The following is a 56,236-nucleotide window of genomic DNA, read 5'->3' on the forward strand; positions in this document are numbered from 1 at the left end:
CTGGGCCGGAGAGCTCGCCGCACACGGGATCACCGTCAACGCTGTCGCCCCGGGCCCCACCGAGACCGAGTTGTTCCGGGAGACCAACCCGCCCGGGTCGGCCTCAGCCGCCCGCTACCTGGCGACTGTTCCCATGGGAAGGTTCGGGCGCCCGGACGAGCTCGCAGCCGCCATCGCCTTCCTGCTCTCCGAGAAGGCGGGTTTCATCACCGGCCAGATCCTGCGCGTCGACGGCGGCGCGAGCATCGGCCGCAACAGCGCCTGAGAACGGCATCCCCCTGAGGCTCCGCCGGTGGGGGGCGGAGCCTCTCGGGGGCCTGTGTGAGGCGGCTACCGGACGAGTTCCCAGTCCTGCGAGCCGTCCGTGAGCGCGTTCTGCAAGGTGAGCGGCGCATGGTCGGACGGGCCGGTCAGGTACAGGTTCGTGTTCCTGACCGACTGGAGTCTGTAGAACCCGTCGGTGGTCTTGACGAGGTTCCAGCTGCCGGCGGCGCTGTTGTCGACCCACTGGCCGATCCGCTGCCCGGCCGTCGCGTTGCCGGTCCAGACGGCCGCCGCGCGGCCGCCGGACTTGTTCAGCAGGCTCACACCGCCGTTCGGCTCGGACACCACGTGCCAGTACTGGGTGTCCGGGTTCGCCGCGGAGCCGGGGTCCTCCAGGACGACGTCGGGGACGTCCGCGTTGCCGATGTTCGCGTCGTTGGTCTTGTTCCCGGTGCCGATCACCTGGCCGGTCCCGCGGTTCACCAACTGGTAGTAGGCGCCGCCCGATCGGCCGAGGTCGACCTCGGCGTAGGCGATCGTGGAGGTGCCCTGGTTGTTGAGGACCGCGATGCGGCCGGTGGCGTCGACGTACTGCAGACTGCGGCTGTAGCCGGCCTTCGAGGTCGTCTGGTACTCCTTCCACGTACCGTCGCTGCGTCCGCTCTCGTTGACCCAGACGTTGCCGCTGCCGGCCGCGTTATAGACCAGGCGTCCTCCGGGCAGCCTGATGACGACCGGACTGCCGCCCGTCGCGAGCGCGTGCGAGCCGGTGTCGACCGGCAGCGAGGTGACGCCCGTGCGGTGGCCGAACCCCGGTAGAACTCCAGCGGGTTGTCGGCGAACACGTACCGTATCGCTCGGTTGCGGCCGGACAGCGCGTCATGTCGGTGCGGACGGCCGTCAGGCGGCCCGTGTACTCGTCTGCGATGTCACCCACGACGAGGTCCATCACCCGGCACGGCTCGATTGCCTTGGGCCATGTCCCGGTGAAGTATGCGAGGACCGGAACTCCGCTCATCCCGAGGATGAAATCGAACTCCGCGTCCTCACGGGGTCGGTGAACCCGCTTCGCCATGGAAACTCCTGACCTCACGTTCCGTCATTCCATCCCCATCATCCCTCGCGCGGTGTGCCAGGCCGGCCCGGTCAATCGTCCGGTTGACCTGTCGGAAGGGAGGCACGGGGCCGTCGCAGAACCACGGTGGTCCCCGGCGCGAGCGGCCCGGCCCCCCGCCCCTGGTGACCCGGCCTCGCCGCCCCGCCGGTCACCCAGCTGCAGCCCGCCGCGCGCCCGTGGGTCAGCTCGTGCCAGGACAGCGGCCTCCACGACGACATGAAAGCCGTTTTCCAGGGCATGGCGGCCCAGATCACCGACCAGATGCTCGATGAGCGCGTCGACGATCGGGCCGGTGCGCATCGTCCACCGGATTCAGTCGAGCCGTATCCGCCACCGCGCTTCTCAGAGACAGCGCCCCCGACGGGCTTCCCGAGGCCTTGTCCGGTCTTCACATCAACCCCCGGTCCCAGCTGGCCAATACCGCTCTTCCCCGGGCCGCATGAGCCGGCTGATGGCACCGAGAACGAGGCACGATTCCTGGACTGCTCGCGGACGCGGGCGTGGACGGTCGACGTACGCGTCAGCTGCCCCGAAGACCGACCGCCAGCGTCAGTTCAAGGACCCGCTGTGGCGATGCGAGATCCGGAAACAGCTCCCGCAGCTGCGACATCCGGTACCGGACTGTCTGGGGATGGACGAACAACGCCGCCGCCACCTCGTCCCGCCTGCCCTGGTGCAGCAGCCACGCCCGCAACGTCTCCTCCAGCCGCCGTGCGGTCGCGACAGGCAAGGTCCGCAACGGTGCGAGGGCTCGGGCACGCAGGTCTGCGAACGCGTCCACGTCGGCGCTCAGCACCAGCTCGGGCAGGTGGTCCTCGGTGTCGCGAATATCAGAGGAGAGGGAGCGCGCGCGTACGGCTCGTGCGTACGAGGCGGACGCACGGGTCCATGGCCGGGCCGGGCCGACCACGGCGGTGCGGTCGGTCAGCTGCCGCAAGAGACGTGATCGGTCGGCATCGGGGACGAGCAGCACACCGGTGGCGTCCGGCAGATCGTCGAGGACGAGGGTGCTCGGGTCGAGCGCGCGGTAGGCAGGCCGGGCCTGGGCGGCGGGCAGCAGGACCGCGGTCAGCGAAACCGGAGGCTGCCACCCGGCCCGTTGAACAGAGGCCAGCAGCGCGTCCGGGCCGGCGCCGGCGAGGAGGTCGCGGGCCAGGTGTTCCAGGTGGCGCTCGTGGGCCCTGCCCTGGGCGGCCAGTTCGTCGGCGTGGCCCGCGGCGCTCGCGGCGGAGAGCTCGTCGATGTAGGCGAAGGTCAGCTCGGCGAACTTGGCGACCTCGGCGGCGGGCAGACCCGCGGGTACGGCACCCGCTGCCAGGCATCGCCAGGCCACGCGGGCGCCGACGCGGTAGGCGCTGAGCAGGGCGTCCATCGAACGGCCGTCGCGCACCTCGCCGCGGCCCAGCTCGTAGGCCGCGTCACCGCCGTCGCCGCCTGTGGCGTTCCCGCTCGCGAGGTCCAGGTAGTGCCCCAGGGCCGTGCGGACGGCCTTGCGGATGGTGCCGCCCATGCGGCCCGAAAGGGCGTTGGCGTAGGGAGGGACCTCGTCAATGATCGCCTGGACGACCTCGTCGGCGGTGCTCTTCAGCGCGGCCCGAAGTGCGGTGACCGTCGTCTCGTCCAGGGCCAGTTCGCTGGCCCTCCGGATTGCATGGTTCACTTTTTTGTTCCCTGCGAACAATTCAGCCGACCAGATTTACGTCCTGCGGTCAGGACTTTACGCCTTGAGGCGCAGCAAGCTGGAGTCATGACGAGTGCAGCCCTCCGCAGCAGGGCGTGGAAACTGCTGGAGATGGTCACGACGCCGCTGCTGCCGTCGGACTACCTCGACCTGGTCAGCCCGCTGCGTGCGGGCGCTGACCTGCGGGGGCGCATCGAGGCCGTGCACCCCGAGACGGGTGACGCCGCGACTGTCGTGATCAGGCCGGGACGGGGCTGGCGCGGCCACACAGCCGGTCAGTACGTGCGGATCGGGGTCGACGTCGACGGGGTGCGCCTGTGGCGTGCCTACTCCATCACCTCGCCGACAAACCGCCTGGACGGCCGCGTCACGATCACCGTGAAGGCGATTCCGGACGGCAAGGTCAGCAACCACCTGGTCCGCAGGGCTACACCGGGCACGCTGATCCAGCTCGACCAGCCGACCGGTGACTTCCTGCTGCCGCAGGCCAAGCCCGCCAAGGTGCTCTACCTGACGGCCGGCAGCGGCATCACGCCCGTGATGGGCATGCTGCGCGACATCGAGTTCGACGACGTCGTCATGGTCCACTGCGCGCCACAGCCGCAAGACGTGATCTTCCGCGACGAACTGCACGACCTGGTCGCGGACAAGAAGCTGCGGCTCACCGAGGTGCACACCGACACGGACGGCATGCTCGACATCGCCCGTCTCGACGAACTCGTGCCCGACTGGGCCGAGCGCGAGACCTGGGCTTGCGGGCCCGCGGGCCTGCTCGACGCCGCCGAAGAGCACTGGACCGAGCACGGCGTACAAGAGCGCCTGCACACCGAACGCTTCCGCCCCAGCATCGTCGCCGGCGACGGCGGCGGCGGCGGCGGCGAGGTCACGTTCAGCGCCACCGGCAAGACCGTCGACGCGGACGGCGCCACGCCGTTGCTGGACATCGGCGAGGAGGCCGGCGTGCTCATGCCCTCCGGGTGCCGCATGGGCATCTGCTTCGGCTGCATCACGCCGCTCAAGGCGGGCGCCGTCCGCGACCTGCGCACCGGCGAGATCACCGAGGCCGAGCCGGGCGTCCTCATCCAGACCTGCGTGTCCGCCGCGGCGGGCCCCTGCGACATCGAACGGTAGGAGCACCTTGACCGCCATCGACCCCACCGCCCACCTGACCGCGGAGCAGATCGAGGAGCTTGGCCGCGAGCTGGACGCGATCCGCGACGAGGTGATCGCCGGCCGCGGCGAGAAGGACGCCGCCTACATCCGCAAGGTCATCTCGGCGCAGCGCAAGCTCGAGCTGGTCAGCAGGGGCGTGCTGCTGTTCTCGTTCTTCCCGCCCGCGTGGCTGCTCGGCACCGCCGGTCTGTCCGTGGCGAAGATCATGGACAACATGGAGATCGGCCACAACATCCTGCACGGCCAGTGGGACTGGATGCGAGACCCGAAGATCCACTCCACCACCTGGGAGTGGGATCACGTCTCGCCGTCCGAGCAGTGGAAGCACTCGCACAACGAGCTGCACCACACGTACACCAACGTGATCGGCAAGGACAACGACCTCGGCTACGGCATCATGCGCGTCGACGAGGACCAGAAGTGGCACCCGTTCCACCTCGGCCAGCCGCTGTGGAACTTCATCAACGCCTGCTTCTTCGAGTACGGCATCGCAGCGTACGACCTGGAGCTCGGCAAGAACCTGCACAAGCGCCGCCGCAAGAACCCGGAGTTCCGCGCGCGGGCCAAGGCCGTGGGCCGCAAGATCCGCAAGCAGGTGCTCAAGGACTACGTGATCCACCCGCTGCTGTCGGGCCCGTCGTTCCTCACCACGCTCGCCGCCACGTTCACCGCGAACCTGGTCCGCAACATCTGGTCCCACTCGGTGATCATGTGCGGGCACTTCCCCGAGGGCGTGCAGGTCTTCGAGCGCCGGTCGATCAAGGGCGAGACGCGCGGCCAGTGGTACCTGCGCCAGATGATGGGCTCGGCGAACATCAGCGGCAGCAGGGCCATGCACTTCATGACCGGCAACCTGTCGCACCAGATCGAGCACCACCTGTTCCCGGACCTGCCGAGCAACCGGTACGCCGAGGTCGCGGTGAAGGTGCGCGCGCTGTTCGAAAAGTACGAGCTGGAGTACGTCACCGGGCCGCTGCCCAAGCAGGTGTTCTCCGCGTGGCACAAGGTCTTCCGGCTCTCGCTGCCGAACAAGAAGCCCAAGGTCAAGACGCCGGACCGCGAGCAGGAGCTCGTCGCGGCCTGATTCCCGGTATTGGTTCAGATCTTTCGGCCGTACCGGCGGCACCGCCGGGTTCGGTGAGATCCGTTGCGGACGGTGGGCGGCACGCCTGCGGTCACGACGGGAATCCTCGCCGGTAGCGGTCCCTGCCCGCTACCGCGCAGCCCGACCTTCAGGGCAAGGCACCAGGCTTCCGCTCAAGATTCGTCCAGGCCTCCGAGCACCAGCACCCACACCCAGACCCATACGGCCGGCCGAGCCGGAACCCACTCGTTCTGTGACCGACTGGCGGTCGAAGCCGTACTCGGAGCGCCGCGGACGATCGCTGGACCTGCGGGACGGCGGACCGCCCGCGATCCGCCCGGTCCCGGTCACCGACAGCATCGAGACGGCCCTGGACCGGGTGGGCGCCCTGGGCGGCGTCGAGGGTGTCGTGATGAAGCCTGTCATCTGGTCGTGTCCGCGCGAGTTCCGGCAGTCCATCGAATCGTCGGACACGGCTGGCGGCGTCTCCGGGCCAAGGGCGCGGGGTCTTCGGGAGATGGATCAGGGAGATTGCGTCGATGAAGCAGCCGGAAATCTCGGGGGGCTTCGAGACGGAGATGGAGGTTGGAGAGCTCGATCACGACGTCGGGGCTCGACGGTCCCTTTCTGAGGATGATCTCCAAGGAGTCGTCCTCGGCGAAGGCGGCGAACGAGATTTGGGTGATGAAGTAGCCGCTGAGCGGTGCGAGCGTTCGCGAACGCCTCCCGAACCCGGCATGCCCGTTACCGAGCACTCGGGAAACCGGTCGTGCGGGACCTTCGTCACGGCCGCCGTGAGTGTCGTCTTCCCGTGGTCGATGTGCCCGATGGTGGCGATGTCGACATGCGGCTCGGTCCGCTCGAAGTTCGCCTGCGCCACTGCGCACCCTCCTGATCACCTGGGTGACGCCGAGCGTTGCTGCGCCGCTTCCTGGCGGGGGCCGAGCGCTGAACGAGGTCAGGAAGGGGCGCCCTTCCTGATTACTCGCTCGGGGGCGCGTCGAACAGGGCACTGACTGACTCACCGTTGTGAATGCGGCGCACGGCCTCGGCGAGCGCCGGGGCGATGGACAGGATCCGCAGCTTCTCGGTGTGTTCCTCGACCGGCACCGGCACGGTGTTGGTGCACACGATCTCCAGGACGTCCTCCTGCTCGCTCAGCCGCTTGAGCGCGCCCGCCGCGAACAGCCCGTGGGTGCAGGCGACCCGGATGGACCGAGGCCCCAACTCCCGCAGCCGCTCCAGGAGTTCGAGGACCGTACTGCCCTTGGCGATCTCGTCGTCGAGGACGATGACATCGCGCCCGGTGATCTCACCGATGACGGAGCTGATGCTCACCCGGTCGTCGGCGAACCGCTGCTTGGCACCGGCGGCCACCTGGGCGCCGATCAGCCGGGCGAAGGCCGCGGCCTCCTTGGCGTTGCCCAGGTCCGGCGACACGACCGTCGTACGCGACAGATCGTGACCGCGGAAGTGCGCGGCGAGCTCCCGCAGGGCGTGCAGATGGTCGACCGGCACCGAGAAGAACCCGTGGACCTGCGGGGAGTGCAGTGTCATCGCGAGGACGCGGCTGGCCCCGGCCGCCACCAGCAGGTCGGCGACCAGCCGCCCGCCCATGGAGATCCGCGGCATGTCCTTCTTGTCCGAACGGGCGTACGAATAGTGGGGCATGACCACGGTGATCCGCCCGGCGGAGGCACCACGCGCCGCGTCGCACATCATCAGCAGTTCGACGAGATGCTCCTGCACGGGGGTGACCAGCGGTTGCACGAGGAACACATCGCGCTCACGACAGTTGGCCTGGAGCTGGACCTCCAGGCAGTCGTTGGCGAACCGGCTGACCCGGGTCGGGCTGAGGGGCACGCCGAGATGGGCACAGACCTCTGCCGCCAGCTCGGGATGGGCACTACCGCTGAACACGGCGATGTCACGCACGACCGCTCCTCGCAAGATCGATCCGGGTGCGCCGCCGGTCGGCATGATCGACCCGGGATGCGTGCCTCATGCTACTGGGCCCCGCCCGGGTACTCCCACCGGGGGAAATTCGGTTGCGCACGGTCACGGGGCATACGCCAGGATGGATCCGCCAGCGCCCCTCACCCACGGGAGAACGACATGCGCCGATTCCTCGGAACTTCTCAGCGCCCCCACCGGACGACTGATCCCGAGGACTCGATCACGCATGGACACTCTGAACATCGGCATTCTGGCCCACGTCGACGCGGGTAAGACCAGCCTCACCGAGCGGCTGCTCTTCGACGCCGGCGCCATCGACCGGCTCGGCAGCGTCGACGCCGGTGACACCCGCACGGACGACGGGGAGATCGAGCGCCGGCGCGGAATCACCATCCGCTCGGCCGTCGCCGCCTTCACCGTCGGTGACGTCCAGATCAACCTCATCGACACCCCCGGGCACGCCGACTTCATCGCCGAGGTCGAGCGCGCCCTGGAGGTCCTCGACGGCGCCGTGCTGCTCCTGTCCGCCGTGGAGGGCGTGCAGGCACAGACGCGCGTCCTGATGAAGACCCTGCGACGGCTCGGGCTGCCCACCCTGATCTTCGTCAACAAGATCGACCGGGCGGGTGCGCGGGAGGCGGGACTCCTCGACGACATCCGGCGCCGCCTCACGCCGTACGTCGTCCCGCTCGTCGGTGTGCGCGGCCTCGGCACCGCGCGCGCCCGGGTCGTCCCGCGTCCGCTGGACGAGACGGCGGCCGGCACACTCGCGGAGGTGGACACGGACGTCCTCACCGCGGTCGTGGACGGCCCTCCGCCGGCCCCGGACGACCTGGCGGCCGCGCTCGTCGCGCGCACCGCCGACGGCTCCCTCCACCCGGTCTTCTTCGGGTCCGCCCTGGGCGGGCAAGGAGTCACCGAGCTGATCGAAGGGCTGAGCCGGCTCGTCCCGCGCCCGACGGCCCCCGACTCCGCCGAGCCACGGGGCACGGTGTTCGCCGTGCGCCCCGGACCCGGCGGCGAGCGCACGGCGTATCTGCGTCTGTACGGCGGTGAAGTGACGCGTCGTCAGCGGCTCGCGTTCACCCGGCGCGAGGCCGACGGACGCGCCACTCAGGTCCCCGGCCGGGCCCGGGAACTGGAGGTCGTGGGGCGGCCGGGGGCCGCCACCTTGACCGCGGGCAACATCGCCGCGCTCCGGGGCGTCGCCGGCATCCGCGTCGGCGATCGGCTCGGCGAGGTCACCGACCGTGCGCCGCAGTTCGCGGCGCCGACCCTGGAGACCCTCGTCCGGGCCCGGCACCCCGACCAGGCGGCCCCGCTGCGCTCGGCCCTCCTCGCACTGGCCGACCAGGACCCGCTGATGCACGCCCGGCCCGCCGCGTCCGGCAGCACCGCGCTCCTCCTCTACGGCGAGGTGCAGAAGGAGGTCCTGGCGGCCACGCTCGCCCAGGACTTCGGCATCGAGGCGGAGTTCGAGCCGAGCCGGGTGCGGTTCCTGGAACGGCCGGACGGCACCGGCGAGGCCTGCGAGGAGATCCAGCGGCACGGGCACGTCGGGTTCTGGGCCACGGTCGGGCTGCGGATCGAGCCCGGACCGCACGGCTCCGGAGGTGTCTTCACGTACGAGACCGAACTCGGTGCGCTGCCCCGGGCCTTCCACCTGGCGATCGAGGACACGGTCCACGCGACCCTGCTCTCCGGTCGGCACGGGCGGCCGGTCACGGACTACCGGGTGACGCTGGTCCGTTCCGGATTCGTCGGGCCGCTCAGCACGGCCGCCGACTTCCGCGGCCTCACCCCGGTGGTACTGCGACGCGCGCTGGAGCGGGCGGGGACGCGGGTGTACGAGCCGTACCACGCCTTCGAGGTGGAGCTCCCGCTCGATGCGCTGGCCCCGGTCACGGCTCGGCTCGCCGCGCACGGCGCGCAGTTCGGGGAGACGACCGGCGGCCGGACCTCCTGGCTCGTCACCGGCGAGCTGCCGGCCCGGCATGTACGGGAGGTCGAGCTGCGGCTGCCGGGCCTCACCCACGGAGAAGGGGTCTGGTGGTCCCGCCCGTCGGGGGACCACCGCGTGTAGTGCGGCGGATGCGGTACGGCGGGCGGACGCGGCGCTCATTCGGCGTACGGCGAAGTGCGGTGGCCGGTGCCGCCGCAGTGGACGCGCTCCCGCCCGCGCTCCCCGTCAGCGACGTCAATCCGCCAACAGGGCGGCCTAGTAGGTGATTTGGGGGGCATTCGGTGAGCAGGAAGGAGGACCGTCGAATGACGACGTCCATCAAGCGCCTGCCCAAGCGCATGCCGGCGTGGGCCAAGGCGATCACTGCCGTCGTGCTGGTGCTCGTGGTGCTGTTCGCCGGGCTGCGCCTGGCCGTTCTGCCTGGGCTGCGCGACCTGTTCGGCACCCAGACGCACGACCGCTCCGGACCAGCCCTCCTCAAGTCCATCCAGGACATGAGCCGTTACGACGCCGCCTCGGGCAACTTCCAGGTGGTGGTGGACCTGGAGAAGGATGCCAAGTATCTGCCCGACGCGATCCGCGGCACCCGCACGCTGTACGTGGGGGCCGGCACGGTCGAGGCGTATGTCGACCTCGGTTCGCTCGCCAAGAAGGACGTGACGGTCGACGCCGACCGCACCACGGCCACCCTGCGGCTGCCGCACGCGTTCCTCGGCAAGCCCGCACTCGACCCCAACCGTTCGTACGCCGTCTCCAAACAGCGTGGGCTGCTCGACCGGCTCGGCGACTTCTTCTCCGACAACCCGGACAGCGAACAGGCCGTGCAGAAGCTCGCGGTCAAGCACATCGGCGACGCGGCGAAGGACAGCGAGCTCACCAAGCGGGCCGAGGAGAACACCACCGGCATGCTCGACGGTCTGCTGCGCTCCCTCGGCTTCAAGGAGGTGAGCGTGAGTTACGGCGCCTGAGCCGGGCTGCACTCCGGTGAGGGTCCGGTGGGGCGAGGCCGTCGCCCCACCGGGCCCCGCCTCCACCCCCTCCTTCCGTCGCGCGGGGCTCGGCATCGAAGGACGCTTTGCGGGTAACCGCCCTACCTGGAGAAAAGTTGAAACCGGGAGAATCGAATGGTCCGTACGGCGTCACTCCTGAGCACCCTGCGCACCACCGGTACGGCGAAATCCGGTCGACGGTCATCGGTACCCGCGCAGGAGCGCAAGTCGCTCCCGCTGCCCGTGCGGCTGCTCGTGATGCTGCTGGCCTTCGTGGCCATGGTGGCGTTCGCGGTCGCGCTGGCCCGGCTGACGCTCGAGCCGTCACCGGCGTCGAGGGCGCTGATCCACACCAATCTGCACCCCGGCAGTTCTCTGCGGGCCTATCTCGACCAGCCGGCGCTGCGCGACGCCGTGAAGCAGATCGGCGGGAACGTCGTGCTCGGTGTGCCGTTCGGCGTGCTGGTGCCCGTGCTGATTCCGAAAGCCCGGGGGATCCTGCGCGTTCTGCTGCTCACCGCGGTGGTGATGCTGCTGGTCGAGTTGGTCCAGGGCACGCTGATCACCGGACGCGCCTTCGACATCGACGACGTCATCCTCAACACGTCCGGAGCGCTGGTGGGTTATCTGCTGCTGGGACGGCGGATCGGCCGGGCGGTGCATCCCAAGCGCCGTCGGCAGGGCCGGCGCAACCGGCGCGGGGCCCCGAAGGCATGAGGGGCCGCACGGCATGACCCGTCCGCCCGCGGCCCCCACCGCGGGCGGACGGCGTTGATCGGCCGAAGTCGATCGGCCGGAGTCGATCGGCCGGAGTCGATCGACTGGGGGCGAGCGACTGGGGTCGGCCTCTCAGCAGCCCATGGACCAGGTGTGCGAGTCACCCCGGTCGTTCGCCACGGCGTTGTAGCCGACCTCCTCCCCCGGTCCGAGACAGATGGTCATGGCGCCGCCCTGCCAGGCGTCCTCGTAGACCTTCACGTGGTCCTTGACGCCGGGGCCCGAGATGGCGTGGTTGGCCCAGGAGGAGTCGGTGTCGGCGATCCAGCTCTCCCACCAGCCGTCGTCCCCCGACCAGTTGGCGCGCTGGCCGTCGAAGTTGGCGTTCTCCCAGACGCAGAAGTTGCCGCTGGGGCAGTCGGCCGCGCCGGAGGGGGTGGCCAGAGCGAGGCCGCCGGTGAGGGCGAGCAGGGCCGCGGCGGCGGAGAGGGCGAGACGCTGGGTGATCACGAAGGGTCACTGCCTTTCTTCAGGGTTACCTGGACGGTCCGCTCGGCGTACAGATCCGCCGCGCGGCGCAGTGCGCGGGTGCGCAGCTGCCGGTAGGTGGTCAGTTGTCCGTGCCGCTCGGCGCGGACCCGGGCCAGCAGGGCCGGTTCCAGCCGCGCCCGCAGCCGGGTGAGGCCGCTCTCATGTGCGCAGCGCGTGGAGACGGCGGGGTCGGGGCGGCCGGGGCGGGCCTCGTGCGCCGGGGTGACGCAGCGGGTCCAGCGGGCGGTCGCGGCACGGTAGTCGGGGTCGCGCTTCATGCGCTGCTGGGCCTCGGCCCGCAGGTTGTTCACCACGACCCGGGTACGGAACCAGAGCCGCTGGTCGCCGTAGAGATCGCGCTCGGCGGCGGCGAGGCAGCCGTCCGTGTGGGCGGTGACGGTATAGCCGGTGGCGAGGGTGACGGAGAGTTCGGGGTGGCCGCGGCCGAAGAGGGCGCCCTGCAGTCGGCGGTCCTGCGGGGCCGAGGCGCTGTGGTCCTGCGGGGCCGAGGCGTTCGGGAGGGTCAGTCCCCGCCGGGCCAGACAGCGGTCGACGAGCACCTGCTGGGCGGTGTCGATGAGGTCGTTGCGGTCGCGCTCGGTCCTGGGCAGCGGGGGCACGGCCCGCTGCGCCGTCGCCGTGGAGCATCCCGTCAACGCCAGCACCGCGAGCGCGGCGGCGGCGAGCGCGCGAAGGAGTCGCACGGGTCAGCCGACCTCGCAGCCCATCATGGTGTCGGCGACGCCGTCGAGCCGGGCGCCCCAGGGCCAGTTGTCGGCCAGGTCGTGCGCCCGGATCAGCCGGGCGTAGCAGGTGCCGCGGCCCCAGTCGATGGCGTACACGGCGGTGTCGGCGTTGGACCTGAAGGATGCGGCTTTGTCGTGCAGGAACTCCGGGACGTCCGTATAGCCCGGTGGGGTGTAGCACCACGACGAGCCGTGCTGTCCGGCGGCGGTCCAGAAGCACACGTCTCCGGCCCGCGACGCGCCGTGCGTCGCCGCGCTCGCCGGTACGGCGGCGAGGAGGGCGGTCGAGGCCAGCAGGCCGGTCGAGGCGAGGAGGGCGGCGGCGGGCACGGCGAAGCCACGGGGCATGACGACTCCCGGAGGGAAGAGGGGACGCCGGGGCGGTCGCGATCACCCGGCAAGATCAACCGTGCCCTCGCGGGAATCGGCTCATGCCGGGTTCCCACCCTTTGGTGATCTTTCCTGGGGTGCGGGGTCACTCCTTCCGCGACAGCTCACACCGGCGCGAACCCCGAGGTCCGCGCGCTCCCCGCCCCTCGATCCAGCCGTCCGGCGCCGCGACCTGATCCGCCGGACAGGCCCTAGCGGTGCGCCCAGGTGAACTTGTCGCCGCCCACCCAGCGCACCACGTCCGGGTCGTCGAGATCGTGGATGTGGATCCCGTGGGAGCCGGCGATCGTCAGGACATCGGTGATCGACTTCGCCTCGCCGACCATTTCCCCGTCGATCTCCATGATGCGAAACGGCGGGTCGCACGGCTGCACCCCGAGCACCATGACCCGCGGGTAGGAGATGTGGGGGCTCGAGATTTCGGTCATGCCTAGAGCGTAGATCGATTCCCGCGAGCGGGCCGTGGTGAGTGACACCCCGCCGTGCGGGCCGACGGCGGCTGGGCAAGGCTTGAAGGGCTTGAAAGGGGTGGGGAGCTCACGGAAGGTGGTGCCGATGGATCCCGTCGAGGCCCTGGACCGGATCGCGTTCCTGCTGGAGCGCACCCAGGCCCCCACCTATCGCGTACGGGCCTTCCGTACCGCGCAGGCCGTGCTGGCCGCGCTGCCCGCCGGGGAGGTCGACAGGCGCGTCGCCGCCGGAACCCTGGAGTCGCTGAAGGGCATCGGGCCGAAGACGGCGCAGGTCGTGCGCGAGGCGGTGGCCGGTCGGCTGCCCGGCTATCTCGAGACGCTGGAACAGGAGGCCGCGGGCCCCCTCGCCGAGGGCGGCGAACGGCTGCGGTCGCTGCTGCGCGGCGACTGCCATCTGCACTCCGACTGGTCGGACGGCGGCAGCCCGATCGAGACGATGGGCCGGACCGCCGCGCGCCTCGAGCACGAGTGGGCGGTGCTCACGGACCACTCGCCGCGGCTGACCGTGGCGCGGGGCCTGTCCCCCGAGCGGCTGCGCGAGCAGGTGGCGGTGGTGGCGGAGCTCAACCGCCGGTGGGCTCCCTTCCGGCTGCTCACCGGCATCGAGTGCGACATCCTCGACGACGGGTCGCTCGACCAGGAGCCGGAGTTGTTGGAGTCGCTGGACGTCGTGGTGGTGTCGGTGCACTCCAAGCTGCGCATGGACGCCGGGGCGATGACCCGCCGTATGGTCACCGCCGTACGCAATCCGCTCGCGGACGTGCTCGGGCACTGCACGGGTCGGCTGCTCACCGAGCGGCGGCGGCCCGAGTCGGAGTTCGACGCGGACGCGGTCTTCGCCGCCTGCGCGGAGTCCGGTACGGCCGTGGAGATCAACTGCCGTCCGGAACGGCTCGACCCACCGCGCCGGCTTCTGCGCCGGGCGCTCGACGCGGGCGTGCTCTTCTCGATCGACACCGACGCGCACGCCCCCGGCCAGCTCGACTGGCAGATCCACGGCTGCGCGCGGGCCGAGGAGTGCGGAGTGCCCGCCGAGCGCGTGATCACCACCTGGAGCGAGGACGAGCTCTTGGCCTGGACGCGGTCGCGGACGGCGCCGACCCGTGTGACCAACACCTGACGGGCGTACGCTGGGAGGCGAGAGCACATCCGAGCCCGAGCGCCCGGACGCGTGAAGCCGTACGGCGAGCAGAGACGTGAGTCGTCCGGCGACCCGAGAACCGTCCGCCCCTCTTGCCCCCTCCGGGTGACACAGATCACCGCGCCTGCCCAGGTCACGCGGGAACACCCATCGGTAGTTCCCCGTTAAACCAACCGTGGGTGCGGATGGGACAGTGTCCCCGGGCCTCACCTTTGCCCACAGGGACGATCGTTCGGCTGAAGCCCTGTGGAGCCTCTCGCCGAGAGGTGACCGCCATCCGTGCCCACCACAGACGGCCCCGACCGAGATTCCCCCGTCCGGTCGGGGCCTTTTCATGTCTGGCGCCCTGCATGCCCGGCCCGCCCTGCTGCCCCCGCCCTGCGCTGCTGCCCCCTCCGTGGGCGGCGGCCTCCGCTTGACTTCGAGTGCTCTCCAATCCGTAGCGTCGAAACATGACCACTGCACAGCACAAGATCGGCTCGGGGTTCGGCGCCCACAGCACCGCCGACGACGTCCTCCAGGGCGTCGACCTGACCGGGAAGCTCGCGATCGTCACCGGCGGGTACTCGGGGCTCGGCCTGGAGACCACCCGCGCGCTCACCAAGGCGGGCGCCCACGTCGTCGTGCCGGCGCGCCGCCCGGACGTGGCCAGGGAGGCCGTGGAGGGCATCGAGGGGGTCGAGGTGGACGAGCTCGACCTCGGCGACCTCGACAGCGTCCGCGACTTCGCCGAACGCTTCCTCGCCTCCGGCCGCACCATCGACGTCGTCATCGACAACGCCGGGATCATGGCCTGCCCTGAGACCCGCGTCGGTCCCGGCTGGGAGGCCCAGTTCGCGACCAACCACCTCGGCCACTTCGCGCTCGTGAACCGTCTGTGGCCCGCGATCGAGCCGGGCGGCGCACGGGTCGTCTCCGTCTCCTCGGGCGGTCACCACAACTCGGGGATCCGCTGGGACGACGTGCACTGGCGCACCGGCTACGACAAGTGGGACGCGTACGGGCAGGCGAAGACCGCGAACATCCTGTTCGCCGTCCACCTCGACCGGCTCGGCCGGGAGTCCGGCGTACGGGCCTTCGCCCTCCACCCCGGCGGCATCCTCACCCCGCTGCAGCGCCACCTCGCCAAGGAGGAGATGGTGGAGCGCGGCTGGATCGACGAGGCCGGCAACCCGCTGAACCCGTCCGGCTTCAAGTCGCCCCAGGAGGGTGCGGCGACCCAGGTGTGGGCCGCGACCTCACCCCAGTTGGCCGGCCTGGGCGGGGTGTACTGCGAGGACTGCGACATCGCCGAGGTCGCTCCGGCGGACGGCGAGCGGACCGGCGTACGCGACTACGCGATCGACCCCGAGCAGGCCGCGCGGCTGTGGACGCTGTCGGCGGAGCTGACCGGGGTGAACGCGTTCGCGTGACGCGCCCGGGGCGTCAGTCGCGGGCCATGAACTCCCGCAGATCCGCGAGGAGTCGTTCCGCGTGCGTGGCGAAGAGGCCGTGGCCCGCGTTCTCGTAGACCTTGAGTGTGCCGTCGGGGAGCAGTTCGGCCGCCCGGCGGCCGGTCAGGTCCAGCGGCGCCGACGTGTCGTGGGTGCCGTGGACGACCAGTGCGGGCAGGTCGAGCTTGACCAGTTCGGGGGCGACGTTCAGGGTGGCCGCGAGGTCTCCCAACGCCGCCCCGCCGCGCGCGGTGGCGCCGTGACAGCGGTTGATCATGGACTGCACATAGGCCGGGGAGAGTTCGTTCCCGGGGAGGTCGAGGGCGAAGAACGAGCGGGCCCCGTCCACGAAGAAGGCGGCCCGGTCTCGGCGGAAGACCTCGTTGCCGGCCTCGACGACGCCCGGGTCGATGCCCTCCGGATGGTCCGCGGACCGGACGGCCCCGGGCGCCATGCCCGCGACGAGTGCCACCCTCGCCACCCGCTCGACGCCGTGCCGGGTCAGGCAGCGTACGACTTCCGCGGTCCCGATGGAGTGCCCGACCAGTGTCACCCCGGACAGGTCGAGGTGGCGCAGCAGCCCGTCGACGTCGTCGGCCAACGTGTCGAGGTCGAACCCGCCCCACACGTCGTCGGACCGGCCGTGGCCGCGCCGGTCGAAGCCGACGCACCGACAGCCCTCCGCGGCGAGCGGCAGCATCTGGTACTCCCACATCTCCGTGCCGAAGTAGGCGCTGTTGACGAACACGATGACCTGTCCGGCGGCGGGACCGTAGTCGACGAAGTGCAGTCGGGTGCCATCGACGGGGCTCTCGAAGTACGGCATGGGAAACCTCCCGGAATCCGGTGGCGGGACGAGTGGGTACGTCCTTCATGGTTCCGAAGGGCCGGGGCGGGGTCGATTACCCCCGAGGTCATGCACGAAGGCGCCGCCGGGCAGAGCGGAGTGCGACGCCCGGCCGTGGTCGGACAGTTACCGGGCCGCCCGCGCGCCCGACCTCGTGGTCAGCTCGGTCGGCCGATGGCCCGCAACGGGCACCCGGTGTCGACGCGCGTGGCGAGTTCGGCCCGCAGGGTGGCGAGTTCGGCCATGCGGGCGTCGATGACCTGGATCTTCTGCTCGAACAGCACGGACAGCGCCTCCGCGGAGTCCGGCGCCTCCCGCAACTCCTCGCCGTGCCGCGCGATCTCCGCGAGCGAGAATCCCAGCGTCTGCGCAGTGCGGACGTACTGCAACCAGGGCACCGCCTCGGGCGGGAAGTCGCGATAACCGTTGGCCAGCCGCCGACCCGTGACGAGGCCGACCTTCTCGTAGAACCGAATGGTGTCTCTGCTCATGCCCGCCTGCGCGGCGAGCTCTCCGATACGCATGTCCCTCCTTCGGACGGCGGGCTTGACCTTGGACCGTACTCCACTGTTTAGCGTGAGGCGTCGCTGCCCCGAGACCAGTTGGAGCCTCATCGTGATCCGGACCCTCGCCCCCGAACGCCCCGCCTATCTTCGCGCCGTACGGGCAAGCGCCTGGTACGACCTCGTCGTCACCGCGGGCTTCGCGACGCCTTGGACGTACGCGCTGGTGCACGATGCGCTGTCGTCGTGGGGCAACGCGCTCGGGCTGGGAACCCTGCCCGAACTCGACCCGGTGCAGACCCTGTACGCGAATCTGATGGGCTCGGTCGTGGTTGTGTGGGCCGTCCTGCGCATCGTCCGGCCGCTGCCGGTGCACGGCCTGCTCGACGGCATCGCACGCACGCTGTTCGCGGCGTGGCAGGCGTACGCGCTGGCCCACGGTGCCATGCGGCTGCTTTGGCTGTTCTTCGGCGTCGAGGTGATGTTCGGCCTCGTCCAGCTGGTGCCGTGGTGGCGAAGCCGGAACACGAACCCGTTGGACACCGCGGCCGGCCCGGCCGTTGGGCATCCGCTCACCCCGGAGGGCCGGTGACACCCTGTCGAGGGCTGCTGTGCTCCGCCGCTGCCCACTGCTTCGACGGCCCGTCGAACGCCCCGAGTACGCGGCGGCGTGCCCGGCCACGTGCCCCATAGACCCTCGCCGAGCCGAAACCCGTACGGCGATACTTCCTACTCGTCATCGCGTCGACTATCCCGGTACGGGCGGGAACGCCCCTCGGTGATCCCGACAGGGACGCCGTGGCTGTCGCCCGGTCCAGCACGGCCGAAGAACGCCGAAGCACGCCGCAGAGCAGGGCGTAGCCGTGTGCGCACCGACGACAGCCCACCCAGCCACCGCGGTGCCACTCGACCTCGTTCAGAAAACGTTCTGGAGACAAACCCGATGAAGTTCGCCAAACGTCTCGTCCTCACCACGACAGCTCTCGCCGCCGTGACCGCCGGCACGCTGTTCAGCGCGACGGTCGGCCAGGCCGCCGCCTCGCAGCCCGCCCGCACCGGCGTCGACGCTCCCGCCGCGCTGAAGGTCCCCGACGGCAACCGGCTCACCGACGTCTTCTCCGCCGCGGGCGTCCAGACCTACACCTGCGCCGACGGCGCCTGGAAGCTGCTGGAACCCGCCGCCACCCTGTGGGCCAAGAACGACCGCTCCCACCGCCCCGTCGCCCTCCACTCCCGCGGTCCCGTCTGGGTGTCCACGGTGGACGGCAGCGCGGTCAACGCCGCCGCCATCGCCAACTCCCCCAAGACCGGCACCATCCCCGAGCTTCTCCTGCAGTCCACCGCCACGCGCGGCACCGGGGTCTTCGCCGGCGTCTCCTACGTCCAGCGCCTCGACACCCACGGCGGCGTCGCGCCCACCACCGCCTGCACCGGTACCGACCAGATCAGCGTCCGCTACTCCGCCACCTACGCCTTCTACAAGCCCGCCAAGTGATGCGGTAAGGAGCGACGGCAGGGGCCCTCCGGACGATCCCAAGGGCTCCTGCCCTGCTGCGGGCAGCCGGGATCCGAGTCTCCTCGACCGCACCGCACACCTCACCACTCAGCCTCAAAACCCGTCGCGCCCGCCGAGCGGACGATCTAGCCTGCTGCTCAGTGCCCGGAGCCTGGATGGACGGCTCGGGCGAACTTCTGAGCCGACCGGACACTGCGCGCGCTCAACGACCAAACGGGTGGGGAAAACAGTGGTTCGTCCATCACGGGCCGGCAGCACGATTGCCATGCTCATGACTTTCTCGACGCTCTCCGCATGCGGATCCGGGCAGGGTGCCCCGGCAGGCGCAGCGCCGGAAGAGACCACGACGGCCGGGGTGCAGGGCAAGTCGTTGAACAAGGCGGACCTGGAGCGGACGGTGATCACCGAAACGGATCTCGACGGCTACGAGGTCAACCCGACCCTGACTACTCCCTCGGCGTCTCGCCGGACGGCGGATCCTGCCGCATGCACGCCCGTCGTTCAGGCCCTGGGCGGAAGCAGCGGCTTCACAGCCACCGCACGCACGGGCCGGATCATCTTCTCGAAGAAGCACGGTCCCGGAGCATCCATGATCCTGTCTTCACACAGCGCCGGGGACGCCGCGCGGGTGATCGACGCATTCCGCACGTCCGCCGAGCGATGCAAGACGTTCAAGGACATCCGGGCGGACTTCCGCTACGCCGATGCCGACCTGCGGCCCGACCCCGGCTACGGCGATGAATCCGTGTCCCTGCGGCTCACCCAGCTCGCGGCGGACAGTGCGGACGAGGACCCCGTCCGGGTGCCCTTCGCGGTGGTGGCCGTTCGGCAGGGAACGACCGTCGCCATGTTCTACGCGTTCAACCTCCCCGCAGGGCCAAGGGGCAAGGAGCCGGCCGTCATACCGGAAACGATCATCAAGGCGCAGCTGCACAAGCTCGGCAAGCTGACGGATTCCGAGTGATCGCGGCCGACTCACCGCGCGGGAACGGGCGTCGAGAATCCCCGACTGTGGGTCAGTGCGGGGCGCGCTCCTCCAGGGCGGTGCGCCAGGCCGGGGAGGGGCCCTCGCTCACCGGCTCGGCGCGTCGGCCGCCCCGCGCGAAGAAGTCGGCGAGCGGCAGGATCGCGGCGCCGACGGTCACCGCGTCCGGGCCGAGCCGGCCGAGGTCGATGGAGACGCGCTCGGCCGGGTAGCGCAGGGCGTAGGAGGCCGCGTACCGGCGGACGGCGGGCAGAAAGCGGGTGCCGAGCTGGAGGCCCGCCCAGCCGCCGATCAGGATCCGCTCGGGCTGGAAGAGGTTGATCAGGTCGGACAGGCCCGCGCCGAGGTACTCGGCGGTCTCCTCCAGGACGGCGAGCGCGACGGGGTCAGGCTCGACGCCCTCCTCGGCCGGGTAGGCCGCGGTGAGCATCGCGGTGAGCGCGGTCTCCTCGTCGGTGCCCTCAGGCGGGCGTCCGCCTTCCTCGCGCCAGCGGTCGAGGAGCGCCTCCGCGCCCGCGTACGCCTCCAGGCAGCCCAGGGCACCGCACCGGCAGCGGCGCCCCCTGACCCGTACCGTCAGGTGGCCCCATTCCACCGAGCGGCCGTGCTCCACGTCCTCGGTGACCAGACAGGCGCCGACGCCCGAGCCGAAGAGGACGACGACCGCGTTGCGCGCGCCGCGTCCGGCGCCGAACCACATCTCGGCCTGGCCCAGGGTCCGGGCGCCGTTGTCCGCGAAGTACGGGACGGTGTCGGGGAGTTGGCAGGCCGAACGGAGCAGGGACTCCAACGGGACGGCGTCCCAGCCGATCGTCTGACCGTGCACCACCGCACCCTCCTCGGGCGTACGGGCGACGATTCCCGGGACGCCGATACCGACGCCGAGCAACCGCTCGGGAGCGATGCCCGCCTCGTCCAGCACTTCGGCGACACCGTCCCGGATGTGCCCGACGATGACATCGACGTCGTACTCCCGACGCTTCGACGACGGTCCGCCGCCCAGCGACGGCCCCTCGCCCTGAGCCGCCCCCTCGCCGTCCGACGCCCAGTCACCCCCGTACCTCCGCTGCTCCAGCGGCCGCTCCGTGCGGGCGAGTTCGGTGAGGGTCAGGTCGAAGAGTTCGACGCGGACGCGGGTTTCGCCGACGTCGACGCCGATCATGTGGCCGCTGCCGGGCACGACCCGCAGCAACGTGCGTGGGCGACCGCCGTCGGAGTCCACGCTTCCGGCCTCCTCGACCAGACCGTCCGCGACGAGTTCGGCGACCACGTTGCTGACGGAACCAGAACTCAGGCCGGTGGCCGGGCCCAGCTCGAAGCGGCTCATGGGGCCGTCGAAATACAACCGTTGCAACACCGCGGTGCGATTGCCGCGCCGCAGGTCACGCACTGTTCGCCCGTTCCGCACCGCCATGTGAGTCCCTCCTGGCCCGCCCGACCTGCAAGATACCCCTGCGCGATCCCTTGACGCGACTTTCTTCCGGGTCTTAACTCACGTCCTAAATTAAGACATGAGGGTCGTTCGAGAAGTGAACGCGGGCGCCCCTCGTGGCTCTTCCTCCGGGAAAGGGACATACGCAGCCATGCGCAGAATCCGAGCCGCGGCCGCCGGTGCGGTCACCGTCTCCCTGCTGACCGCCGTGACCGCCTGTGGTGGCGGCTCGTCGACGGGCGGTGGGTCCAACGACTCGCCGAAGACGCTCACCTACTGGGCCTCCAACCAGGGCGCCAGCATCGAGGTCGACAAGAAGGTCCTCCAGCCCGAACTCGACAAGTTCGAGAAGCAGTCCGGGATCAAGGTGAAGGTGGAGGTCGTCCCCTGGTCGGACCTGCTGAACCGGATTCTCACCGCGACCACGTCGGGTCAGGGCCCCGACGTCCTGAACATCGGCAACACCTGGAGCGCCTCGTTGCAGGCCACCGGCGCACTGCTGCCGTGGGACGCGAGCAATTTCGCCAAGATCGGCGGCAAGGACCGCTTCGTCGATTCGGCGCTCGGCTCGACGGGCGCGCAGGGCAAGGACCCGGCCGCGGTCCCGCTGTACTCGATGGCGTACGCGCTCTACTACAACAAGAAGATGTTCGCCGACGCGGGGCTTGCGAAGCCGCCGGCCACCTGGGACGAGCTGATCGCCGACGGCAAGAAGCTGTCCAAGGGCGGCAAGTGGGGCCTGGGGGCGGAGGGTTCGAACCCCTCGGAGAACATCCACCACACCTTCGTCTTCGCCAAGCAGCACGGGGCCGACTTCTTCACCGCCGACGGCAAGCCGGACTTCACCTCGGACGGCACGGTCGCGGCGGTCAAGCAGTACGTCGACCTGATGGCCAAGGACAAGATCATCGCGCCCGGCAACGCCGAGTACGCCCAGAACCAGTCCGTGAGCGACTTCGCCAAGGGCAAGAACGCGATGCTGCTGTGGCAGTCGGCGTCCGCCAACCTCAAGTCGCAGGGCATGAGTGACGACGCGTACGGCATCGCACCGGTCCCCGTGCAGTCCGGCACCCCGGGAACCGGCACCAACGTCAACTCGATGGTGGCGGGCATCAACCTGGCCGTCTTCAAGAACAGCCACAACCTCGACGGCGCCACGAAGTTCGTGAAGTTCATGACCAGCGACGCCGAGCAGAAGATCCTCAACACGGCGTACAGCTCCATCCCGCCGGTGAAGACGGCCCAGACGGACGCCACCTTCAACACCCCGGCGAACGCGGTCCTCAAGGACACCCTGGCCAAGAGCGCCGCCGCGCTTCCCCAGGTCGCCGACGAGTCCCAGTTCGAGACGACGGTCGGTACGGCCGTCAAGACGCTGTTCGCGGCCGCGGCCGCCGGACGCGCGGTGACCACGGAGTCGGTGAAGGCTGAGCTCGAGAAGGCCCAGCAGCAGATGCCTGCGAAGTGAGCGCGGACTCCCTCATGACCACCACGACCGCCGCCTCCGCCGATTCCGGCGAACGGGCGGTGCCCAAGGACTCCCCCGGGGCGGCGCGCGGACCGCGCCGCCCCGGGCGGATCCGGCGCATCGCACTGCCCTATCTGCTGCTCCTGCCCGCCCTGATCCTCGAACTCCTGGTCCACCTGGTGCCGATGGTGATCGGCATCTTCATGAGCTTCAAGGAGCTCACCCAGTTCTACATCCGCGACTGGGGCACCGCGCCCTGGTCCGGCTTCGACAACTACAAGGTGTCGGTGGACTTCAGCGCGCCCGTCGGCAAGGCGCTGCTGCACTCGTTCCTCGTCACCGTCGGCTTCACCCTGCTGTCGGTGGCCCTGTGCTGGCTGATCGGCACGGCGGCCGCGATCTACATGCAGGACACCTTCCGCGGCCGCGGTCTGCTGCGGGCGCTCTTCCTCGTCCCGTACGCGCTGCCCGTGTACGCGGCGGTCATCACCTGGGTGTTCATGTTCCAGCACGACAACGGCCTGGTGAACCACGTCCTGCACGACCAGCTGCACGTCACCGACAAGCCGTCCTTCTGGCTCATCGGCGACAACAGCTTCTACGCCCTGCTCACCGTGTCGGTGTGGAAGGGCTGGCCGTTCGCGTTCCTCATCGTCATGGCAGGCCTCCAGAACATCCCCGGGGAGCTGTACGAAGCCGCCGCCCTCGACGGTGCCGGTCTGTGGCAGCAGCTGCGGCGCATCACCCTGCCGTCACTGCGCCCGGTCAACCAGGTGCTGGTGCTGGTCCTGTTCCTGTGGACGTTCAACGACTTCAACACGCCGTTCGTCCTGTTCGGCAGGACCGCTCCGGAGGCCGCGGACCTCATCTCGGTGCACATCTACCAGGCCTCGTTCGTCACCTGGAACTTCGGCACCGGATCCGCGATGTCGGTCCTGCTGCTGCTCTTCCTGCTCGTCGTGACGGGCGTCTACCTGCTGCTGACCTCCCGAGGAAGGAAGACGGCCGATGTCTAGCACCGCGCGGACGGCGTCCCGCGCCTCGAAGGCGCCCCGCTCGCCGATGGCTCCCCCGCGGTCCTTCCTCTGGTCCCGCAGGATCTTCCTCACCCTGCTCACCGGCTTCGTCCTGGTACCGGTCTACGTCATGGTCTCCAGCTCGCTGAAGCCGCTCGCGGACGTCTCGGGGAAGTTCCGCTGGCTGCCGAGCGGGCTGACGATCCGCCCGTACATCGACATCTGGTCGACGGTCCCGCTGGCGAGGTACTTCGTGAACTCGCTGATCGTGGCGGGCGCGGCGACCGTCTGCTCGGTGGTGATCGCGGTCTTCGCGGCGTACGCGGTGAGCCGCTACAGCTTCCGCGGCAAGCGCGTCTTCACGGTGACCGTGCTGTCGACGCAGATGTTCCCCGGCATCCTCTTCCTCCTGCCGCTCTTCCTTCTCTACGTCAACATCGGCAACGCCACGGGCATCGCGCTGTTCGGCTCGCGCGGCGGCCTGATCCTCACGTATCTCACTTTCTCCCTGCCGTTCTCGATCTGGATGCTGATCGGGTACTTCGACTCGGTGCCGCGCGATCTGGACGAGGCGGCGCTGGTGGACGGCTGCGGGCCGCTCGGCGCGCTGCTGCGGGTGGTCGTGCCCGCCGCGATCCCCGGCATCGTCGCCGTCGCCGTCTACGCCTTCATGACCGCCTGGGGCGAGGTGCTGTTCGCGTCGGTGATGACCAACGACACCACGCGCACGCTCGCCGTCGGGCTCCAGGGCTACTCCACGCTCAACAACGTGTACTGGAACCAGATCATGGCCGCCTCGCTCGTGGTGAGCGTCCCGGTGGTCGCCGGGTTCCTGCTGCTCCAGCGCTACCTCGTCGCCGGCCTGACGGCCGGAGCCGTCAAGTGACCGACTCCTCATCCCCTGAAGGGACTTCCGTGACCATCGACCTTGCCGCACTCCCCGAGGACTTCCTGTGGGGCACGGCCACGTCGGCCTACCAGATCGAGGGAGCCGTCGCCGAGGACGGCCGCTCGCCGTCCATCTGGGACACGTTCTCGCAGACTCCGGGCAAGATCGACAACGGCGACCACGGGGACATCGCCTGCGACCACTACCACCGCTGGCGCGAGGACATCGCACTCATGCGCCAACTGGGCACCAACGCCTACCGGTTGTCCATCGCCTGGCCCCGGGTGGTGCCGGGCGGCGACGGCCCGGTCAACGCGAAGGGGCTCGACTTCTACGACCAGTTGATCGACGGCCTGCTGGAGGCGGGCATCACCCCCTCCGTCACCCTCTACCACTGGGACCTGCCGCAGGTGCTCCAGGACCGCGGCGGGTGGCCGGCACGCGACACGGCACACCATTTCGCCTCGTACGCGTCGGTGGTCGCGGAGCGTCTGGGTGACCGCGTCCACCACTGGACGACCCTGAACGAGCCGCTGTGCTCGGCCTGGATCGGCCACCTGGAGGGCCGGATGGCTCCCGGCCTCGCGGATCTGGAGGTCGCGGTCCGCGCCTCGTACCACCTGCTCCTGGGCCATGGCCTGGCCGTGCAGGCCATCCGCGCGGCGGCACCGGACGCACAGGTGGGCATCGTCAACAACCTCTCCAGCGTCGAGGCCGCCACCGACCGCCCCGAGGACGTCGCGGCGGCCCGCCGGCTGGACGGGCACACCAACCGCTGGTGGCTGGACCCGGTGCACGGCCGCGGGTTCCCGGCGGACATGCGCGAGGTCTACGGCGTCGAACTCCCGGAGCTGCCGGGCGACTTGGAGACCATGGCGCAGCCCCTGGACTGGCTGGGCCTCAACTACTACTTCCCCTCCAGCGTCGCCGACGACCCCTCAGGACCCGCGCCGCGCGTGCGTACGGTGCGCCGCCTGGGCGTTCCCCGCACCGGCATGGACTGGGAGGTCGACGCCTCCGGCATCGAGCGCCTGCTGCTGCGCCTCACCGACGACTACGGCGCCCGCAAGCTGTACGTCACCGAGAACGGCTCCGCCTATCCCGACGTCGTGCGCCCCGACGGCACCGTCGACGACCCCGAGCGCACACGGTACCTGGAGCAGCACCTCGCCGCGTGTGCCGCGGCGGCCGGCAAGGGCGTTCCCCTCGCCGGATACTTCGCCTGGTCGCTGCTCGACAACTTCGAGTGGGCCTACGGCTACGACAAGCGCTTCGGCCTCGTGCACGTCGACTACGAGACCCAGCGGCGCACGGTGAAGGGGAGCGGGCACCGGTACGCGGACATCATCCGGGCCCACGGGGAGCGCGGGCGCAGCGCGGCCTGACGTACGTCCCGGCCTTCGCGCTGGACGCGGGTGCTCCCTCGAACGGAGCTCGCGTCCAGCCGAAGGCGGTGGACGAGGTCACCCCTGCGACCTGTCGGCTCCATGCCGGCCGATGTCGTCCAGGGCCGCCTCGAGCTGCGGAGCCACCACCTTCCGGGTCCAGGCGACATCGTCGTCACCCACGGCGCGGGGCACGGTCTCGATGAGCATGATCAGGTAGAGGTAGCTGCGGTAGAGGGCGAGGCGTCGGCGGGCCGCGGGGTCGAAGTCCGCGCGGCCTCCCGCCTTCCGATAGCCGGTCAGGAAGGCGGTGTCGTCCTCGATGTCGCCGAGGAGGGCGAGGGAGACGAAGTCCGCCAGGGGGTCGCCCCAGAACATGCGCTCGCCGTCGATCAGACCGCCGATCCGGGGTGTTCCTTCCGGCCGGTCCACGAGGATGTTGCCCGGCCACAGGTCGAAGTGGACCAGGCGGGGGGTGGTGACCTCCTCCAGGGTGTCGTACGCCGCCCTCGCGGTGCGGGCCACCTCGTCCACGGGCCGGGGCAGCCAGGCCCGATAGCGGCGGGCGTCGTCCAGGACGGCGTCGTACATGGTGGTGAAGGCGGTGCGCCAGTCGGGGGCGAGTGGGCCGAGCGCCCCGGAGGGGTAGCCGAAGCCGGGTCCGGTGACCTGGTGGAGCCGGGCCACCAGGCCGCCCAACTCCGTGCGCAGAGCGGTCTGTTCGACGGGGGTGAGTGTGCCGTTCCACGACTGGCCCGGGCAGGCCGTCATGAGGAGGTGACGGCCCCCGGTGGCCAGGACGCGCGGCGCCGGTACGTCGACGGTGGCCGCCGCCCGGTAGAACTCCGCCTCGGACACCAGGAGTTCGCGCTCATGGCGCATGCCCGGGTTGGTCTCCGGGGGCGGGACCTTCAGCACATGGCGGGTGCCGTCGGTGAGGAGGAGTTCCTCGACGGTGTTGTAGGTGCCGCCGTCGAGCGGGCGGCAGCGGGCGAGGCGGTCCGGCGGCAGTCCGGCCGCCGCGAGGATCCGCCGCGCCCGCTCCCAGGAGTCCTCCGTCATGCGCCCCACCCGCCCTTCGATCACCCGGCCGCGTACACGTCCTCCACGTAACGCCCGTTCGCGATCAGCTCGTTCAACCACCTCTCGGCGGCCGCCTCGTCCGCGTCCGGCGTACGGTCCCGGTACAGCGTACGGAAGGCCTCGCGGACGCCGGGTGCCCTGCGCGAGCCGTCGCCGCACACGTACACCCGGGCTCCGGCCCGCAGCAGCTCCCAGACCTCGTCCGCCTCGGCGGCGTGGAGTTCCTCCGCGTGGAGGTAGTCCCGGCAGGGCTGGACGCGGGCGAGGACGGTGTCGCCGGGCTTGACCGTGTGCAGATGGCCGGAGCCGACTCCGTTGTACGTCCCCACGCCGGAGCGGGCCAGGGCCTCCAGCAGGGAGACCATCAGGTCGGCGTGGCCGGGGTCGGTCGCGGGAACTGGTCGCGCGCGCCTAGGCGCTGGGCGTACTGACTCCGGGAGTGTGGCCGCCCGCGGCCGTGCCCGCTCCCTGAGGGGCGCCGAAGCGCGCGAGGCAGTGCCACACCCTCTTCAGGTCCTGGAGTTCGTGGCGGCCGGTGCGGGCGGCGTCCCCGATGATCCGGGGGTCGAGCAGGCCGTCCTCGGCGATCCGGGCGCCGAGCGTGACGAACTCCGGGCCACGGAAGTCCGGGTGGCGCCGCAGTTCCTCGACCGGGAGCCGGTAGCCGGGGTGCCACTCCACGGGGCACGGGAGTCGCCGGACCGCCGCCTCGACGGCCGTGCCGCGGTAGCTCGCGTCCAGGACCAGGGCCTCCGTGTCCCTCGCCAGGTCGACGGGGCCGTGCACCTGCGCCTCGATGTAGTCGTCGAGCGCGTCCTGCACGTCCGCCTCGGCCAGCTCGATCAGGGACATCCCGGCGGCGACCCCGAACGCGGACGGCTCGGCCGCGCTGTCGGGATAGCAGAAGGTCGCCCGCCGCAGGGCCGCACCGGTCAGCCGGAAGTACGAGGAGCCGAAGCGGGGCGCCGCGCCGACGAGTTGGCGCCGGAAGTTCAGTCCGCCGTACACGGGTCGTTCGTGCGCGGGTTCGGCGTCGTACGCCGCGCCGAAGATCCGGCTCTCCCAGCGCCAGCGGTCGCCGCCGGGGTGTGCGGTGAGCCCGCCGTTGCTCGTTCCCGTGACGAACTGCGAGACGTACGCGCCGTCCCGGGCCAGTACCTCCAGGATCGGGAGCCCACCCACCAGCCGGTCGGGGTGGAAGTTCAGAGTGATGCGCAGCACCGGGTCCACCGCCGCGCCCCGGGAGAGAGCCGCCACATGGCGCAGTGCCCGCTCCTGGGGTGTGCGTCCGCCCCTGAAGTCCACGTGACCCCTCCCCGCCCTGTTCCCGCACCTCTTCGCCCCACTCGGGGACCCTTGGAGATCACTCGTCGGGCGGGACATCCGCAACTCATTTCTCCTGGACGGCCAGCACGATCTTGCCTCGGTTGTCGCGCCGCTCCAGGCGTTCGTGTGCCGCGCGCGCCTGGTCCAGCGGGACCACCGTTTCGACCGGCACACGGTACGTGCCCGCCGCGACCCGCCGGGCCAGCTCGCGCAGGTCCTCGCGGGGGTCGTAGCCGTGGATCTGCAGATTGGTGAGTTGGAAGCCGAGGACGGCGGCGTTCTTCGGATAGAAGTCGCGGGTGTCGATCGTGCTCGGTTCCAGGGCGACGTTGGCGAGGGCGACCACCCGCCCGCCGTGCCCGACCTCGCGCAGACTCCGTCCGAAGGCGGGGCCGCCGACGGTGTCGAGAACGACGTCCGCACCGCGCCCGCCGGTCAGCCGCAGCACTTCCTCGACCTCCGCGTCGCCCGGGTGCGCGGAGGTGTCGAGGGTGTCGTGGGCGCCGAATCCGGCGGCCCAGGCGGTCTTGTCGGGTGAGCCCGCGAGCGCGACGACACGGGCGCCGGCCTCGGCGGCGATCTGGACGGCCGCGCTGCCCACCCCGCTCGCGGCGGCCTTCACCACCACGGTGTCGTCCTTGGTCACCTTCGCCAGATGGCGCAGGCAGTACCAGGTGGAGAGCCAGGCGACGGGCAGGGCGGCGGCCTCGGTCAGCCCCAGACCGTCCGGCACGACCGTGACCTGCCGGGCGGGCACGACGGCCAACTCGGCGTAGAAACCGGGTGCGTTCACCCCGTCCAGGGCCATGACCCGCTGTCCGACCTCGATGTCGGTCACGCCCTCCCCCACCGCGGCGACGACGCCGGCCGCCTCCACGCCCGGGATCAGCGGTGGACGGCCGGCCCGGTGGTACCGCCCGGCACGGACCAGCGCGTCCGCCCGGTTCACCCCCGCCGCCACGACCCGCAGCAGCACCTGGCCCGGGCCCGCGACCGGGTCGGGGACCTCCATCGGCACCAATACCTCGGGCCCGCCGAACTCGTCGATCCGCACCGCACGCATACCGCACCTGCTTCCTGGTGGACGCACCGGAGCACCGCGGAATCCGAGGAGGCCCCGGAGAGCGGTGACACCGGTTGAAGTGGTGTCACCATGCGACACCACTTCAACCGGTGTCAAGGCGTTACACTCGGACCATGCCCTCCGCTCCCGCCGCCGCCCCCGAGCCCGCCTCGCCGTTCCCCTTCATCGGCGGACGCCCCTGCCTGAACTTCGTGGCCACGCTCGGCAAGCGGCACGCCACCCCCCTGGAGCGGCTCCCGGACCCCGACGCCCTCGCCCGCTGGATCACCGAGGCGGGCCTGAGCGCCGGGGCCGACGACACCCCGGTGCGCGTCACCGAGGGCGACCTCGCCCACGCCCGCACCCTGCGCGAGGCGCTCTACCGGCTCGTACACGCCGCGATGGACGGGGAGGCGCCCGACCCGGTCGATGTCGCGCGGGCCAACGAGGCGGCGGCCCGCCCCGACCTCGCCCCCCAACTCGCCGAGCCGCAGGACGAGGACGCGGGCCCCCGGCAGCCCCTGCGCTGGACGGCCGAGCGTCCCGGACCCGCGGCCCTCGCGACCGTGGCCCGGGACGCCGTCCTGCTGGTCGGCGGCCCGCTCCTTGCCAGGGTCAAGGAGTGCGAGAACCCCGAGTGCTCGCTGCTCTTCCTGGACGACTCCCAGGCCCGTCGGCGCCGCTGGTGCTCCATGGACCGCTGCGGCAACCTCGCGAAGGTGGCCGGCTACCGGTCCCGCAGCCGCGCCGACTCCAGCCGGTGACGACGCCGACCGGCCCGACTCCGGCCCCTTCCGGCATACCCGAGGGGGGCGGCCACCTCACTCACCCTTGCGGACCGTTACGGTCCTCGATCAGCACGTTCGGTAGGCCTGCGAAAAGGGAAAAGGCCAAGGATGCGAGACGTACGTGGTGCGTGGGCCGTGGCAGGCGCACAGCTCCGGAAGTGGCACGAGGAACCCGTGGTCGTCCAGTCGGTGCGGTCGGCGGGGGCCGCGACCGTCGCGTACGTGATCGCGCTGCGGCTCAGTCCGGAGCCCGCGCCGCTCACCGCCCCGCTCACCGCGCTCCTGGTCGTACAGGTCACGCTCTACGCCACCCTCACCACCGGCATCCGCCGGGTGAACTCCGTGGTGGCGGGTGTCGTCGTCGCCATCGCCTTCAGCGTTCTCGTGGGTCTGACCTGGTGGAGTCTGGCCCTGCTCATCCTCGCCTCGCTGGCCGTCGGCCATCTCGTCCGGGTCAGCGAGTTCGTGCCCGAGGTGGCGATCAGCGCCATGCTCGTGCTCGGCGTGACCAGGGTCGGGGACACGGCCTGGGCCAGGGTGCTGGAGACACTGATCGGCGCGGTGGTCGGACTCGGCTGCAATCTGCTCTTCGCTCCCCCGGTGTGGGTGGGAGCGGCCGGCGAGTCCATCGAGGATCTGGCGCGGCGGGTACGCCGGTTGATGCTGCGCATGGGCGAGGAGGCGGCCGGCCGCACCCCCGTCGAGCACGCCACCGCCCGGCTGCACGAGGCGCGCCGCCTGGACCACGACATCGTCCAGGTGGACGCGGCACTGCGGCAGGCCGAGGACAGCCTCAAGCTCAATCCGCGCGTACGGGAGGGCCTGCTGCACCGGATCGTGCTGCGCACCGGCCTCGACACGCTGGAGATCTGCACGGTGGTGCTGCGGGTGCTCGCCCGCACCCTCACCGACCTCGCCAAGGAGCGCGATCCCGACCCGCTGTTCGAGCCCCAGGCGGGGGCGACGCTGGAGCAGCTGCTGTCCGAAGTGGGCGACGCCGTGGTGAGTTTCGCGGTCCTGGTGACCACGGACATCAGCCAGAACGCCGAGTCGGCCGAGTCCCGGCTCGCCGCGGAGCTGTCCACCGCCACGGCGACCCGCGACAAGCTGGCCCAGCTGCTGCTCGACGAGGTGCAGCGGGACGCCCGGCAGTGGCACCTGCACGGCGCCGTCCTCACCGAGGTCAACCGCATCCTGGACGAGCTGGACACGGAGCACCGCTCACGGCGGCTCATGGAGGAGCTCGACCGCGGCACCCGCGAAGAGCGCGAGCGCCGTGACCACCTCGTCCGACTGCGGCAACGCCTTCGGATGCCCCGCGGGCCGCGACAGCCGCGCTCGGACCGGAACCGTCCCCCCGTCTCCGGTCGTTCTCTCTGAGGACAGCCGTTCCGTTTTCGGGGACGGGAGCGACGACGGGGGGAGCGGACGGATGGCCGACGACGCTGTGCGGATCGACGGGAACACACTGCGTCTGCCGGGCGGGGTGCGTGTCCGGTTCATGCGGACGCTGCGCCTGCCCGAGACGGGCACGCACGAACTGCCGCCCGGGCTCGGCGAGTTCCCCGTGCGCCGCGTCGAGGACCACGCGGACACCGTGCCCGCCGAGTGGCGTGCGCGCGGCGGCGTGATGCTGCCGGTGTATCTGCGCGAGGCCATGTGGCTGAGCTTCGCGGGCTCGACGGAGCCGGCCGCGCTCCAGGTCGGCGTGGGCAAGGTGTGCGCCGTCTCGGGCAGGCCGTGGAGCTCCCTGCTCACCCAGGACCCGCAGAACTACGTGGTGCTCCCCCGCCAGCCCTGGCTCGACGGCGTCAACTCCGGGAAGGGCACGGTCCGCCAGTTCGTGGCCGTTCCGCTGGGGCTCGGCGCCACGGTCGAGGGCCAGGTCACCGGCGAGGAGGTGTGGGGCGGCCTGCAGCTGCAGTCCTTCCGGCTGAATGACGCGGAGCTCGCGAAGTGGCGTGAGTGGGAGCGCCGCCGGTCCGTGAGCACGAGGTCGGTCAAGAGCGTGTCCGCCTATGGCGCCGCCCCGCCGGCTCCCGGCGCCGCCATGGCCGCCGCGCCCGCCTCGGTGGCCCGCGCGAGGAGTGCCCCGGCCATGGGACTCGGCGTGGGAGGCTCGATGCGCCAGGAGGTCTACGTGGACGAGCGATCGCGCGGCGCCTGGGCCAGGGAGCCCGCCGGCCGGGTGTTCGTGCATCTCGTGACGCCTCCCGAGTGGCGCCGCATCACGGGAGAGGCTCCCCCGCCGTCCCCCGTCGACCGCGCGGCGTACACCCGGGCCGGGCTGCCCTGGTTCGAGTACTACGACGACGCGGCCCAGGACGTCGCTCCCTCCGAAACCCTGGGTGCGGTGCGGCCGGTCGGCGAGTGGCTCGGCGACGACCACGAGCCCTGGCAGGAGCCCGCGCCCCACCAGGTGAAACAGCTGGGCGACGCGCCGGGCAAGCCGGTCGAGGACGGTGACTGGTAGACGGCCCCGCCCGGTCGTCGGGCAACCCCGCCCATCGTTGCACAGGGCGCAACATGCATTGCCGTTCTTGCACTTCTCGGGTGTCGCACGCCAAGGTGGCTGTGACGACCGAGGCAACCGACACCCGAGGTGCAGGTATGAACACTGGCGCGGATCCGGCGCGGGACGCGGGCGGCGGCTGGGGCAGGCGCCGGTTCATCGGAGCGCTGGCGGGGATCACCGCCGTGACGACGGTTCCGGCACCGGCCGCGCCGCGCACCCGCCCCGCGGCCGCCACGAACCCACCCGCCGAGGGCTCCCCCGCCACCTCGGCCCCCGGGCCGACCTCTCCCTCCCCCACCGTCCGCCGGCTGTTCCTCGGCACGTACACCTCGGTCGAGGGCGGTGGAAAGGGGATCGGCCTGGCCACGTACGACCCGACGACGGGCGCCGTCACGGCCACCGGCACGCTCACCGGCATCGGCGACCCGTCGTACCTCGCCACGCATCCGAAGGGCCACACGCTGTACGCCGTCGACGAGCGGCCGCAGGGTGCCGTGACGGCCGTACGGCTCGCCGACAACAAAGTACTGGGCACCCGGAGCACCGGCGGCGCGGGCCCCTGCCACCTCTCCGCGCATCCGAGCGGACGGTGGCTGCTGAGCGCCAACTACACCTCGGGCAGTGTGGCCGTGCACCCCGTCGACGCCTCGGGCGCGCTCGGCGAGCGCACCGACCTGGTCACACACTCCAGTCCGGCACCGGGCCCCGGCCAGGACGGCCCGCACGCGCACCAGTTCGTGACCAGTCCGGACGGCGGCCACGTCCTCGCCGTCGACCTGGGCACCGACACGGTCTACACCTATCGCCTGGACCAGTCGAAGGGAACGCTCACCGAGGTCTCCCAGGCGCACACCCGGCCGGGCGCGGGGCCACGCCATCTCACCTTCCACCCCGACGGCCGTTTCGCCTATCTCGCCAACGAGGTCGACAACACGGTCGTGGTCTGCGCGTACGACCCGGCGAGCGGACGGCTCACCCCGGGCGACCCGCAGTCCACCGGCACGGGCACGGGCACGAACTACCCGGCGCAGATCCTGGTGCCGTCGAACGGGTCGTACGCCTATCTCGCCAACCGCGGCCACAACAGCCTCACGCGGTACGGGGTCGAGGCGGCCGGTGCCCGGTTGAGGCTCCTGGACACCGTGCCGGTCGGCGGAGACTTCCCGCGCCACCTCGCCTTCTCACCGGACGAGCGGCTGCTGTTCACGGCGAACCAGCGCTCGAGCACGGTCAGCGTCTTCCACGTCGACGGCACAAGCGGTGAACTCCGGCTCGCGGGCAAGCCGTTCGCCTCACCCGTCGCCGTCTGTGCGCTGCCGCTGTAGCGCGCGGGGGCAGTTCGCGGAGCTCGCCTGCGTGAGCAGCACATGCATCCGCTCGGTGAGCTGCGAGACGTCGTCGGCGGGCGAGTGGAAGGACAGGCGTACGTCGCCGTTGCCGCGCGCCCGTTCGATCCGCAGCGTCAGTCCGTGCCGGTCGACAGCGAGCGGCTGGACGCGGACCGCGCCGTGCAGACCCTCGGGCTCGACGAGGCGGGTCAGCCGCTCGACGGCGTCCGGGTGCGCGTCGGCCAGGTGGGTGAGCAGGCTCGCCTCGGCCGTCGCGAGCGGATCGGGGACGGCGTCCGCGAACTCGTCGAGGTCCACACCGAGCGCGCCGGACGCCTCGCGCAGCACCACGCGCGAGGGCCGGAACTCCAGGTGCCCCTCCGCCAGGACGAACCGGCCGGCCATCCAGAGCCGGGCGCGGATCCGGTTGCGCACCGGCACGGGCGCGACGTCCGCGAACTCCAGGACGGCGGAGGGCTCTCCGCGCGGCGCGCAGACCGCCGCGGCCGTCAGGGCGCTGTCGTCCGGCACGTGCAGGAGAACCCGGCCGTCCGCGGTGACGGTGTGCGCGCCGACGAGTTCCTCCCTGCCACCCTCCGCGGTCACCGCGCAGGACCATGCCGCGGCGAGCACCGAGCGGGCGCGCTCGGCAGCGGCGGGCGCGGCCGTCCAGTGATGACGGTCACCCATGCGGTCACCCATTCCCAACCTCCCTTAGGTAAGCCTTGCCTAACCTATCGGAGATCCGGGTGTACGCCAACCACGCCACACCCGTGTCCCTCGCACGAGTTACGGCGTGATGGCACCCAGAAGCGCCCGCGCGCACAGATCCCGCAGCTGCTCCCGGGTCAGCTCCGCCCCCCTGAGCCACTCCAGGCACACGGCCGTGGTGAAGGCGAGCCAGCCACGGACGGCGATCCGCAGCTCGGGCCGGTCCTCGACTCCCCCGGGAACGTCGGGGTCCGCGTCGAGCGCCGCCAGGATCTGCTGCTCCTGCGCGGCCAGCGCCCGCTGATAGACCCTGCGCACGGCCTGGTCACCGGCCGCGTCGGCGCGATGGAAGGCGCGGAAGCCGTGCGCATGGGCCTCGACGTACGCCAGGAAGGTGTCGAGTCCGGCGCTCAGCTGCTCACGGACAGGAGTGCCGGGCACCGCCGCCGTCAGCCGCAGCATCCGCTCGCTCTCACGCTCCACGACGGCCGCGAAGAAGTCCCGCTTGGTCGGGAAGTAGTGGTACAGGAGCCCGCGCGAGACCCCGGCGATCTCGGCGACCTGCTCGATCCACACCTCGTCGTACGGGCTCTCCGAGAACAGCCGCGCCCCGACGGACAACAGCTGCTCCCTGCGCTCCTCGGTACTCAGCCGACGGCGCGTCCGTTCTCCTCGCTCCCCCTGTTCGCCCATCATGGCCGCACCTTACTTGACGTCGGTTCAACAACGGGATCACACTGAAAACCGCTATTGAACCCGCGTACAACAGGTCAGGACAGCAGCATCGACGTGCCGCAGGCACAAGGGAGATCGCGTCATGGCGGAGACGACAGGGGCCGTGCTGCCCAAGGGGTTCCGGAGCGCGGAGCTGGGCTGGCCCGAGCTGCACCGCATCCCCCGCCCGCCCTACCGGCTCCCCCTCGTCGGGGATGTGATCGGCGCGAACGTCCGCTCTCCGGTGCAGGACTCGATGCGATTCGGGCGCAGGCTCGGGCCGATCTTCCGGCGCAAGGGCTTCGGCAAGGAGATCGTCTTCGTCTGGGGCGCCGAGCTCGCCGCCGAGCTGGCGGACGAGACACGGTTCGCCAAGCACGTCGGTCTCGGGGTCGCCAACCTCCGGCCGGTCGCCGGGGACGGTCTGTTCACTGCGTACAACCACGAACCGAACTGGCAGCTGGCCCACGACGTCCTCGCTCCGGGCTTCAGCCGTGAGGCCATGGAGGGCTACCACCCGATGATGCTCGCCGTGACCGAGCGGCTGATGGAGCGCTGGGACGGGGAACGCGCGGCGGGCCGGGCGGTGGACGTACCCGGCGACATGACGAAACTGACACTGGAGACCATCGCCCGCACCGGCTTCGGCCACGACTTCGGCTCCTTCGAGCGCTCCAGGCCGCACCCGTTCGTCACCGCGATGGTCGGCACCCTGACCTACGCGCAGCGCCTCAACGTGCTCCCCGCACCACTGGCTCCGGTACTGCTGCGCGGGGCCACCCGCCGCAACGAGGCGCACGTGGCGTACCTCAACCGGACGGTCGACGCCGTCGTCGCGGCCCGTCAGCACTCCTCCGGCGAGGGTGACCTGCTCGACCGGATGCTGGAGACCGCCCATCCCGAGACCGGGGAGCGGCTGACGCCCGAGAACATCCGACGCCAGGTGATCACCTTCCTGATCGCCGGCCACGAGACGACCTCGGGCGCGCTCTCCTTCGCCCTGCACTACCTCGCCCAGCACCCGGACGTCGCCGCCCGCGCGCGGGCCGAGGTGGACCGGGTCTGGGGCGACACTCCCCTGCCCGCCTACGACCAGGTCGCCAAGTTGCGCTACGTCCGCCGGGTCCTCGACGAGTCGCTACGACTGTGGCCGACGGCGCCCGGCTTCGCGCGCGAGGCCCGCGAGGACACCGTGCTCGGCGGGGTCCACCCGATGCGGACGGGTGCCTGGACCCTGGTCCTGACGACGCTGCTGCAGCGCAACCCGGAGGTGTGGGGCGCGGACGCCGAGGAATTCGACCCGGACCGCTTCGACCCGGGGGCCGTACGGTCCCGGCCCGCCCACACCTTCAAGCCGTTCGGCACCGGGGCGCGGGCCTGCATCGGCCGGCAGTTCGCCCTGCACGAGGCGACGCTCGTCCTGGGGCTGCTGCTTCGCCGCTACGAGCTGCGGCCCGAACCGGACTACCGGCTGCGGGTCGCCGAGCGGCTGACGCTGATGCCGGAGGGGCTGCGGCTGCACCTCGAGGACCGGGCACCCGCGGCGGACCCGGTGTCACTGCGTCCAGTGGCCCGGGCGGGTGACTGACCGCGGCAGCCTGGTCCCGGCGCTGCCCCTGGCCGCGTTCAGCTGGGGCTGGGTCAGGAAGAACGCGTCGGTCAGATCCGCGTCCGTGAGATCCGTGTCGCGGAAGTCGGCGCCGATCAGGTCCGCGCCGCGCAGATCGGCGCCGGTGAGGTCGGCGGCGATGAGGTAGGCGCCGCGCAGGTTGGCACCCCGCAGGTCGGCGCCCTTGAGGCGGGCGCCCATGAGGTCGGCGCCGCGCCGCTCCTTCTTCTTGCCGCGGCCGACTCCCGCGCGCACGAGTTCGCTGGTCCGCAGCAGGAGGGTGTTGACCTGCTGCCGGTGCGCGTTCACGTCCAACGCCCCGAGTTCCTCCGCGGATCGGTTCGTCAGTCGCTCCGTCTCGGCGAGGGCGCGGCGGATGTCGGCGTGGATGGGGCGGGCCGCGGGGAGGGTCAGGGCCTCGTTCAGGTACCAGAGCAGTTCGTGGAGCTGGCGGACGACCGGGAACACGTCGAACATGTGCCGGGCCCGCTCCGGCGAGCCTGTGCGCCAGTCCTGCCCGCCGAAGGTGACCTGGGAGACCTGCTGGCCGGCGCCGAAACAGTCGTACACCGTGCACCCGTTGAACCCCTTCTCCCTCAGCTGCGTGTGGATTCCGCACCGGGAGTCCGTCCGCAGGTTCTGGCAGGGCTTACCCGCGTCCTTGTCGATCGCGAAGTCCGCCGATCGGGTGAAGGGCAGGGCGACACAGCACAACCCGAAACACCGACCGCAGTCGGCCCGCAACTCGAGGAGCCGGTCATCGACTGCCGTCACGCTGTCTTCTCGCATGTCACCAGCGTACTGAGGCGGCAGGCACCCTCCGTGAGAGGTTCTCTCGCCCCCGCCGCCCCTACCCTCCCCCAAGCTCTCGGCTTCGCTCGAGCAGGGGGGACCCCATCATCCCCACTTGGGGGCTCCGCCCCCAAACCCCCGATCGGCCTGAACGGCCTCGTCCTCAAACGCCGGACGGGCTGAAGATGCGCGCAGCGCCCCTTCGACCGTGTCCTACATGATGAGGCGGACGAGCCGCTCAGCGAACGGATGATCGCCGGCGTCGGCTGACGTGTCATTGGTGCGACCCGGTAGGCCACGCCGTAGCGGGCGAAGCAGTAGGCATCGACCGAGGAGCCCCGAGCATAGGCAGGTCGAGAACCGCGTAGAGAGTGCAGTTTGGTGTCACATGATGTGACACACAGGCTGAGCTGCTGTTCGCTGCGCCGCGTGGACGAGCTGAGTGAGCCGCGGGTGGGGTTGCTGCGCTCGGATGTGGAGCGCTTCTGCCAGCAGCTGGACGGGCTGAGCGGCTTCTGGAGGAGCTGCGGAGCGCGCTGGTGGGCGCGCTGGACGAGGCCCGGGTTGAGGCGAGGCGATGACAGAACCAGTCGGAGTGATGACCGGGACGCCGGCCGGATCGCCGGCTCAACCGGAGGGGCCGGATGCCCTCAGCGTCGCCTGCCGAGTGGAAGGTCATCGTTCTCGTATTCAGCGAGCTGTTCGTGAACCCGCTGACGGCGCTGCACTTCTGCCTCGACCTGCCAGGCCTGGCGCGACCACAAGGGTCGGCGGCGCCGGAGAACGCCATCGGGCGTGGGGCCCGCCCACTCGATGGGCAGGCCCCACGCCCGCGATGCACTTCGATCAGTCGCCGTTGAACACGAGGTATCTGTGCGGACGCTCCGAAACCACATCCAGCAGCTTCACCAGCTCCGACAGTGCCACCGTCTCGTCGGCGTCGCAATGTTCGCGAAGTCGGACCAGTTCTCCGCGTATATGCGATACCTGGGTTCTGTTGAACACTGTGTCGTCGTACTTGTCCACGCAGCCGAGCATCACCAGGCCTCGTTTTCGCGCAGATTCACAAATTGCGCCGATCGCAGGGTGCAATGACGTTGCCAGGACCTCGCCTGTATAGGTGCGCACCAGAATGCTGAGTGGCATTACTTCACCTTTCGTTGACCTTGGCTGACCCTGTACGCCCTACCGTGGTACGCCGGGATGCATGGTGACCACATTTCCCCACTTGTCCGTGACGACAGTATAGGTCTTCGTCGGCAAACCCGTTTCGACGTCTGTTCCGATGATATCGGAGGCATTGCCGACACGGACATAATTGCCGTTGTCTTGCAGTTTGGATTCAAATTTGGCAGCGTCGTCTGACAGCCTGTAAAGATCGACGTCCTTGTTGAATAGACCCTTCGTGGCATCTGCCTTTGCGCCGCCCGGTATGTGCTTGCTGCGTACGTAGTTTTCGCCCGCCGCGTCCAGGAACGGGGGATCGCACTGGGTGTTATGCACCAGCACTGGCGTATTTCCTGCCAGCACGTAGTACGTGTGGAGCTCGTCGACGGTGAGGTTGTAGGTGCGTGTGTGCTGGTCGAAGGCGCGGTTGGCCTTGACGCTGACCGTGGTGCCGTTGGTGCTGAGGAGGGTGGTGCCCGGTGTGAGGTCGTGGGCCTCGACCCACTGGTGTGCTGAGGGGCTCCAGAAGGGGTGCTCGTAAGTGGCGGTGAGCTTCCGAGGGCCGTCGGGGGTTGCGATGGTGAGTTCGTCGAAGTGCTTGTCGCCGCCGGTGACGATGAGACGGCTGACCTTGCGGGGTGTGCTGCGGCCGGTGAGCGGGTCAGTTGCCAGGACGGTATCGCCCGGGTGGACGGTCTCGATCTTCTTGGTTCGGCCGTTGTTCATGAGGACTTCGGTGCCGGCCGGGAAGCAATGACCGCAGCTCTTCACATAACGGGCGGCCCGCAAATCCTGCAGCGCTTGCATCCCTCGTTCGAGGTATTTGAACTTCGAGCTGAGGAGGAGGTCTTCGCCGAGCTGGAGGCAGGAGACAGGGTCGCCGCCTTTGCAGGCGTCGAGTTGTCCGAGGCCGAGGAGGTCCTTCTCCACGGTCCACAGCTGTTCGGCTGCGGCTTCGGCGCCGGGGCCCTGGGAGAGGATCGTGCACAGGGTCTCGTTGTGCTGGCACCAGTGCGCCGGGTGTTCGACGGCGTCGCAGCCGAGGACGCCGCAGCGGTAGCGTGCTTCGGCCTGGCTTCCGGTGTCCTTCTCGGCTGCTTTGCGTTCGGCTTCCTTCTTCTCCACGGCGGCCTGGAAGGCGTCTTCGAAGGCCTGGTCGGCGGCCTTGTAGTCCTTGCCGGCCGCGGTGGCGGAGGCGCGGGCCTGCTCTCCGGCGGTGTAGGCAGCGCTGGCGGACGCCTGTGCCCACTGGGCGGAGCCGGCGGCGTCGAGGGCGGACGTGGCCGCGTCGCTTGCGGACTGGTCGGCGGAGGCAGCGGCCTTGGCGGCGGTGTGGGCGGAGGCGGCTGCCTGGTCGGCGGAGGCCTGAGCGTCCTTGGCCGACTTGGCCGCCTGGTCGGCGTAGCCCTTGGCCTTCTTGGCCGAGGCGTCGGCCTCTTTCGCCCAGTCGGCGGCCTGCTGTGCGGCCTTGGCGGCGGTGGCGGCGGCTTTGTGGGCGTCGGCGGCGTTTTTCTGGGCGGTGGCCGCGATACCGGCGGCGTCCGCGATCAGCTGGGCGATCTGCGCGGTGTGGGTGGCGCCTAGGAAGTCCTGGCGCTGGGCCTTGTACTGGCCGACCTGAATGAACTGGTGCAGCAGGTCATCGGGGCCCTCCAGGGCGATCCGGGCGGCCGATTTGACGTCGGGGCCGCCGCTGTCGATCAGTTGGGCTGCGCGGACCCGTTCGTCCTGGGTGCGTGCTTGGTACTGCCCGGTGGTGAGGAACTCCCGCAATTTCTGAGGGTCGTTGGAGTCCAGTGCGGTCCGGCCGGTCTGCTGCACCACCGGTCCGCCGGCGTTGATGATCTGGGCGGTGGCCACCCGGAAGTCCTGCGCCCCGGCCTCGTACTGCCCAGTGGCCAGGAACGCCGAGACCTGATCACCACTGCCCTTGAGCGCGTTCTCTGCGGCGGTGCGCACCGAGGCCAGGGAGCTTTCCTTCGCGAGGGTCTGCACGCGGTAGCGGTCGTCCTGCTGGGCGGCCTGCGTGCGGCGGGTGGTGAGGTAGTCGACGACGTCCTGGTCGGTGCCTGTGAGAGCTTCCTCGGCGGCGCCCCTGCTCCACGGCCCGCTGCTCTGCATCGTCGCCAGCGCGGCCTTGCGGCCGGCCGGGGCGATGGTCTTAGGGTCGGCTCCGGGCTGTGCGGCCTGCCCGGCCAGGTTCTTGGCCTGGGCGTCGGTGTCCTGAGCCTGCTGGGCGGCCGCGGCGTCCACGGCCGTGAGCTGGTCCTGCTGGGCCTTAAGGTCCTTGGCCTGCGCGATACCGGCGTCGGTGCGCTCGGTCAACTGCTCCGTCTCGATCTTGACGGCGATGTCGTGGGTCTTCTGGGACTTGGCGACGGCCGCGGTGGCAGCGTCGGCCGCGTCCTGGGCGGCTTTGGCGTGGGCTGCGGACTGCTTGGCGGCGGTAGCCGCCTGCCCGGCATGGGCGGCCGCGACATCGGCGTCCTTGGCGGCGTTGTCCGCATGGGTGGCCGCCGCGTTGGCCGCATCGCGCGCGTCGTTGGCCGCGCCGGCCGCCTCACCGGCCAGTGCCGCGGCCGCGTTCGCGGCACGGTTGGCCTCCTGCGCGTGGCGGTGGGCCGCGGCTGCGTCGGCACCAGCCTCGCTGGAGTGGACACCGGCCTGGGTGGCGTAGGTGTTGGCCTGGTCGGCCGCGTCCGCGGCGGCGTCGGCGTTGCTGCCGGCATCGGCGGCGGCCTTCGCCGCCTTGCCGGCATCGATCGCCGCATTACCTGCCTGCTTGGCCGCATCCGCCGCCAGCCGCGCCCCCTTGGCCGCCGTGCGGGCGGCCTCGGCCGCCTTGCGCGCCGCAGATGCCTTGCCCGCGTCCGTGGCCGCGTCCGCCGCGGCGCTCTGCGCACGCGATGCGGCCTGCGCAGCGCCCACCGCGGCGGCAGCAGCCTGCTGCGCCGCGCTGGCCGCCAGCCGCGCACAGTTGTTGGCAGCGGCCGACGCGGCAATCGCCTCCTGCGCAGCCTCCGCGGCCTGCTTGGCCGCAGAGGCGGCCCGGCCGGCCGCAGAGGCGGCGTGCAGAGAGTCGTTCTTGGCTGCCTGGGTCTCGGCCGCCGCCTTCTGCGCGGCCTCTCTGGCCAGCTTCGCCGCGGTCACGGCACGCGCGGAGGCGTCCTTGGCCGCCTTGGTCTGCGCAGCTGCCTTTCTGCCGGCCTCCTTGGCCTGCGCCGCCAGCTGGGCGACCGTGGCGTGCTCCTGATCACGGGCACGCGCCACGTACTGGCCGACCTGTAGGAACTCGTGGATGTCGTCCGCCGTACCGTTCAACGCGATCCGGCCGGCCGCCGCCACGTTCGGGCCGCCCACACTGATGATCTGCGCGACCTCGACCCGCTCGTCCTGCGCCCGCCGCTCGAACTGACCGGTCGACAAGAACGCCCTGATGTCATCCGGCGTCCCGTTCAGCGCGGCCTGCCCCGCCTTCTGGACCTCCGGACCGCCCGCATCGATGATCTGCGCGACCTGAACCCGCTGATCCTGGAAGAACGGATCCTGCCAGCCCTCCTCCAGGAATCCCTGAAGGTCGTTCGGCGTCCCGTCCAGAGCCTTGCGGACTGCGTCCTGCTGGTACAGCCCGCCCACGCTGGCGAGCTGTGCCACAGCAACGCGCTCATCCTGGAGCGTGGCGTCCTTCGCCGTGTCGAGAAAATGCCGTACGTCTTCGTCGCTGCCGGTCAGTGCGACTTCCGCGGCAGCCCGCACCCCGGGGCCGCCCGTCGACCACAGGTCGAACGCCCGGGCACGGTCAGCCACCTCGTCAGTGGTAGCACTGCCGCCACTGCTCGGGCCGTCGTCGGCCACCGCACGGGAGGCAGCGCCTCCGAGCAGACCGACTACAAGTGCAAGAGGCAGCAGGCACAGACAGAGCATCCGTGCCGCTTGCGCAACCCTTCTCGCCGCGATGCTCGCGGACTTCTTCTCGTTCAACTGTCTCTCATATCGTCCGTGGTCAAGCGGGAGTCACGCGGGAGACGACCGGGCAGGCGACGACGGGGACGGTTAGCCGGTGGTCCGGGGACCGCCCCTGCGAAAGCCGTATCCGGTTACGTCAGCTGGCGGGTGCGAGTTGGATCTCGTTGTGGAGGCCCTTGGTGTCGACGGCGGGGAAGAGGCTGACGTGGCCGTCGTTCCAGCGGACGATGACGTCGTCGGCGGTGGTGCTGGCGGTGAAGGCGCCGGCGGTGACGACGGTGGCATCGGCCCAGTTGGACTTGGCGGGACGGATCTTGATCTCGCCAGGCAGGGCCTTGGCGGTCATGCCGGAGTAGATGGTGGTCTCGCCGTCGATCCAGCGCACCAGCAGGTCGTCGGTCTTCTTTCCGGTGAAGGAGCCGGTGGTGAGCTGGGTGGCGTAGGTCCAGGTGGTGTTCTTGGCGACGGTCTGGGTCTGCTTCTTCAGCCCGTTGGCGGCCAGGTGGCTGAAGACGGAGACGTGGCCGTCCTTCCAGTCCACCAGCAGGTCGTCACGGCGGCCGCCCGGCGTGAAGCGGCCCCCGGCCAGCAGCCGCGCGTCGTCCTTCCAGGTGTCGTTCTTCGGCGGGGCGAGCTGCTTCTCACCGTGGAAGCCCTTGGCGTCCACGGTGGGGTACAGGGTCATCTCCCCGTCGACCCAGCGCACCACGAGCCCGTCCGTGCCGCCGCCGGTATTGACACTGGTCACGGAGACAGCCTTGGTCCAGATGCTCTTCTCGGGCTGCAGCTGGTGTTCGGCTGTGAAGGGGTGGGCGGGATCGGTGCCGTCGCCGCCCTGGTAGAGGGTGACTTCACCGTCGTCCCACACGACAACCATGTCCATACGGCGGGTACCGCCCGCGGAGTCGCCGGTGTAGTAACCGGCCGTCATCTGCACGGTGTGCTTCCACGGGGCTGCCGCGAAGGTGGTGCTGTAGGAGACCTGCTGAACCCAGCCGGCCAGGTCGTCGGCGCGGGCAACTACGGCACCGGTACGGGTCTCGGCAGGGTCGGTACCCAGACAACCGCCCTGCCACGAGGAGCTGTTGACACCGACGATCGCCGTGTGGCCGCCTGCCGTGCTCAGCAGGGGGCCGCCGGTGTCGCCCTTGCAGATCGCCGCGCCGTCGGACTTGGCGGCCAGGTCGAGGGTGGTGCGGCCGGTGTTCTGGACGGTGTAGGCGGCCGAGTGGACCTGATCGGGTACCCACTCGTCGTGCGTACGGCCGTAGCCCGCGGCCTGGACCTCGTCCCCGGTGGCGGGCGCGGTGCCCGTCACCGGGACGGGGGTGATGCCGGTGACGGGCTTGGCCAGTTGGGCCATGACCACGTCACGGTCGGTGCGCGGCACCAGGTTGACCACCTGCTGGGCGCTGCTGCCGAGGGTGGCGGTGGTCTTCAGCTTCGGCGCGCCGGGGGTGAGAGCGGTGCCGGGGGTGACGGTGAAGCAGCTCGCGGCGGTCAGCAGCCACTGCGGGGCGACCAGGGTGGCCGAACAGCCGTGCTGGCCGCCGATGTCGAGGCGCGCGGTGGTGGCGGAGACGGCGTCAGAAGCCTGCGGGCCCGATACGGCCATCGCGGGGGTGGTGGTCAGCGCTGCGGCCAGCGATGTGGCGGCGATCAGGCCGCTGGTCCACGCGGTGTGCGGACGAAAGCCAGACATGATGGTTCCTCGTTGTCATGCGAGATCGAAAGGGGAGAGGCGGGCAGGCCGGTCAGCCGGTGACCCGCAGTTCCAGCAGGACGGCCGGTGCGCCGCCGGCGGCTCCCTCACCCACGCTTTGGTAGCCGTTCTTGCCCACGGTCACTGTCTTGGCCGGTGCCGAGGGATCAGCCTGGGGCCTCAGATCGGCGCTGATGGGGTGGTCCGTGGTCTCCAGGGCGAAGACACGCGGCAGTTCGAGGCTGAGGTAGCCGCTCTTCGCACTCGCCTTGAAGCAGTAGGCGCTCTGGGGGTTGCCACTGGGGCCCTGCACGGTCAGGACCTTGATCTGCCGGCCCGAGTCGTCGCACGTGGCGAGAGTGATGTGCCCGTCGCCCTTGATCAGCTTGATGCCCGCCTCCTGCTGGATCTGATCCGCGTTCGGGTAGGCGTAGTCCTCCACGGCGGACGGCGGCCTGTCCCCCGTAGGGCCGCCCGTCGGCTGTGGGTCGGCGGAGGCGAGCATCGGAGTGCCCGCGAGCGCCAAGATGACAGCTGCTCCCGCGACGGGAAGCATCCTGCGAATACGAGAAGTCACCCGAATTCCTTTCCAGGCACGGGTGACGGCATGACGAATCACCTGCGGCCCCCGCACACAGACGTAAAGCAAAAATAAATGGTCGAGCGAGACTCTAAAACAACGTCAGTTATGGAGACAATGTGACCATCGCCATGGAGAATTCATGGAACCTGCACAGTCATCTCACAGCAGGGCGGGTGCGTAACGCCTCGAACGTCGCAAAATGCACACAGAAGCGCCCGTCGTTCCAGCGGTTCCGGCCGGACGGTGCCGCACACCGCTCATTGCTGTTTCACGTTGCATCAGTTTAGCGAATTCTTACCCAAATTTAGGGAAGTAGAAGGAACGGAACGCGTCGTCGCGGGAGTCCCCCCAGCTGTTACGGGTGGGGCGTCACGGAATTCTTCACCCCGGCGGTCGCGAATCGTAATGGGGACGGCGATTGTCGCTGGCTGGTATGTCACACAGGAGCCCGTACGCCACCGACTCGATCTGCCCTTTGCTCCGGTATAGGCATCACCGGTTGTCCGCGCAGCTCAACCCTGAGGTGCGTACACGCGCGACGAGTCCTTCTGTCGGCGGGGTAGCCAGCTCGTCGGCGATGCTGATGAAGACGCGCAGCGCGGCCATCTGGCCCGGGCGTAGCGTCACCAGTTGCTCTTCGGGGCCTGGTTCGGCCCCTAGACGGGTGCGTGCGTACACGACGGCGTCGCCTCCGCAAGGGGTGAGGCGGGCTGCCCAGCGGATGGGCCGTGCGTCTTGGGTGGAGAGTTCGGCGCGGGTCTCGTGGTTTACCAGCTCGGAGAGTCCTACGCGGACCGCGGATTCCACGCTCTGCTTAAGACCGTGTCCTACGTGGCAAGGGGGACGAGCCGCCTGTAGCAGCAAAGGGCGGCGGCGAGTCCGAGAAATCCCAGGTAGTTGTGGGCATTCCGCTCGTATCGGGGGCTGAGGCGGCGGTAGTCGGAGAGCCAGGACATGGTCCGCTCGATGACCCAGCGGTGGCGCCCTACTCGTGGGCTGGACTCGATGCCTTTACGGGCGATGCGTACGCCGATGCGCTTCCACCGCAGCCATCTGCACAGGTCAGGTCGGTCGTAGGCTACCCCGCCCCATACCAAGTATGGGACCGCCTCACCACCTAGGACACGGTCTTAGGGGCGCGGGGAGCTGCGCGGCCAGCCCCCACCCGCCCCGAGGCCGAAGAACGCCCCCCTCGGGGGGAGGCCGGAGCCCCCAAGTGAGGATGGGTCGGGTAGGGGCGGCGGGGGCGAGGGAACGGCGGGTCAGCCCTTCAGGTCGGGGAGGGCGAGGTCGGACAGGCGGGCGGGGTCGGCGAGGATGTACATCTCGACGATGCGGCCGTCGGTGATGGTGACGCCCATGACGGATAGGGGGCCACCTTCGGGGGCCGTGACGACGCCGATCGCCCCGTTGACCAGCGCGAGCCGGGAGAACTCCGCGAACTGGCGGAACATGAGGGCCTGTTGGGCGACGCTGGTCGCACCGTGGACCACCTTGGACGCCGCCGCCCCGCCGACGAGCACACCGGAGTCGACGCGGAGCACGACATCGGGATGGAGGACGGACACCAGCGCCTCGAAGTCCCCGGCACGCGAGGCCGCGAGGAAGGCCTCGAGGGCCAGTTTCTGCCGGGCGGGATCGAGCTCGGGCTCCGGCGCGGCAGCGCCCCGTACCCGCCGCCGCGCCCGACTCGCCAGCTGCCGCGTCGCGGCCGATGAGCGGCCCACGACGGGCGCGATGTCGTCGAAGGGCACCTCGAACATGTCGTGCAGGACGAACGCGAGGCGCTCGGCGGGTTCCAGTGTCTCCAGGACCACCAGCAGGGCCAGGCCCACCGAGTCGGCGAGCAGCACCTCCTGCTCGGGATCGATCCGCTCCAGGGGGCTGACCAGCGGGTCGGGGACATAGGTGTCCAGCGGCTCCTCGCGGCGCGCGGCACGCGTACGCAGCAGGTCCAGGCAGACCCGGCCGACCACCGTGGTCAGCCAGCCCGCGAGGTTCCTGATCTCGCCGACGTCCGTGCGGCCGAGCTTCAGCCACACCTCCTGGACCGCGTCGTCCGCCTCGCTCAGCGAGCCGAGCATCCGGTACGCCACCGCCCTCAGGCGACCGCGGTGCTCCTGGAACCGATCCGCAAGGTGTTCGAGGAGTTCGTCGTCGTCCATCGCGTTGCCCTCTCCCCCGAACGGCGCCCGGTCAGACCTCGTCGCGCGACAGCGCCAGCAACCGGTCCAGGACGCGCGACCCCCCGGCCCGTACACCGTCGTGCTCGAACTCGTCGGTCACCCAGGTCCGCAGACCACCGATGGCACGGGCCGTGCGCAGGGAGTGCTCCGGGTCGACGTACATGTCGTCGTGGTAGACCGCCGCGGCCACCGGCACCTCGTTGGCGGCGAGGCGGGCGGGGTCGTACAGCGGCCGCCAGTCGGTGCGTGCGGCGAGTTCCTCGGCGGTCTCGCGGAGGGGACGCAGCGCGGGGTCGGTGTCGAACACCCAGGGGTGCACGGACTCGCCGGTGAACAGCAGCGGTCCCTCGTCCGCGAGGGCCTTCGCCGCGTCGAACTGGGGGAACTCGGCGCGCACCCGCTCGGCGGACCAGGCGGTCGGCCGGTCGTCCTGGGCGTAGCAGGCCTCGTGGACGAGCGCGTACAGGGGGTGACCGGCGTACGAGAGGAGGCCCTGTACCTCCTCCTGGAAGGCGTCGGAGAGGGCCGGGCCCTGCGGGGTGCGGACGAAGGCCTCCTCCAGGAGGTAGTGCAGCCGGTGGCTGCCCTCGCCACTTCCGAGGAGGATGCCGAGGGACTGGAAGGCCTCGACGGTCAGGCGGTAGCCGTTGCTCAGGACGGTCTCGTGGCGGAGGAGGTGTTCGGCGATCTGCCGGGCCCGCTCGATGTTCTGGGGGTAACGCGCGTAGTGTGCCGCGACCTTGCGTTCGATACGGGGGTACGCGGCCCGGTAGACGTCGTCCGCGTGCGCGTCGAGGGAGGGCAGGCCGCCGGTGATGAGGGCCGCGCGCAGACCCTCGGGGGCGGTCGAGAGGTAGTGCACGACGCAGAAGCCGCCGAAGCTCTGGCCGAGTACGGTCCAGGGGTCCCCGCCGGTGAGCCGGGGACGGATGGCCTCGCAGTCGCGGACGATGGAGTCGGCGCGGAAGCGCGCGAGGTAGTCGGCCTGCGCGCCGGGGCCGCCGCGCAGCGGCAGCGTCTGGCGATTGGCGGGCGTGGAGTGACCGGTGCCGCGCTGGTCGAGCAGCAGCACCCGGAACTCCTTCAGCGCGCGGCCGAGCCAGGCCTGCTTGCCGACGAAGCGGTTGGCGCCGAAGCCGGGGCCGCCTTGGAGGTAGACCATCCAGGGGAGATCCTGGTGCGCCTTGTCGCTCGCGACGACCTCGCGGGCGAACAGTTCGATGCTCTCCCCCGCCGGATCGTCGTGGTCGAGGGGCACGGTGAAACGGTGGTCGGTGAGGACGACACCGGGCTGGCGGTAGCTGACGGTCAACAGGGCTCCCGAGACGTACGGATCCAGGCTGCGTCCCAGTTGAGCACATGATCGCCGACCGGCCGAGACCGGGGATCAAGAAAGTCGTACTGAATGGTCGCTCAGCAGGCCAGGCGCGCGGACCGGGCCGCGCGTCAGCGCGCCGACAGACTGGAGCGGCGCACGACCAGCTCCGGCTGGAGCACCACGCGCCGGTGTTCGTGCGGCGTGGGTGCCGTCTCGGCCTCCGTCTCCTCCAGCAGCAGTTCGGCGGCGAGGGCGCCCATGGTCATGGCGGGCTGCCGTACGGAGGTGAGCGGGACGGCCGCGGCGGCGGCGAACTCGATGTCGTCGTAGCCGACGATCGCGAGGTCGTCGGGGACGCCGACGCCCGCCGCGTACATGGCCTGCAGGACGCCGAGCGCGAGCAGGTCGTTGGCGCAGAAGACGGCGGTCGGGCGCTCGGCGAGGCCCAGCAGCCGGGCGCCCGCGTCGCGGCCCGCGGCCACGTCGAGGCGATGGGTGGGCAGCTCCCGCATCGCGGTGGGTGGGAGGCCCGCCTCGGCCAGCGCGTTCAGGGCGCCCACGCGGCGGTCCCTGACCTGGTTGAGGCCGGGCGGCCCACTGACGTACGCGATCGATCGATGGCCCGCGTCGACCAGATGCCGTACGGCCAGCGCGCCGCCCGCCACGTCGTCGACCGAGACCGAGCACTCGGTGGTGCCCTCGGCGACCCGGTCGACCAGCACGAAGGGGATGCCGTTGCGGCGGAACGTCGCGATGTTGCGCCCGGTCGCGTCGGCGGGCGTCAGCAGCACGCCGCGTACCCGCTGCTCGGCGAAGAGCGACAGATAGTCGGCCTCCTCGCTGGCACTCTGCGCGCTGTTGCAGACCATCACGCCGAGCCCGGCGTCCCGCGCGGCGCGCTCGGCGCCGCGGGCGACGTCCACGAAGAAGGGGTTGCCCATGTCGAGGACGAGCAGGCCCATGATCCGGCTGCGTCCGGCCCGCAGCTGGCGCGCGGACTCACTGCGGACATAGCCGAGCCGGTCTATCGCCGACTGGACACGGGCCCGGGTCTCGGAGGCGACGCTGTCCGGGCGGTTGATGACGTTCGAGACCGTGCCCACGGAGACTCCGGCGGCGCGGGCGACGTCCTTGATACCCACCGACTGTGCCATCAGGCAGGAACCTCCAGGGGGACGAGAAGCGGCGGGCGGGCCTTCACATTACCCGCGAGTCCGCCGACTGTGCTGGTCATGCGGGCAGCCGGAAATCGACGACGTGGAGCGCCGAGGGCGTGGTCCCGCTGGACTTCTCCTGGTACATGACCGACAGCGTCCCGTCCTGTGAGACGCGGGTCTCGTCGATGACCACCTCGCCGAACGCGTCGAGGCCGCTGCCGTCGTACAGGAGCTTCCAGTCCGTGTACCCGGAGGACTTCGAGGCGCCCGCGATCCTGCCGAAGGGCATGATCGCGTAGGCGTTGTCGTACGTGTCCAGGATCAGCTTCGTGCGCTGGCTCGAGCCGAGGGCGATCGGGATCTCGGTCTTGGTCCAGCTGCCCGAGGTGTTCTTGCGGAGGTGGAAGGCGCGGCCGTTGTTCGTCCGGTCGGTGACGTAGTTCGTGGTGCACTGGCCGAAGCGCCCGGGCACATAGCTGATGATCGCGTGCGGCAGGCCGGTGGAGTCGGTGGCCTGGCTCTCCTGGTTCATCAGGGAGTGGTCGGGGTTGAGCGCGTCGACGACGAGTCCGGCGTCGGTGACACCCACCGTGTCGGAGCCGCCCGTGGTGCCGACGAGGGTGCCCGCGTCGTTGCGCCAGGTGCGGCCGCGGTCGGTCGAGTACACGTAGCCGGTGTCGTGGTTGGTGATGCCGCCGCTGTTGCACATCACCGCGCCGTTCTGCTCGCGCCAGGTGAAGAAGGAGTGCAGGCGTCCGTTGACGTCGTAGTCGATGCCGTGCAGGTACATGTTGCGGGCGGTGCTCGAGCCGTGCTCGCTGGTGTACGTGCCGGTCGAGCCGGACCACTCCCCGAGAGCGGTCCAGGACGAGCCGTCGTACTCCGCGAGGGCGTTGCGCCCGTTTCCGGAGATGCCCACGCGGTAGCTCAGCTGGAGCTTGCCGTCGGGCGTGGAGACGAACTGGGGGTAGGTGAACTGCGTGGTGAGCGCGAGGCCGTCCAGCGAGGTCTGTACGGCTCCGAAGACGGCGGAGGTCCAGGCGGTGGAGGCGGGGTTGTCGAGCAGCCCGGCCACCGACTTCACGTAGAAGAAGCCGTCGCTGTGGGAGTCCATGTTGAGGTGCAGCCGGCCGTCGGTCTTGGACACGCCCATGGAGATCACGTTGTGCGAGTCGGAGCTCTTGAGCCGATGGGCGAGGGTGACCGTCGACCAACCGGACGCGCCGAGCGCCCGGCGGGCGACGACCGCGCTGCGGTCGATGGTGTACCAGACGGCGTACTGGTAGCCCTTGTAGGTCAACAGACCGTTCTTCTGGAACGAGTTGTTGTTGACCAGGCCGTCGTACGACACGAAGAACAGGGCCTGGGCGTCGAGTTGGGTGCTGCCGGTGAGGGAGACCGAGGGGCCGGGGTCCGCCGCGCGCGCCGTACCGGCGCCTGCCACACCGGTCAGCAGGGCGGTGGCCAGCAGGGTGCGTCTCTTCATGTCCGGACTCCTGGGTAGGGCTTCGCGCGGGTGTCGGCGGGTGACGGCGGGTGACGGGCGGGGTGACGGGGGTGCCAGGCAGGTGTCAGGCGAGGTGGAAGACCTCGGTGAGGGGCTTCATGGCCTCGTCGGGTCTGGCGCCGTCCAGCGATTCGAAGAACGGCGCCATCTCCGCCTGCCAACGGGCATTGATGTCGGTGGCTTCCATGCCGGCCTGCGCGGCCGCGAAGTCCTCGGTCTCCAAGTAGCCGACCAGCAGGCCGTCCTCGCGCAAAAAGAGCGAGTAGTTGTGCCAGCCGGTGGCCGAGAGCGCGTCGAGCATCTCGGGCCACACGGCGGCGTGGCGCTCGCGGTACTCGTCGAGGCGGTCCGCACGGACCTTCAGCAGGAAGCACACACGCTGCATCAAGGGACCCCCGGATCCTAGAAGTTGAACTGGTCGATGTTCTTGGCGTCGAAGACGGTCGGCTTGCCCAGGTTGATCACGCCGTCCTTGCCGATGGTGAACGAGCCCATGTCACCGGCCTTGAAGGTCTCGCCCTCGGCACCGGTGATCTGTCCCGAGGCGAGCGCCACGGCCGTCCGCGCGGCAAGCTCACCGAGCTTCGCCGGGTTCCACAGCTCGAAGGCATCGACGGTGCCGTTCTTGACGTACTTGCGCATGTCGTTGGGGGTGCCGAGACCGGTCAGCTTGACCTTGCCCTTGTACTTGGATCCGGACAGGTACTGGGCCGCGGCCTTGATGCCGACCGTGGTCGGGGAGATGATCCCCTTGAGGTTCGGGTGCTCCTGGAGGAGACCCTGGGTCTGCTGGAAGGACTGCTGGGCGTCGTCGTTGCCGTAGGCGACCTTGACCAGCTTGACGTCCTTGTACTTGGGGTCCTTCAGCTCGTCCTTCATGAAGTCGATCCAGGTGTTCTGGTTCGTCGCGGTCTGCGCGGCGGACAGGATCGCTATCTCGCCCTTGTAGCCGATCTGCTCGGCGAGCAGCTGGACTTCGGTGCGGCCCAGGTCCTCGGCACTGGCCTGCGAGACGAAGGCGTTGCGGCACTCGGGGTTGGTGTCGGAGTCGTAGGTGACGACCTTGATCTTGTTGCTCATGGCCTGCTTGAGCGCGGTGCACAGGGCGCCCGGGTCCTGCGCGGAGACTGCCATCGCGTTGACCTGCTGCTGGGTGAGCGTGTTGACGTAACTCACCTGGCCGGAGGTGTCGGTGGCGCTGCTGGGGCCGACCTCCTTGTACTTGGAGCCCAGCTCTGTCAGCGCCGTTTCGCCGCCCTTGTCCGCGGAGGTGAAGTAGGGGTTGTTGACCGCCTTGGGCAGGAAACCGACCGTGAGGCCCTTCTTGAGGGCGGCGTTCGGGTCCGCCTTGCCGCCGGTGACGGCCGAGCCGGTGTTCTCGGCCTTGACATCCTTCTTGGTGGTGCCGCCGCAGGCAGTCGCGGCGAGAGTGAGAGACGTGACGGCGGCGAGGGCCGCGCAGGCACGACGGAGGGATGACTTGCGCATGGCATGGGGTCCTTTGATACGAGGGTGAGCGGGAGCGCCCCTTCAGGGGCGCGGGGAACTGCGCGACCAGCCACATCGGGGCCCGCAGACGCAGAACGACCTATCCAGTGGAGCGAGCCGCGGCCCTTGCCACAGCGACTTGCTGAGCAACCCGAGGGCCAAGCACGGAGACAACGAGCAGAACGCCGGTGACGACGATCTGCGACTGCGCGGAGACGTTCAGCAGACTCATCACGTTCTGCAGCGCCCCGAGCAGAAAGACACCCGCGATCGCACCTCCCAACGTGCCCTTGCCGCCGTCGAAGTCGATGCCGCCGAGCAGGACGGCGGCGACGACGGAGAGTTCGAGGCCGTTGGCGTTGTCGTAGCGGGCGCTGGCGTAGTGCAGGGCCCAGAAGATGCCGGTGAGCGAGGCCATGAAGCCGGTGGCGACGAAGAGGATCAGCTTCTGCCGCTTGACGCGGATGCCGGCGAACCGGGCGGCCTCCTCGTTGGCGCCGACCGCGAAGGCCGAGCGCCCGAACGGGGTGGCGTGCAGCACCACCACGGCGATCGCGAGGAGCACGAGGAAGGGCAGGAATGCCTGCGGGATGAAGGTGTTCCCGATGCGCCCGGACGCGAAGTCCTGGTACTGGGTGGGGAAGTCGGTCACCGCGTCCGAGCCGAGCACGATCTGCGCGATGCCCCGGTAGGCGGCGAGCGTGCCGATGGTGACGGCGAGGGACGGCAGCCCGAGCCGCGTCACCAGCAGGCCGTTGACCAGTCCGCACACCACTCCGAGGAGCAGGCAGATCGGGATGATCGTCTCGATCGCCATGCCCTGGTTCCACAGGGCGCCCATCACCGAGCCGGACAGACCGGCCGTGGAGGCGACCGAGAGGTCGATCTCCCCGGCCACCACGAGCAGGGTCATGGGCAGCGCGATCAGCGCGATGGGCAGTGTGTTGCCGATCAGGAACGACAGGTTGAGGGCGTTGCCGAAGCCGTCGACGAAGCCGAAGGAGAACAGCAGCAGGACGATGAGGAGGGCGCCGACGACCGTGTCCCAGCGGACGGCGCGCGCGAGGGACGAGTCAGCCATGGCGGGCGTTCCTCTTCTTCAGTGCGGAGGCCACGCGCAGCGCGACGATCCGGTCGACCGCGATGGCGAGGATGAGCAGGATGCCGTTGATGGCGAGCACCCAGACGGAGCTGACGCCGAGGGCGGGCAGCACACTGTTGATGGAGGTCAGCAGCAGCGCGCCGAGCGCGGCGCCGTAGACGCTGCCGGAGCCGCCGGTGAAGACGACACCGCCGACCACGACCGCGCTGACGACGGTGAGTTCGTATCCGGTGCCGGTGCCGGAGTCGACGTTGCCGAACCGGGCGAGGTACAGGGCGCCCGCGAGTCCGGCGAGACCGCCGCACACGACGTACGCGGTGAGGATCCGCTTGCGGACGGGGATGCCGGCGAGCCGGGCGGCCTCCGGGTTGGAGCCCAGCGCGTACAGCTCGCGGCCGCTGCCGAAGTGTTTGAGGTAGTACGCGGTGACCAGCAGGACCGCCAGCGCTATCAGCGCGAGGTACGGGACCGCGGAGATGCCGCCGGAGCCGAAGTCGACGAAGCCGCCGGGGAGGTCGGCCGCGGTGATCTGGCGGGAGCCGACCCAGATGGAGTCGACGCCGCGGATGATGTAGAGCGTGCCGAGGGTGACGACCAGCGCGGGCACCTGGCCGAGGCTGACCAACAGCCCGTTGACCAGTCCGCAGCCGATGCCGAGCAGGACGGCCAGGAAGACCGCGACGACAGGATTTCCGCCGCCGTGCAGATAGGTGCCGGCGGCGAACGCGCTGATGCCGAGGGTGGAGCCGACCGACAGGTCGACGTTCCGGGTGATCACGACCAGCGACTGACCGGTGGCGACCAGCACCAGGATCGTCGCGTTCAACAGCAGGTCCTTGATGCCCTGTTCGGACAGGAACTCGCTGTTGCCCATCTGGGTGATGGCGATCATCACCAGGAAGACGACCAGGATGGCGAGTTCACGCATCTTGAAGACACGGTCCACCAGCCGGGTGCCACTCGACTTGGGCACCTCGGCGGCGGGCGCGGGATTGGGTGCGGTCACCGTCATGCCGTCCTCCTTTCGTTTGCTTCTCCGCCCGCGCGGCGCAGAGGTGCGGGCATCGTGCTCGTCTGCGGCCCCGCGGCCGCGCGCGCCTCGCTCACGCGGCCCTCCGGGGGTTGTTCGGGGCCTGGCTGACGACCGTCGTAGTGAACGGAACGGCCCCCTGGGGGAAGGCGGGTGTGGCGCGGGCGGCCGAACCGGCGGCTCCGAACTCCCCAGCGGCGGCCCGCTCAACGTTCTCGGGGGCGAACCGACCGCCCACCCCGGCCGCTGCCGGTACCGCCGGTGCTGCGTCGAGGGTGGCGCGCCCGGTGGCCGTCACGCGGCAACCCTCCCCGTCGCGGCGGCCATCACGGTCTCCTCGGTGGCTTCGGAGCGGGGTATCTCGGCGGTGAGCCGGCCCTCGTGCATCACCAGCACGCGGTCGGCCATGCCGAGGATCTCGGGCAGGTCGGAGGAGATCATCAGGACGGCCACCCCGTCGGCGGCCAACTCGGAGAGCAGCCGGTGCACTTCGGCCTTCGTGCCCACGTCGATGCCCCGAGTGGGCTCGTCGACGATCAGCACCTTGGGGCCGGTGGCGAGCCACTTGGCGAGGACGACCTTCTGCTGGTTGCCGCCCGAGAGCGTGTTGACCGTGTCGGCGATCCGGGCGTACTTCACCTGGAGCTTGACCGCCCAGTCGAGCGAGCGGCTGCGCTCGGCGCCGCGGTCCACCAGCCCCGCCTTCACGGTCGTACGCAGCCCGGTGAGCCCGATGTTGCGCTCGATGGACATGTTCATCACCAGTCCCTGGGCGCGCCGGTCCTCGGGGACGAGGGCGAGCCCCGCGGCCATGGCCGTGGAGGGCGCCCCGTTCGTCAGCGACTTCCCGTCGACCTCGACCTCTCCGGCGTCCCAGCGGTCGACCCCGAAGACGGCCCGGGCGACCTCCGTACGCCCGGCGCCGACGAGTCCGGCGAGACCGACGATCTCGCCGCGCCGCACGTCGAAGGAGACGTCGGTGAAGACGCCCTCGCGGGTCAGCCGGCGCACGCTCAGGGCGACTTCGCCCGCCTCGACGTCCTGCTTGGGGTAGAGCTCGTCGAGGTCGCGGCCGACCATCCGGCGTACGAGGTCGTCCTCCGCCATGCCGTCGAGGGGCTCGCTGGAGATCAGGGCGCCGTCGCGCAGGGTCGTGACCCGCCGGCAGATCTGGAAGATCTCCTCCAGACGGTGCGAGATGAACAGCACCGCCGAGCCCTGCTCGCGCAGGGTGCGCACGACACCGAAGAGGCGGGCCACCTCGCTGCCGGTCAGGGCGGCGGTCGGCTCGTCCATGATCAGGACACGGGCGTCGAAGGAGAGCGCCTTGGCGATCTCGACGATCTGCTGGTCGGCGATGGACAGTCCGCGCGCCGGGCGGTCGGGGTCGAGTTCGACACCG

At 70.4% G+C, this 56,236-nt stretch carries 52 protein-coding genes and 3 pseudogenes (2 of these 55 running past the window's edge); 20 read left to right on the forward strand and 35 right to left on the reverse strand.

What is annotated here, in order from left to right:
• On the forward strand, positions 1-265 hold the end of the coding sequence (locus tag ACZ7M3_RS10540) for an SDR family oxidoreductase (protein ID WP_472062312.1). The gene continues 455 nt to the left of window position 1, outside the view; 265 of the gene's 720 nt are visible here — the last part of the coding sequence; its start codon lies off the left edge, out of view; the stop codon is at positions 263-265.
• A gap of 65 nt (positions 266-330) precedes the next feature.
• Here ACZ7M3_RS10540 and ACZ7M3_RS10545 read toward each other — a convergent pair whose 3' ends face one another.
• The 3 genes from ACZ7M3_RS10545 to ACZ7M3_RS10555 form a co-directional block, all read right to left on the reverse strand.
• Positions 331-747, reverse strand: a complete 417-nt coding sequence (locus tag ACZ7M3_RS10545; protein ID WP_472062314.1) for an RICIN domain-containing protein — start codon at positions 745-747, stop codon at positions 331-333.
• A gap of 214 nt (positions 748-961) precedes the next feature.
• Complete coding sequence (locus ACZ7M3_RS10550; protein WP_472062316.1) at positions 962-1,339, reverse strand: thioredoxin family protein; 378 nt, start codon at positions 1,337-1,339, stop codon at positions 962-964.
• 562 nt (positions 1,340-1,901) lie between these two features.
• On the reverse strand, positions 1,902-3,041 hold the full coding sequence (locus ACZ7M3_RS10555; RefSeq protein WP_472062318.1) for a PucR family transcriptional regulator: 1,140 nt from the start codon (positions 3,039-3,041) through the stop codon (positions 1,902-1,904).
• An 87-nt stretch (positions 3,042-3,128) separates the two neighbouring features.
• Between ACZ7M3_RS10555 and ACZ7M3_RS10560 the strand changes: the two genes are divergently transcribed.
• Together ACZ7M3_RS10560 and ACZ7M3_RS10565 are read left to right on the forward strand one after the other, a co-directional pair.
• Complete coding sequence (locus ACZ7M3_RS10560; RefSeq protein WP_472062320.1) at positions 3,129-4,193, forward strand: ferredoxin reductase; 1,065 nt, start codon at positions 3,129-3,131, stop codon at positions 4,191-4,193.
• Positions 4,194-4,200: 7 nt separating this feature from the next.
• Entirely contained in the window at positions 4,201-5,319 is a 1,119-nt protein-coding gene (locus ACZ7M3_RS10565) for a fatty acid desaturase family protein (RefSeq protein WP_472062321.1), read from the forward strand.
• 754 nt (positions 5,320-6,073) lie between these two features.
• Here the strand turns inward: ACZ7M3_RS10565 and ACZ7M3_RS10570 are convergent.
• Both ACZ7M3_RS10570 and ACZ7M3_RS10575 read right to left on the reverse strand, forming a co-directional pair.
• Positions 6,074-6,199, reverse strand: a pseudogene (locus tag ACZ7M3_RS10570) (GTP-binding protein); the annotation flags it as partial.
• 101 nt (positions 6,200-6,300) lie between these two features.
• Positions 6,301-7,254 carry a ribose-phosphate diphosphokinase gene (locus ACZ7M3_RS10575; RefSeq protein WP_351295969.1) on the reverse strand — a complete coding sequence of 318 codons (954 nt, stop codon included), beginning with the start codon at positions 7,252-7,254 and terminating at the stop codon, positions 6,301-6,303.
• Between the two features lie 247 nt (positions 7,255-7,501).
• Between ACZ7M3_RS10575 and otr(A) the strand changes: the two genes are divergently transcribed.
• The 3 genes from otr(A) to ACZ7M3_RS10590 all read left to right on the forward strand — a co-directional run bounded on the left by otr(A) (position 7,502) and on the right by ACZ7M3_RS10590 (position 10,944).
• A complete protein-coding gene (otr(A), locus tag ACZ7M3_RS10580; RefSeq protein ID WP_472062323.1) occupies positions 7,502-9,358 on the forward strand; it encodes a tetracycline resistance ribosomal protection protein Otr(A) in 1,857 nt (618 codons plus the stop codon).
• Between the two features lie 185 nt (positions 9,359-9,543).
• Positions 9,544-10,206 carry a DUF4230 domain-containing protein gene (locus ACZ7M3_RS10585; protein WP_097287784.1) on the forward strand — a complete coding sequence of 221 codons (663 nt, stop codon included), beginning with the start codon at positions 9,544-9,546 and terminating at the stop codon, positions 10,204-10,206.
• Positions 10,207-10,362: 156 nt separating this feature from the next.
• Positions 10,363-10,944 (forward strand): VanZ family protein, encoded by a 582-nt coding sequence (locus tag ACZ7M3_RS10590; RefSeq protein WP_452963556.1) that lies wholly within the window; start codon positions 10,363-10,365, stop codon positions 10,942-10,944.
• A gap of 132 nt (positions 10,945-11,076) precedes the next feature.
• On the opposite strand, the gene ACZ7M3_RS10595 is transcribed toward ACZ7M3_RS10590, so the two are convergent.
• The 4 genes from ACZ7M3_RS10595 to ACZ7M3_RS10610 all read right to left on the reverse strand — a co-directional run bounded on the left by ACZ7M3_RS10595 (position 11,077) and on the right by ACZ7M3_RS10610 (position 13,039).
• Positions 11,077-11,454, reverse strand: coding sequence for a peptidase inhibitor family I36 protein (locus tag ACZ7M3_RS10595; protein WP_373558896.1), 378 nt, complete (start codon positions 11,452-11,454; stop codon positions 11,077-11,079).
• Entirely contained in the window at positions 11,451-12,179 is a 729-nt protein-coding gene (locus tag ACZ7M3_RS10600) for a hypothetical protein (RefSeq protein WP_472062326.1), read from the reverse strand. Before ACZ7M3_RS10600 ends, ACZ7M3_RS10595 begins: the two co-directional genes overlap by 4 nt.
• 3 nt (positions 12,180-12,182) lie before the next feature.
• Complete coding sequence (locus ACZ7M3_RS10605; protein WP_075028061.1) at positions 12,183-12,569, reverse strand: hypothetical protein; 387 nt, start codon at positions 12,567-12,569, stop codon at positions 12,183-12,185.
• 233 nt (positions 12,570-12,802) lie between these two features.
• Positions 12,803-13,039: a hypothetical protein gene (locus ACZ7M3_RS10610; RefSeq protein ID WP_355301748.1), complete on the reverse strand. Its 237-nt coding sequence runs from the start codon at positions 13,037-13,039 to the stop codon at positions 12,803-12,805.
• Positions 13,040-13,166: 127 nt separating this feature from the next.
• Here ACZ7M3_RS10610 and ACZ7M3_RS10615 point away from each other — a divergent pair, with 127 nt between their 5' ends.
• Complete coding sequence (locus ACZ7M3_RS10615; RefSeq protein WP_472062328.1) at positions 13,167-14,204, forward strand: PHP domain-containing protein; 1,038 nt, start codon at positions 13,167-13,169, stop codon at positions 14,202-14,204.
• A gap of 473 nt (positions 14,205-14,677) precedes the next feature.
• A complete protein-coding gene (locus tag ACZ7M3_RS10620) occupies positions 14,678-15,637 on the forward strand; it encodes an SDR family NAD(P)-dependent oxidoreductase (RefSeq protein WP_472062329.1) in 960 nt (319 codons plus the stop codon).
• A 13-nt stretch (positions 15,638-15,650) separates the two neighbouring features.
• Here ACZ7M3_RS10620 and ACZ7M3_RS10625 read toward each other — a convergent pair whose 3' ends face one another.
• Positions 15,651-16,484, reverse strand: coding sequence for an alpha/beta fold hydrolase (locus ACZ7M3_RS10625; protein ID WP_472062331.1), 834 nt, complete (start codon positions 16,482-16,484; stop codon positions 15,651-15,653).
• Positions 16,485-16,663: 179 nt separating this feature from the next.
• Positions 16,664-17,029, reverse strand: a complete 366-nt coding sequence (locus ACZ7M3_RS10630) for a MerR family transcriptional regulator (protein WP_097223736.1) — start codon at positions 17,027-17,029, stop codon at positions 16,664-16,666.
• 91 nt (positions 17,030-17,120) lie between these two features.
• On the opposite strand from ACZ7M3_RS10630, the gene ACZ7M3_RS10635 reads away from it, so the two are divergent.
• From ACZ7M3_RS10635 to ACZ7M3_RS10645, 3 genes are all read left to right on the forward strand, one after another.
• On the forward strand, positions 17,121-17,600 hold the full coding sequence (locus tag ACZ7M3_RS10635; protein ID WP_472062332.1) for a hypothetical protein: 480 nt from the start codon (positions 17,121-17,123) through the stop codon (positions 17,598-17,600).
• Between the two features lie 351 nt (positions 17,601-17,951).
• Positions 17,952-18,503, forward strand: a complete 552-nt coding sequence (locus ACZ7M3_RS10640) for a DUF3455 domain-containing protein (RefSeq protein ID WP_472062334.1) — start codon at positions 17,952-17,954, stop codon at positions 18,501-18,503.
• 292 nt (positions 18,504-18,795) lie between these two features.
• Positions 18,796-19,488, forward strand: a complete 693-nt coding sequence (locus ACZ7M3_RS10645; RefSeq protein WP_472062336.1) for a hypothetical protein — start codon at positions 18,796-18,798, stop codon at positions 19,486-19,488.
• A 52-nt stretch (positions 19,489-19,540) separates the two neighbouring features.
• On the opposite strand, the gene ACZ7M3_RS10650 is transcribed toward ACZ7M3_RS10645, so the two are convergent.
• Positions 19,541-20,923 carry an ROK family transcriptional regulator gene (locus ACZ7M3_RS10650; protein WP_388120727.1) on the reverse strand — a complete coding sequence of 461 codons (1,383 nt, stop codon included), beginning with the start codon at positions 20,921-20,923 and terminating at the stop codon, positions 19,541-19,543.
• Positions 20,924-21,092: 169 nt separating this feature from the next.
• Between ACZ7M3_RS10650 and ACZ7M3_RS10655 the strand changes: the two genes are divergently transcribed.
• From ACZ7M3_RS10655 to ACZ7M3_RS10670, 4 genes are read left to right on the forward strand one after another with little or no spacing between them, the layout of a single operon-like run.
• Complete coding sequence (locus ACZ7M3_RS10655) at positions 21,093-22,409, forward strand: ABC transporter substrate-binding protein (RefSeq protein ID WP_472062338.1); 1,317 nt, start codon at positions 21,093-21,095, stop codon at positions 22,407-22,409.
• Positions 22,410-22,423: 14 nt separating this feature from the next.
• The gene (locus tag ACZ7M3_RS10660) at positions 22,424-23,425 is read left to right on the forward strand and encodes a carbohydrate ABC transporter permease (RefSeq protein WP_472062340.1); all 1,002 of its coding nucleotides are present in this window, start codon (positions 22,424-22,426) and stop codon (positions 23,423-23,425) included.
• Complete coding sequence (locus ACZ7M3_RS10665; protein WP_472062342.1) at positions 23,418-24,311, forward strand: carbohydrate ABC transporter permease; 894 nt, start codon at positions 23,418-23,420, stop codon at positions 24,309-24,311. Before ACZ7M3_RS10660 ends, ACZ7M3_RS10665 begins: the two co-directional genes overlap by 8 nt.
• Positions 24,312-24,340: 29 nt before the next feature.
• A complete protein-coding gene (locus ACZ7M3_RS10670; protein WP_472062343.1) occupies positions 24,341-25,699 on the forward strand; it encodes a GH1 family beta-glucosidase in 1,359 nt (452 codons plus the stop codon).
• Positions 25,700-25,777: 78 nt separating this feature from the next.
• On the opposite strand, the gene ACZ7M3_RS10675 is transcribed toward ACZ7M3_RS10670, so the two are convergent.
• The 4 genes and pseudogenes from ACZ7M3_RS10675 to ACZ7M3_RS10690 form a co-directional block, all read right to left on the reverse strand.
• Positions 25,778-26,761, reverse strand: a complete 984-nt coding sequence (locus ACZ7M3_RS10675; protein WP_472062345.1) for a phosphotransferase family protein — start codon at positions 26,759-26,761, stop codon at positions 25,778-25,780.
• A 20-nt stretch (positions 26,762-26,781) separates the two neighbouring features.
• A pseudogene (locus tag ACZ7M3_RS10680) lies at positions 26,782-27,237 on the reverse strand (reductase); the annotation flags it as partial.
• A complete protein-coding gene (locus ACZ7M3_RS10685) occupies positions 27,194-28,087 on the reverse strand; it encodes a DUF3626 domain-containing protein (RefSeq protein ID WP_472062347.1) in 894 nt (297 codons plus the stop codon). The gene ACZ7M3_RS10685 and the pseudogene ACZ7M3_RS10680, both read right to left, overlap by 44 nt.
• An 85-nt stretch (positions 28,088-28,172) precedes the next feature.
• Positions 28,173-29,171, reverse strand: a complete 999-nt coding sequence (locus ACZ7M3_RS10690) for a quinone oxidoreductase family protein (RefSeq protein WP_472062348.1) — start codon at positions 29,169-29,171, stop codon at positions 28,173-28,175.
• A 134-nt stretch (positions 29,172-29,305) separates the two neighbouring features.
• Here ACZ7M3_RS10690 and ACZ7M3_RS10695 point away from each other — a divergent pair, with 134 nt between their 5' ends.
• The 4 genes from ACZ7M3_RS10695 (at position 29,306) to ACZ7M3_RS10710 (ending at position 33,799) form a co-directional block, all read left to right on the forward strand.
• Positions 29,306-29,935, forward strand: a complete 630-nt coding sequence (locus tag ACZ7M3_RS10695) for a CGNR zinc finger domain-containing protein (protein ID WP_472062350.1) — start codon at positions 29,306-29,308, stop codon at positions 29,933-29,935.
• Between the two features lie 132 nt (positions 29,936-30,067).
• Complete coding sequence (locus tag ACZ7M3_RS10700) at positions 30,068-31,339, forward strand: FUSC family protein (protein ID WP_472062352.1); 1,272 nt, start codon at positions 30,068-30,070, stop codon at positions 31,337-31,339.
• A 52-nt stretch (positions 31,340-31,391) separates the two neighbouring features.
• The gene (locus ACZ7M3_RS10705) at positions 31,392-32,432 is read left to right on the forward strand and encodes a hypothetical protein (RefSeq protein WP_472062354.1); all 1,041 of its coding nucleotides are present in this window, start codon (positions 31,392-31,394) and stop codon (positions 32,430-32,432) included.
• A gap of 137 nt (positions 32,433-32,569) precedes the next feature.
• Positions 32,570-33,799: a lactonase family protein gene (locus tag ACZ7M3_RS10710; RefSeq protein ID WP_472062356.1), complete on the forward strand. Its 1,230-nt coding sequence runs from the start codon at positions 32,570-32,572 to the stop codon at positions 33,797-33,799.
• Here ACZ7M3_RS10710 and ACZ7M3_RS10715 read toward each other — a convergent pair.
• Positions 33,767-34,492: a DUF2470 domain-containing protein gene (locus ACZ7M3_RS10715; RefSeq protein ID WP_472063100.1), complete on the reverse strand. Its 726-nt coding sequence runs from the start codon at positions 34,490-34,492 to the stop codon at positions 33,767-33,769. The two genes, ACZ7M3_RS10710 and ACZ7M3_RS10715, sit on opposite strands and share 33 nt — an antisense overlap.
• Positions 34,493-34,591: 99 nt before the next feature.
• Positions 34,592-35,209, reverse strand: a complete 618-nt coding sequence (locus tag ACZ7M3_RS10720) for a TetR/AcrR family transcriptional regulator (protein ID WP_472062358.1) — start codon at positions 35,207-35,209, stop codon at positions 34,592-34,594.
• A 121-nt stretch (positions 35,210-35,330) separates the two neighbouring features.
• Here ACZ7M3_RS10720 and ACZ7M3_RS10725 point away from each other — a divergent pair, with 121 nt between their 5' ends.
• Positions 35,331-36,815: a cytochrome P450 gene (locus ACZ7M3_RS10725; protein WP_388517731.1), complete on the forward strand. Its 1,485-nt coding sequence runs from the start codon at positions 35,331-35,333 to the stop codon at positions 36,813-36,815.
• Here ACZ7M3_RS10725 and ACZ7M3_RS10730 read toward each other — a convergent pair.
• The 17 genes and pseudogenes from ACZ7M3_RS10730 to ACZ7M3_RS10810 all read right to left on the reverse strand — a co-directional run.
• A complete protein-coding gene (locus ACZ7M3_RS10730; protein ID WP_472062360.1) occupies positions 36,783-37,625 on the reverse strand; it encodes a pentapeptide repeat-containing protein in 843 nt (280 codons plus the stop codon). The two genes, ACZ7M3_RS10725 and ACZ7M3_RS10730, sit on opposite strands and share 33 nt — an antisense overlap.
• Before the next feature lie 849 nt (positions 37,626-38,474).
• Positions 38,475-38,774, reverse strand: coding sequence for a hypothetical protein (locus ACZ7M3_RS10735; RefSeq protein ID WP_472062362.1), 300 nt, complete (start codon positions 38,772-38,774; stop codon positions 38,475-38,477).
• A gap of 39 nt (positions 38,775-38,813) precedes the next feature.
• Positions 38,814-42,602 (reverse strand): polymorphic toxin-type HINT domain-containing protein, encoded by a 3,789-nt coding sequence (locus ACZ7M3_RS10740; RefSeq protein ID WP_472062363.1) that lies wholly within the window; start codon positions 42,600-42,602, stop codon positions 38,814-38,816.
• A 295-nt stretch (positions 42,603-42,897) separates the two neighbouring features.
• Positions 42,898-44,463, reverse strand: coding sequence for a trypsin-like serine protease (locus ACZ7M3_RS10745; protein ID WP_472062365.1), 1,566 nt, complete (start codon positions 44,461-44,463; stop codon positions 42,898-42,900).
• A 52-nt stretch (positions 44,464-44,515) separates the two neighbouring features.
• Positions 44,516-45,040, reverse strand: a complete 525-nt coding sequence (locus ACZ7M3_RS10750; protein ID WP_472062367.1) for a hypothetical protein — start codon at positions 45,038-45,040, stop codon at positions 44,516-44,518.
• Positions 45,041-45,538: 498 nt separating this feature from the next.
• Complete coding sequence (locus ACZ7M3_RS10755) at positions 45,539-45,673, reverse strand: hypothetical protein (protein WP_472062369.1); 135 nt, start codon at positions 45,671-45,673, stop codon at positions 45,539-45,541.
• A gap of 200 nt (positions 45,674-45,873) precedes the next feature.
• Positions 45,874-46,125, reverse strand: a pseudogene (locus ACZ7M3_RS10760) (transposase); the annotation flags it as partial.
• A 183-nt stretch (positions 46,126-46,308) separates the two neighbouring features.
• The gene (gene sigJ, locus ACZ7M3_RS10765) at positions 46,309-47,211 is read right to left on the reverse strand and encodes an RNA polymerase sigma factor SigJ (RefSeq protein ID WP_472062371.1); all 903 of its coding nucleotides are present in this window, start codon (positions 47,209-47,211) and stop codon (positions 46,309-46,311) included.
• A gap of 31 nt (positions 47,212-47,242) precedes the next feature.
• The gene (locus tag ACZ7M3_RS10770) at positions 47,243-48,544 is read right to left on the reverse strand and encodes an alpha/beta fold hydrolase (protein WP_472062373.1); all 1,302 of its coding nucleotides are present in this window, start codon (positions 48,542-48,544) and stop codon (positions 47,243-47,245) included.
• A 134-nt stretch (positions 48,545-48,678) separates the two neighbouring features.
• Entirely contained in the window at positions 48,679-49,704 is a 1,026-nt protein-coding gene (locus tag ACZ7M3_RS10775) for a LacI family DNA-binding transcriptional regulator (RefSeq protein WP_351295888.1), read from the reverse strand.
• A 76-nt stretch (positions 49,705-49,780) separates the two neighbouring features.
• Positions 49,781-51,193 carry a BNR repeat-containing protein gene (locus ACZ7M3_RS10780; protein ID WP_472062375.1) on the reverse strand — a complete coding sequence of 471 codons (1,413 nt, stop codon included), beginning with the start codon at positions 51,191-51,193 and terminating at the stop codon, positions 49,781-49,783.
• 85 nt (positions 51,194-51,278) lie between these two features.
• Entirely contained in the window at positions 51,279-51,599 is a 321-nt protein-coding gene (locus ACZ7M3_RS10785; RefSeq protein WP_060899292.1) for an L-rhamnose mutarotase, read from the reverse strand.
• A 17-nt stretch (positions 51,600-51,616) separates the two neighbouring features.
• Positions 51,617-52,702 carry a rhamnose ABC transporter substrate-binding protein gene (rhaS, locus tag ACZ7M3_RS10790; RefSeq protein WP_472062377.1) on the reverse strand — a complete coding sequence of 362 codons (1,086 nt, stop codon included), beginning with the start codon at positions 52,700-52,702 and terminating at the stop codon, positions 51,617-51,619.
• Positions 52,703-52,802: 100 nt separating this feature from the next.
• Positions 52,803-53,783 carry an ABC transporter permease gene (locus tag ACZ7M3_RS10795; RefSeq protein ID WP_382010929.1) on the reverse strand — a complete coding sequence of 327 codons (981 nt, stop codon included), beginning with the start codon at positions 53,781-53,783 and terminating at the stop codon, positions 52,803-52,805.
• Positions 53,776-54,816 (reverse strand): ABC transporter permease, encoded by a 1,041-nt coding sequence (locus ACZ7M3_RS10800; RefSeq protein WP_067360344.1) that lies wholly within the window; start codon positions 54,814-54,816, stop codon positions 53,776-53,778. Before ACZ7M3_RS10800 ends, ACZ7M3_RS10795 begins: the two co-directional genes overlap by 8 nt.
• 91 nt (positions 54,817-54,907) lie before the next feature.
• On the reverse strand, positions 54,908-55,132 hold the full coding sequence (locus ACZ7M3_RS10805) for a hypothetical protein (protein WP_472062379.1): 225 nt from the start codon (positions 55,130-55,132) through the stop codon (positions 54,908-54,910).
• Positions 55,129-56,236, reverse strand: the 3' portion of a protein-coding gene (locus ACZ7M3_RS10810; protein ID WP_472062381.1) for a sugar ABC transporter ATP-binding protein. It continues 410 nt past the right edge of the window; 1,108 of the gene's 1,518 nt are visible here — the last part of the coding sequence; its start codon lies off the right edge, out of view; it ends in the stop codon at positions 55,129-55,131. Before ACZ7M3_RS10810 ends, ACZ7M3_RS10805 begins: the two co-directional genes overlap by 4 nt.

The organism is Streptomyces sp. NPDC111656 (genome assembly GCF_055656965.1).

Coding starts and splice junctions, on each gene's coding strand:
- ACZ7M3_RS10730 (WP_472062360.1), bottom strand. CDS start 37,625: ATGCGAGAAGACAGCGTGACGGCAGTCGATGACCGGCTCCTCGAGTTG.
- ACZ7M3_RS10605 (WP_075028061.1), bottom strand. CDS start 12,569: ATGCCCCGTGGCTTCGCCGTGCCCGCCGCCGCCCTCCTCGCCTCGACC.
- ACZ7M3_RS10655 (WP_472062338.1), top strand. CDS start 21,093: ATGCGCAGAATCCGAGCCGCGGCCGCCGGTGCGGTCACCGTCTCCCTG.
- ACZ7M3_RS10705 (WP_472062354.1), top strand. CDS start 31,392: ATGGCCGACGACGCTGTGCGGATCGACGGGAACACACTGCGTCTGCCG.
- ACZ7M3_RS10650 (WP_388120727.1), bottom strand. CDS start 20,923: ATGGCGGTGCGGAACGGGCGAACAGTGCGTGACCTGCGGCGCGGCAAT.
- ACZ7M3_RS10700 (WP_472062352.1), top strand. CDS start 30,068: ATGCGAGACGTACGTGGTGCGTGGGCCGTGGCAGGCGCACAGCTCCGG.
- ACZ7M3_RS10785 (WP_060899292.1), bottom strand. CDS start 51,599: ATGCAGCGTGTGTGCTTCCTGCTGAAGGTCCGTGCGGACCGCCTCGAC.
- ACZ7M3_RS10660 (WP_472062340.1), top strand. CDS start 22,424: ATGACCACCACGACCGCCGCCTCCGCCGATTCCGGCGAACGGGCGGTG.
- ACZ7M3_RS10630 (WP_097223736.1), bottom strand. CDS start 17,029: ATGCGTATCGGAGAGCTCGCCGCGCAGGCGGGCATGAGCAGAGACACC.
- ACZ7M3_RS10800 (WP_067360344.1), bottom strand. CDS start 54,816: ATGACGGTGACCGCACCCAATCCCGCGCCCGCCGCCGAGGTGCCCAAG.
- ACZ7M3_RS10620 (WP_472062329.1), top strand. CDS start 14,678: ATGACCACTGCACAGCACAAGATCGGCTCGGGGTTCGGCGCCCACAGC.
- ACZ7M3_RS10550 (WP_472062316.1), bottom strand. CDS start 1,339: ATGGCGAAGCGGGTTCACCGACCCCGTGAGGACGCGGAGTTCGATTTC.
- ACZ7M3_RS10745 (WP_472062365.1), bottom strand. CDS start 44,463: ATGTCTGGCTTTCGTCCGCACACCGCGTGGACCAGCGGCCTGATCGCC.
- ACZ7M3_RS10665 (WP_472062342.1), top strand. CDS start 23,418: ATGTCTAGCACCGCGCGGACGGCGTCCCGCGCCTCGAAGGCGCCCCGC.
- ACZ7M3_RS10615 (WP_472062328.1), top strand. CDS start 13,167: ATGGATCCCGTCGAGGCCCTGGACCGGATCGCGTTCCTGCTGGAGCGC.
- ACZ7M3_RS10610 (WP_355301748.1), bottom strand. CDS start 13,039: ATGACCGAAATCTCGAGCCCCCACATCTCCTACCCGCGGGTCATGGTG.
- ACZ7M3_RS10695 (WP_472062350.1), top strand. CDS start 29,306: ATGCCCTCCGCTCCCGCCGCCGCCCCCGAGCCCGCCTCGCCGTTCCCC.
- ACZ7M3_RS10775 (WP_351295888.1), bottom strand. CDS start 49,704: ATGGCACAGTCGGTGGGTATCAAGGACGTCGCCCGCGCCGCCGGAGTC.
- ACZ7M3_RS10645 (WP_472062336.1), top strand. CDS start 18,796: ATGACTTTCTCGACGCTCTCCGCATGCGGATCCGGGCAGGGTGCCCCG.
- rhaS (WP_472062377.1), bottom strand. CDS start 52,702: ATGCGCAAGTCATCCCTCCGTCGTGCCTGCGCGGCCCTCGCCGCCGTC.
- ACZ7M3_RS10560 (WP_472062320.1), top strand. CDS start 3,129: ATGACGAGTGCAGCCCTCCGCAGCAGGGCGTGGAAACTGCTGGAGATG.
- ACZ7M3_RS10720 (WP_472062358.1), bottom strand. CDS start 35,209: ATGATGGGCGAACAGGGGGAGCGAGGAGAACGGACGCGCCGTCGGCTG.
- ACZ7M3_RS10625 (WP_472062331.1), bottom strand. CDS start 16,484: ATGCCGTACTTCGAGAGCCCCGTCGATGGCACCCGACTGCACTTCGTC.
- ACZ7M3_RS10590 (WP_452963556.1), top strand. CDS start 10,363: ATGGTCCGTACGGCGTCACTCCTGAGCACCCTGCGCACCACCGGTACG.
- ACZ7M3_RS10640 (WP_472062334.1), top strand. CDS start 17,952: ATGAAGTTCGCCAAACGTCTCGTCCTCACCACGACAGCTCTCGCCGCC.
- ACZ7M3_RS10725 (WP_388517731.1), top strand. CDS start 35,331: ATGGCGGAGACGACAGGGGCCGTGCTGCCCAAGGGGTTCCGGAGCGCG.
- ACZ7M3_RS10715 (WP_472063100.1), bottom strand. CDS start 34,492: ATGGGTGACCGTCATCACTGGACGGCCGCGCCCGCCGCTGCCGAGCGC.
- ACZ7M3_RS10710 (WP_472062356.1), top strand. CDS start 32,570: ATGAACACTGGCGCGGATCCGGCGCGGGACGCGGGCGGCGGCTGGGGC.
- ACZ7M3_RS10735 (WP_472062362.1), bottom strand. CDS start 38,774: ATGCCACTCAGCATTCTGGTGCGCACCTATACAGGCGAGGTCCTGGCA.
- ACZ7M3_RS10675 (WP_472062345.1), bottom strand. CDS start 26,761: ATGACGGAGGACTCCTGGGAGCGGGCGCGGCGGATCCTCGCGGCGGCC.
- sigJ (WP_472062371.1), bottom strand. CDS start 47,211: ATGGACGACGACGAACTCCTCGAACACCTTGCGGATCGGTTCCAGGAG.
- ACZ7M3_RS10690 (WP_472062348.1), bottom strand. CDS start 29,171: ATGCGTGCGGTGCGGATCGACGAGTTCGGCGGGCCCGAGGTATTGGTG.
- ACZ7M3_RS10585 (WP_097287784.1), top strand. CDS start 9,544: ATGACGACGTCCATCAAGCGCCTGCCCAAGCGCATGCCGGCGTGGGCC.
- ACZ7M3_RS10780 (WP_472062375.1), bottom strand. CDS start 51,193: ATGAAGAGACGCACCCTGCTGGCCACCGCCCTGCTGACCGGTGTGGCA.
- ACZ7M3_RS10795 (WP_382010929.1), bottom strand. CDS start 53,783: ATGGCTGACTCGTCCCTCGCGCGCGCCGTCCGCTGGGACACGGTCGTC.